This window comes from Amaricoccus solimangrovi, from assembly GCF_006385685.1.
Classification (GTDB): Bacteria; Pseudomonadota; Alphaproteobacteria; order Rhodobacterales; family Rhodobacteraceae; genus Amaricoccus; species Amaricoccus solimangrovi.
In genome coordinates, this window is record NZ_VFRP01000006.1 from 110,608 (window position 1) to 166,730 (window position 56,123).

The 56,123-nt window shown below is 69.6% G+C and carries 54 protein-coding genes (2 of these 54 only partly in view); 32 read left to right on the forward strand and 22 right to left on the reverse strand.

The window, feature by feature from the left end; all coding sequences use genetic code 11:
* The 9 genes from FJM51_RS08380 to FJM51_RS24095 form a co-directional block, all read right to left on the reverse strand.
* Positions 1 to 660: the 5' portion of an ABC transporter ATP-binding protein gene (locus FJM51_RS08380; protein WP_140453677.1), read on the reverse strand. Its footprint begins 192 nt before the window's first position; 660 of the gene's 852 nt are visible here — the first part of the coding sequence; its start codon is at positions 658 to 660; its stop codon lies off the left edge, out of view.
* Positions 660 to 1,571 carry an ABC transporter permease gene (locus FJM51_RS08385; protein WP_140453678.1) on the reverse strand — a complete coding sequence of 304 codons (912 nt, stop codon included), beginning with the start codon at positions 1,569 to 1,571 and terminating at the stop codon, positions 660 to 662. The genes FJM51_RS08380 and FJM51_RS08385 overlap by 1 nt, the downstream gene beginning before the upstream one ends.
* On the reverse strand, positions 1,568 to 2,602 hold the full coding sequence (locus FJM51_RS08390) for an ABC transporter permease (RefSeq protein WP_140453679.1): 1,035 nt from the start codon (positions 2,600 to 2,602) through the stop codon (positions 1,568 to 1,570). Before FJM51_RS08390 ends, FJM51_RS08385 begins: the two co-directional genes overlap by 4 nt.
* A 19-nt stretch (positions 2,603 to 2,621) precedes the next feature.
* A complete protein-coding gene (locus FJM51_RS08395) occupies positions 2,622 to 4,223 on the reverse strand; it encodes an ABC transporter substrate-binding protein (RefSeq protein ID WP_140453680.1) in 1,602 nt (533 codons plus the stop codon).
* Between the two features lie 256 nt (positions 4,224 to 4,479).
* On the reverse strand, positions 4,480 to 5,424 hold the full coding sequence (kdgD, locus tag FJM51_RS08400) for a 5-dehydro-4-deoxyglucarate dehydratase (protein ID WP_140453681.1): 945 nt from the start codon (positions 5,422 to 5,424) through the stop codon (positions 4,480 to 4,482).
* Positions 5,425 to 5,449: 25 nt separating this feature from the next.
* Positions 5,450 to 6,598: a mandelate racemase family protein gene (locus FJM51_RS08405; RefSeq protein WP_140453682.1), complete on the reverse strand. Its 1,149-nt coding sequence runs from the start codon at positions 6,596 to 6,598 to the stop codon at positions 5,450 to 5,452.
* Between the two features lie 146 nt (positions 6,599 to 6,744).
* Positions 6,745 to 7,791, reverse strand: coding sequence for a flavodoxin family protein (locus FJM51_RS08410; protein ID WP_140453683.1), 1,047 nt, complete (start codon positions 7,789 to 7,791; stop codon positions 6,745 to 6,747).
* 147 nt (positions 7,792 to 7,938) lie between these two features.
* Positions 7,939 to 9,435, reverse strand: a complete 1,497-nt coding sequence (locus FJM51_RS08415; protein ID WP_233713049.1) for a carnitine 3-dehydrogenase — start codon at positions 9,433 to 9,435, stop codon at positions 7,939 to 7,941.
* Positions 9,432 to 10,337, reverse strand: a complete 906-nt coding sequence (locus FJM51_RS24095; protein WP_210240229.1) for a beta-keto acid cleavage family enzyme — start codon at positions 10,335 to 10,337, stop codon at positions 9,432 to 9,434. Before FJM51_RS24095 ends, FJM51_RS08415 begins: the two co-directional genes overlap by 4 nt.
* A gap of 103 nt (positions 10,338 to 10,440) precedes the next feature.
* Between FJM51_RS24095 and FJM51_RS08420 the strand changes: the two genes are divergently transcribed.
* Positions 10,441 to 11,418, forward strand: a complete 978-nt coding sequence (locus FJM51_RS08420; RefSeq protein ID WP_140453685.1) for a GlxA family transcriptional regulator — start codon at positions 10,441 to 10,443, stop codon at positions 11,416 to 11,418.
* Here FJM51_RS08420 and choX read toward each other — a convergent pair.
* On the reverse strand, positions 11,400 to 12,344 hold the full coding sequence (choX, locus tag FJM51_RS08425; RefSeq protein WP_140453686.1) for a choline ABC transporter substrate-binding protein: 945 nt from the start codon (positions 12,342 to 12,344) through the stop codon (positions 11,400 to 11,402). The genes FJM51_RS08420 and choX overlap by 19 nt on opposite strands.
* Before the next feature lie 236 nt (positions 12,345 to 12,580).
* Here choX and FJM51_RS08430 point away from each other — a divergent pair, with 236 nt between their 5' ends.
* Together FJM51_RS08430 and FJM51_RS08435 are read left to right on the forward strand one after the other, a co-directional pair.
* Positions 12,581 to 14,773 carry a DUF3141 domain-containing protein gene (locus FJM51_RS08430; RefSeq protein ID WP_181164491.1) on the forward strand — a complete coding sequence of 731 codons (2,193 nt, stop codon included), beginning with the start codon at positions 12,581 to 12,583 and terminating at the stop codon, positions 14,771 to 14,773.
* Between the two features lies 1 nt (position 14,774).
* A complete protein-coding gene (locus tag FJM51_RS08435) occupies positions 14,775 to 15,740 on the forward strand; it encodes a phosphate acetyltransferase (protein ID WP_140453687.1) in 966 nt (321 codons plus the stop codon).
* On the opposite strand, the gene FJM51_RS08440 is transcribed toward FJM51_RS08435, so the two are convergent.
* The 7 genes from FJM51_RS08440 to FJM51_RS08465 form a co-directional block, all read right to left on the reverse strand.
* Complete coding sequence (locus tag FJM51_RS08440; protein WP_140453688.1) at positions 15,737 to 16,024, reverse strand: hypothetical protein; 288 nt, start codon at positions 16,022 to 16,024, stop codon at positions 15,737 to 15,739. The genes FJM51_RS08435 and FJM51_RS08440 overlap by 4 nt on opposite strands.
* A complete protein-coding gene (locus tag FJM51_RS08445) occupies positions 16,005 to 16,682 on the reverse strand; it encodes a hypothetical protein (RefSeq protein WP_140453689.1) in 678 nt (225 codons plus the stop codon). The genes FJM51_RS08440 and FJM51_RS08445 overlap by 20 nt, the downstream gene beginning before the upstream one ends.
* A gap of 55 nt (positions 16,683 to 16,737) precedes the next feature.
* Positions 16,738 to 18,177 (reverse strand): APC family permease, encoded by a 1,440-nt coding sequence (locus FJM51_RS08450; RefSeq protein WP_233713050.1) that lies wholly within the window; start codon positions 18,175 to 18,177, stop codon positions 16,738 to 16,740.
* Between the two features lie 5 nt (positions 18,178 to 18,182).
* Positions 18,183 to 18,350 carry a hypothetical protein gene (locus FJM51_RS23740; protein ID WP_181164492.1) on the reverse strand — a complete coding sequence of 56 codons (168 nt, stop codon included), beginning with the start codon at positions 18,348 to 18,350 and terminating at the stop codon, positions 18,183 to 18,185.
* Positions 18,347 to 18,745, reverse strand: coding sequence for a hypothetical protein (locus FJM51_RS08455; RefSeq protein ID WP_140453690.1), 399 nt, complete (start codon positions 18,743 to 18,745; stop codon positions 18,347 to 18,349). The genes FJM51_RS23740 and FJM51_RS08455 overlap by 4 nt, the downstream gene beginning before the upstream one ends.
* 4 nt (positions 18,746 to 18,749) lie before the next feature.
* Positions 18,750 to 19,037 carry a hypothetical protein gene (locus FJM51_RS08460; protein WP_233713051.1) on the reverse strand — a complete coding sequence of 96 codons (288 nt, stop codon included), beginning with the start codon at positions 19,035 to 19,037 and terminating at the stop codon, positions 18,750 to 18,752.
* A 135-nt stretch (positions 19,038 to 19,172) separates the two neighbouring features.
* On the reverse strand, positions 19,173 to 20,150 hold the full coding sequence (locus FJM51_RS08465; protein ID WP_140453691.1) for a GlxA family transcriptional regulator: 978 nt from the start codon (positions 20,148 to 20,150) through the stop codon (positions 19,173 to 19,175).
* A 136-nt stretch (positions 20,151 to 20,286) separates the two neighbouring features.
* Between FJM51_RS08465 and FJM51_RS08470 the strand changes: the two genes are divergently transcribed.
* The 12 genes from FJM51_RS08470 to FJM51_RS08525 all read left to right on the forward strand — a co-directional run bounded on the left by FJM51_RS08470 (position 20,287) and on the right by FJM51_RS08525 (position 33,075).
* A complete protein-coding gene (locus FJM51_RS08470) occupies positions 20,287 to 21,537 on the forward strand; it encodes a sarcosine oxidase subunit beta family protein (RefSeq protein WP_140453757.1) in 1,251 nt (416 codons plus the stop codon).
* A gap of 12 nt (positions 21,538 to 21,549) precedes the next feature.
* Positions 21,550 to 21,834, forward strand: a complete 285-nt coding sequence (locus FJM51_RS08475; RefSeq protein ID WP_140453692.1) for a sarcosine oxidase subunit delta — start codon at positions 21,550 to 21,552, stop codon at positions 21,832 to 21,834.
* A complete protein-coding gene (locus tag FJM51_RS08480) occupies positions 21,831 to 24,764 on the forward strand; it encodes a sarcosine oxidase subunit alpha family protein (protein ID WP_140453693.1) in 2,934 nt (977 codons plus the stop codon). The genes FJM51_RS08475 and FJM51_RS08480 overlap by 4 nt, the downstream gene beginning before the upstream one ends.
* Entirely contained in the window at positions 24,757 to 25,317 is a 561-nt protein-coding gene (locus FJM51_RS08485) for a sarcosine oxidase subunit gamma (protein ID WP_140453694.1), read from the forward strand. Before FJM51_RS08480 ends, FJM51_RS08485 begins: the two co-directional genes overlap by 8 nt.
* Before the next feature lie 76 nt (positions 25,318 to 25,393).
* The gene (locus FJM51_RS08490; protein WP_210240230.1) at positions 25,394 to 26,032 is read left to right on the forward strand and encodes a helix-turn-helix domain-containing protein; all 639 of its coding nucleotides are present in this window, start codon (positions 25,394 to 25,396) and stop codon (positions 26,030 to 26,032) included.
* Positions 26,033 to 26,126: 94 nt separating this feature from the next.
* The gene (locus FJM51_RS08495) at positions 26,127 to 27,026 is read left to right on the forward strand and encodes a class II glutamine amidotransferase (RefSeq protein ID WP_140453758.1); all 900 of its coding nucleotides are present in this window, start codon (positions 26,127 to 26,129) and stop codon (positions 27,024 to 27,026) included.
* Between the two features lies 1 nt (position 27,027).
* On the forward strand, positions 27,028 to 27,711 hold the full coding sequence (locus FJM51_RS08500) for a GltB/FmdC/FwdC-like GXGXG domain-containing protein (RefSeq protein WP_140453696.1): 684 nt from the start codon (positions 27,028 to 27,030) through the stop codon (positions 27,709 to 27,711).
* A 7-nt stretch (positions 27,712 to 27,718) separates the two neighbouring features.
* On the forward strand, positions 27,719 to 29,047 hold the full coding sequence (locus tag FJM51_RS08505) for an FMN-binding glutamate synthase family protein (protein ID WP_140453697.1): 1,329 nt from the start codon (positions 27,719 to 27,721) through the stop codon (positions 29,045 to 29,047).
* Between the two features lie 71 nt (positions 29,048 to 29,118).
* The gene (gene glnT, locus FJM51_RS08510; RefSeq protein WP_140453698.1) at positions 29,119 to 30,426 is read left to right on the forward strand and encodes a type III glutamate--ammonia ligase; all 1,308 of its coding nucleotides are present in this window, start codon (positions 29,119 to 29,121) and stop codon (positions 30,424 to 30,426) included.
* Positions 30,427 to 30,448: 22 nt separating this feature from the next.
* Positions 30,449 to 31,339, forward strand: coding sequence for a bifunctional methylenetetrahydrofolate dehydrogenase/methenyltetrahydrofolate cyclohydrolase FolD (gene folD / locus FJM51_RS08515; RefSeq protein ID WP_140453699.1), 891 nt, complete (start codon positions 30,449 to 30,451; stop codon positions 31,337 to 31,339).
* 33 nt (positions 31,340 to 31,372) lie between these two features.
* A complete protein-coding gene (gene purU, locus FJM51_RS08520) occupies positions 31,373 to 32,257 on the forward strand; it encodes a formyltetrahydrofolate deformylase (protein WP_140453700.1) in 885 nt (294 codons plus the stop codon).
* A 92-nt stretch (positions 32,258 to 32,349) separates the two neighbouring features.
* Complete coding sequence (locus FJM51_RS08525) at positions 32,350 to 33,075, forward strand: FadR/GntR family transcriptional regulator (RefSeq protein WP_233713052.1); 726 nt, start codon at positions 32,350 to 32,352, stop codon at positions 33,073 to 33,075.
* Positions 33,076 to 33,093: 18 nt separating this feature from the next.
* Here FJM51_RS08525 and FJM51_RS08530 read toward each other — a convergent pair whose 3' ends face one another.
* Positions 33,094 to 34,386 carry an ABC transporter substrate-binding protein gene (locus tag FJM51_RS08530; RefSeq protein WP_140453701.1) on the reverse strand — a complete coding sequence of 431 codons (1,293 nt, stop codon included), beginning with the start codon at positions 34,384 to 34,386 and terminating at the stop codon, positions 33,094 to 33,096.
* Positions 34,387 to 34,554: 168 nt separating this feature from the next.
* On the opposite strand from FJM51_RS08530, the gene FJM51_RS08535 reads away from it, so the two are divergent.
* From FJM51_RS08535 to FJM51_RS08575, 9 genes are all read left to right on the forward strand, one after another.
* Complete coding sequence (locus tag FJM51_RS08535) at positions 34,555 to 35,898, forward strand: trimethylamine monooxygenase (RefSeq protein WP_140453702.1); 1,344 nt, start codon at positions 34,555 to 34,557, stop codon at positions 35,896 to 35,898.
* Between the two features lie 61 nt (positions 35,899 to 35,959).
* Positions 35,960 to 38,329, forward strand: coding sequence for a trimethylamine N-oxide demethylase (locus FJM51_RS08540; protein WP_140453703.1), 2,370 nt, complete (start codon positions 35,960 to 35,962; stop codon positions 38,327 to 38,329).
* Positions 38,330 to 38,388: 59 nt separating this feature from the next.
* Entirely contained in the window at positions 38,389 to 39,522 is a 1,134-nt protein-coding gene (locus tag FJM51_RS08545) for an aminomethyl transferase family protein (protein WP_140453704.1), read from the forward strand.
* A gap of 28 nt (positions 39,523 to 39,550) precedes the next feature.
* Positions 39,551 to 40,153 (forward strand): dimethylamine monooxygenase subunit DmmA family protein, encoded by a 603-nt coding sequence (locus FJM51_RS08550; RefSeq protein WP_140453705.1) that lies wholly within the window; start codon positions 39,551 to 39,553, stop codon positions 40,151 to 40,153.
* Positions 40,150 to 41,097: a PDR/VanB family oxidoreductase gene (locus FJM51_RS08555; protein ID WP_140453706.1), complete on the forward strand. Its 948-nt coding sequence runs from the start codon at positions 40,150 to 40,152 to the stop codon at positions 41,095 to 41,097. Before FJM51_RS08550 ends, FJM51_RS08555 begins: the two co-directional genes overlap by 4 nt.
* A gap of 9 nt (positions 41,098 to 41,106) precedes the next feature.
* On the forward strand, positions 41,107 to 42,147 hold the full coding sequence (locus tag FJM51_RS08560; protein ID WP_140453707.1) for a heme-dependent oxidative N-demethylase family protein: 1,041 nt from the start codon (positions 41,107 to 41,109) through the stop codon (positions 42,145 to 42,147).
* Positions 42,148 to 42,277: 130 nt separating this feature from the next.
* Complete coding sequence (locus tag FJM51_RS08565) at positions 42,278 to 44,068, forward strand: trimethylamine N-oxide permease (protein ID WP_140453708.1); 1,791 nt, start codon at positions 42,278 to 42,280, stop codon at positions 44,066 to 44,068.
* Positions 44,069 to 44,177: 109 nt separating this feature from the next.
* The gene (locus FJM51_RS08570) at positions 44,178 to 44,447 is read left to right on the forward strand and encodes a type II toxin-antitoxin system ParD family antitoxin (RefSeq protein WP_140453709.1); all 270 of its coding nucleotides are present in this window, start codon (positions 44,178 to 44,180) and stop codon (positions 44,445 to 44,447) included.
* A complete protein-coding gene (locus tag FJM51_RS08575; RefSeq protein ID WP_140453710.1) occupies positions 44,447 to 44,755 on the forward strand; it encodes a type II toxin-antitoxin system RelE/ParE family toxin in 309 nt (102 codons plus the stop codon). The genes FJM51_RS08570 and FJM51_RS08575 overlap by 1 nt, the downstream gene beginning before the upstream one ends.
* A gap of 9 nt (positions 44,756 to 44,764) precedes the next feature.
* Here the strand turns inward: FJM51_RS08575 and FJM51_RS24680 are convergent, their stop codons facing one another.
* From FJM51_RS24680 to FJM51_RS24110, 3 genes are read right to left on the reverse strand one after another with little or no spacing between them, the layout of a single operon-like run.
* Entirely contained in the window at positions 44,765 to 45,838 is a 1,074-nt protein-coding gene (locus FJM51_RS24680; RefSeq protein WP_210240231.1) for a mercuric reductase, read from the reverse strand.
* Positions 45,820 to 46,128, reverse strand: coding sequence for an FAD-dependent oxidoreductase (locus tag FJM51_RS24685; protein WP_210240232.1), 309 nt, complete (start codon positions 46,126 to 46,128; stop codon positions 45,820 to 45,822). Before FJM51_RS24685 ends, FJM51_RS24680 begins: the two co-directional genes overlap by 19 nt.
* Positions 46,125 to 46,583 (reverse strand): hypothetical protein, encoded by a 459-nt coding sequence (locus FJM51_RS24110; RefSeq protein WP_210240233.1) that lies wholly within the window; start codon positions 46,581 to 46,583, stop codon positions 46,125 to 46,127. The genes FJM51_RS24685 and FJM51_RS24110 overlap by 4 nt, the downstream gene beginning before the upstream one ends.
* A gap of 165 nt (positions 46,584 to 46,748) precedes the next feature.
* Here FJM51_RS24110 and FJM51_RS08585 point away from each other — a divergent pair, with 165 nt between their 5' ends.
* From FJM51_RS08585 to FJM51_RS08595, 3 genes are read left to right on the forward strand one after another with little or no spacing between them, the layout of a single operon-like run.
* Positions 46,749 to 47,204 (forward strand): MarR family winged helix-turn-helix transcriptional regulator, encoded by a 456-nt coding sequence (locus FJM51_RS08585; protein WP_140453711.1) that lies wholly within the window; start codon positions 46,749 to 46,751, stop codon positions 47,202 to 47,204.
* Complete coding sequence (locus FJM51_RS08590; protein WP_140453712.1) at positions 47,191 to 48,879, forward strand: MFS transporter; 1,689 nt, start codon at positions 47,191 to 47,193, stop codon at positions 48,877 to 48,879. Before FJM51_RS08585 ends, FJM51_RS08590 begins: the two co-directional genes overlap by 14 nt.
* Positions 48,876 to 49,940, forward strand: coding sequence for an HlyD family secretion protein (locus FJM51_RS08595; RefSeq protein WP_140453713.1), 1,065 nt, complete (start codon positions 48,876 to 48,878; stop codon positions 49,938 to 49,940). The genes FJM51_RS08590 and FJM51_RS08595 overlap by 4 nt, the downstream gene beginning before the upstream one ends.
* A gap of 28 nt (positions 49,941 to 49,968) precedes the next feature.
* Here FJM51_RS08595 and FJM51_RS08600 read toward each other — a convergent pair whose 3' ends face one another.
* A complete protein-coding gene (locus FJM51_RS08600) occupies positions 49,969 to 50,970 on the reverse strand; it encodes a FliM/FliN family flagellar motor switch protein (RefSeq protein ID WP_140453714.1) in 1,002 nt (333 codons plus the stop codon).
* A gap of 235 nt (positions 50,971 to 51,205) precedes the next feature.
* Between FJM51_RS08600 and FJM51_RS08605 the strand changes: the two genes are divergently transcribed.
* The 5 genes from FJM51_RS08605 to FJM51_RS08625 form a co-directional block, all read left to right on the forward strand.
* Positions 51,206 to 52,108, forward strand: a complete 903-nt coding sequence (locus tag FJM51_RS08605) for a MurR/RpiR family transcriptional regulator (protein WP_233713054.1) — start codon at positions 51,206 to 51,208, stop codon at positions 52,106 to 52,108.
* A gap of 375 nt (positions 52,109 to 52,483) precedes the next feature.
* On the forward strand, positions 52,484 to 53,455 hold the full coding sequence (locus FJM51_RS08610; protein WP_140453715.1) for a substrate-binding domain-containing protein: 972 nt from the start codon (positions 52,484 to 52,486) through the stop codon (positions 53,453 to 53,455).
* A 70-nt stretch (positions 53,456 to 53,525) separates the two neighbouring features.
* The gene (locus tag FJM51_RS08615; protein WP_140453716.1) at positions 53,526 to 54,587 is read left to right on the forward strand and encodes an ABC transporter permease; all 1,062 of its coding nucleotides are present in this window, start codon (positions 53,526 to 53,528) and stop codon (positions 54,585 to 54,587) included.
* A gap of 14 nt (positions 54,588 to 54,601) precedes the next feature.
* Positions 54,602 to 55,405 (forward strand): ATP-binding cassette domain-containing protein, encoded by an 804-nt coding sequence (locus FJM51_RS08620; RefSeq protein ID WP_140453717.1) that lies wholly within the window; start codon positions 54,602 to 54,604, stop codon positions 55,403 to 55,405.
* Positions 55,406 to 55,457: 52 nt separating this feature from the next.
* Positions 55,458 to 56,123, forward strand: the 5' portion of a protein-coding gene (locus tag FJM51_RS08625) for a Gfo/Idh/MocA family protein (protein ID WP_140453718.1). The gene runs 516 nt beyond the window's last position; 666 of the gene's 1,182 nt are visible here — the first part of the coding sequence; the start codon lies at positions 55,458 to 55,460; its stop codon lies off the right edge, out of view.

The window sequence follows — 56,123 nt, forward strand, 5'->3', positions numbered from 1 at the left end:
GCAGAAGTTCCGGACGAGGTTCAGGTCGTGCGAGATCATGATGAGCCCGAGCCCGCGCCGGCGCACCAGGTCGTCGAGGATGCCGAGCACCTTCATCCGCACCGTCACGTCGAGCGCCGAGGTCGGCTCGTCCGCGATCACCACCTCCGGTTCGGGCACCAGCATCATCGCGATCATCACACGCTGGCCCATGCCGCCGGAGATCTCGTGCGGATAGAGCTCGTAGACCCGTTCGGGATCGCGGATCTCGACCGCCTCGAGCATCTCGAGCGCCTTCTCCCGCGCCTCCCGCTTGGCGCCGCGATGATGCACGGCATAGGCCTCCGCGATCTGGTCGCCGACGCGCTTGACCGGATTGAGCGAGAATTTCGGATCCTGCAGGATCATCGAGATCCGCGCGCCCCTTATGTCGAGCATCCGCCGCTCGGAGGCCTTCAGCAGATCGGTCCCCATGAACTCCATCCGCCCGGCCTCGATCGTCGCGCCCGGCAGCAGCCTCAGCAGCGCCCGGCCGATCGTCGATTTCCCCGACCCGCTCTCGCCGACGATCCCGAGCCGCTCCCGCCCCAGCGCGAAGGACACGCCCCGCACCGCCGGGTTGGCCGAGGCCCCGCGCCCGTAGGTGACGCGCAGCCCCTCCACCGTCATCAACCGGTCCATCAGTGCCGCCCCTTCCGCTGCTTGGGATCGAGCGCGTCGCGAAGCCCGTCGCCGATCAGGTTGAAGGCGAGGCTGACGCAGAGGATCGCCCCGCCCGGGAACGCCACCAGCCACCAGCTCTCCAGCATGTAGCGCCGCCCGATCGCGATCATCGCCCCCCATTCCGGCAACGGCGGCTGCGCGCCCAGGCCCAGGAACCCCAGCCCCGCCGCGGTCAGGATCACGGTCGCGAGCGAGAGCGTGAGCCGCGTCAGCACCGAGGGCAGGCACATCGGCACGATCTGCTTCCAGATGATCCGCGCCGCCGACGCCCCCTGCATCTTCGCCGCCGAGACATAGTCCGCCCCGCGCAGCGTCAGCGTCTCGGCCCGCGCCAGCCGCGCGATCGGCGGCCAGGAGGTGAGCGCGATCGCGACGATCGCATTCTCGAGCCCCGCCCCGAGCGCCGCCACGAAGGCGAGCGACAGGATGAGCCCGGGGAAGGACAGGAAGATGTCGGTGATCCGCATCAGCGCCGTGTCGAACCAGCCGCCGAAATACCCCGCGACCGTCCCCACCGCGAGCCCGATCGGCCCGACGATCACGCCCACGAGCGCGATGATCGTGAGCGTGATCCGCGCGCCATAGACCAGCCGGCTGAACACGTCCCGCCCGACCTCGTCGGTGCCGAAGAAATGCGCCCAGCTCGGCGGCTGGAGCGCCGCGCCGAGATCCTGCGCGTAGGGGTCCGCCGTCGCGATCAAGGGCGCGAAGGCCGCCATCACGATCAGCGCGAGGATCACGACGAGCCCGAAGGCCGAGGACGGGTTGCCCGCGAGATGGCGCAGCACGGTCCCGAGGTAGTCGGCGCCGGAGCGCAGGCCCGCGAGACGGCGGGGCGGGGCGGAGGAGTGCATCGGAATGGCTGTCATCGTGTCCTCGGATCGAAGACCCTGTAGAGCAGGTCGGAGAGCAGGTTCAGCGCGATGAAGATCACGCCGACGATGAGCACGCAGGTCATCACCGCGTTCATGTCGCCGGTCAGCATGTTGTTGGTCATGTAGGAGCCGAAGCCCGGCCAGGAGAACACCGTCTCGATCAGCACCGCGCCTTCGAGCAGCCCGCCATAGGCGAGCGCCACGATGGTGACGAGCTGGACGCGGATGTTGGCGAAGGCATGGCCCCAGATCGTGCGCGTCTGGCTCAGCCCCTTCACCCGCGCGGTGGTGATGTATTCCTGGTTCAGCTGGTCGAGCATGAAGCTCCGCGTCATCCGGGTGATGTAGGCGAGCGAGGCGAGCCCGAGGATCGAGGCCGGCAGGATCAGGTGGTTGAGCGCGTCCCCGAACACGTCCCAGTCGCCCGAGAGCGCCGAATCGATCAGCAGGAACCCGGTCCGGGGTTCCACCATCCCGTCGTAGAAGTCCGAGACCCGCCCGCCGCCGCCGACCCAGTCGAGCCTGGCGTAGAACAGGATGAGCCCGATCATGCCGGTCCAGAAGATCGGCATCGAATGGCCGAGCAGGGTCGCGACCCGCACGAGGTGGTCGGTCGGCCGGTTCTTCCGCGCCGCCGCGAGCACGCCGAGCGGGACCCCGAGCCCGGCGCCGATCAGGATCGCGAAGGTCGCGAGCTCGATCGTCGCCGGCATCACGCGCGCGATGTCCTCGATCACCGGCTGGCCGGTCCTGAGCGAAGTGCCGAAGTCGCCCCGCGCGATCTGGCCGAGGTAGTCGGCGAACTGGACATAGACCGGCTGGTCCATGCCGAGCTCGTGATAGACCTGTTCATAGGTCGCCTGATCGGCTTCCTCGCCGACCATCGCGCGCACCGGATCGACCGGCATCAGCCGGCCGATCGCGAAGGTGAGCGCGAGCAGACCGAGCAGCGTGACGAGGATCGTTCCCGCCTGCCGGGCGAAACCCGCCAGACGCCCGGAAGTCGGTGACAAGGCCAGTCGCATCGTGCTCCCCCCTGTCCGCTCAGCGGTCCTTGGTGATCGCGCCGAGGTCGGTGCCCCAGGACGGGTTCAGCGTGAAGTTCTCGAGATCGGCGCGGTAGGCGACCGAGTCGAGCACCTCGGCGAAGGGCTGGATCGACGGCACCACCGTCGCGATCCGCCCCTGGATGTCGTGATACATCGCGACCTGCTTGTCGGCGTCGCTCTCGATCAGCGCCGCGTCGATCGCGGCGTTGATCTCGGGGTCGTAGAACGAGGTCCGCCAGCCCTGGAAATTGGTGAGCTTGGCCGCGTCCGAGTTGTCGGGGTTGTAGATGATCGCGCGCAGGTTCGAGTCCGGATGCGGCAACTGCCCGCCGCCGCCGCGGCCGACCAGAAGCTCGAAATTCCGCTCCCGCATCGCGCCATAGATCTGCTCGCCCGAGCCGGAGATGATCTCGGCGTCGATCCCGGCCTGTTTCAGCGTCGCCTGGATCGCGGTCGCGGTGCTCATGAAGGGCGCGTCGGCGAGCGCGCGCAGCGTCACCTTGAAGCCGTCCGGATAGCCCGCCTCGCTCAGCAGCGTCTTGGCGCGGTCGACGTCGAGCGTGTAGCCCGGATCCGGCATCGCGCCGATCACGCCCGAGGCGATGGGCCGCTGATGCGCCTGCCCGTAATAGGGCATGATCGCCGCGTTGATCCCGTCGTAGTCGATGAGATAGCGCAGCGCCTCGCGCACCTTCGGCTTGGCCAGCCGCTCGTCCTTCATGCTGACGGCGAGATAGTAGAAGCCGCTGCCCGGCTGCGAGATCACCTCGACGCCCTCCTCGGCCGAGAGCGCCTTCAGATCGGGACCCGCGAGCGAGAAGCCGATGTCGATGTCGCCCTTCTCGAGCATCAGCCGCTGGTTCTGCGATTCCGGGATGTGGCGCATGATGACGCGCTTCATCGCGGAGGGCTCGCCCCAGTAGTCGCCGTTGCGGGTCAGGATCACCCGGTCGTTCGCCTTCCAGCCGTCGAAGGTGAACTTGCCCGATCCGGCGGAATGGGTGTTGAGCCAGTCGGCGCCCAGGTCGCCGTCCTTCTCGTTCTCCATCACCAGCTTCGAATCGAGCACCGAGCCCGGCCCGACGATGCCGAGCGTCTGCACGATCACCTTCGGATCGACCGGCTTCGGCAGCGTGACGACCACCGTCCTCTCGTCCGGCGCGGTGAAGCTCGCGCCCGCGTTCTCCTTGGTGAAGCCGTGGGTCTTGAGGAACGAGGCCTGGGCGAGGTTGAGCGTCATCAGCCGGTTCAGCGACCAGACCACATCCTGCGCCGTCACCGGATTGCCGGAGGCGAAGACCGCGTCGTCGCGCAGGTGGAAGGTGATGCTCTTGTTGTCGGGCGCGATCGCCCAGCTTTCCGCGAGATCGGGATTGACCTTCGCCCGGTCCTTCGCGTCGAGCGTGACGAGGTTGTCGTAGACATTGGCGAGGATCTGCACCGGCTCGCGGCCGGTGATCGCCGCGGGGTCGAGCGTCAGCACATTGGTCATCGAGAAGCCGACGACGAGCTGGTCCTTCGGCGTCTCGGCGAGCGCGGGCAGCGCCGCCGATCCGAGCAGCGCCGCGAGGGTCAGGCCGCGAAGGGATGCGAGCATTGGGATATTCCTCCGAGTCGTGTCGATCGTGGAACGTCGACTTTGCTTCAACTTGTATGATGTCTTATCGGGATGGGCAAGGTTTCTCCGCTTGCCCCTCCGGAACGCGCGTCCTTATTCGCCCGGCGGCGTCGAATATGCATATGCATATTACCGCCCTTTCCGGGCTGTTCCGGGACTTCCGTCAAATATGCATATGCATATTTCGGCCGATTTTGGCCCCGGAGACGGTCGCGCGCCGCCACCGGGAGGGTGATTACTGCGGCCCCAGCGTCGCGATCAGCGCCGCGAGATCGGCTTCCTCCGCCTCGGTCAGGTCGGTCAGCGGCGGCCTGACCGGCCCGGCCGGGCGCCCGACGATCCGCGCGCCCGCCTTGATGATCGAGACCGCGTAACCCTGCGAGCGGTTGCGGATCGCGAGATAGGGCATGAAGAAATCGCGCAGCAGCCGGCCGGTAGTCGCCGTGTCGCCGCTCCGGACCGCGGCGTAGAAGTCCATCGCCGTCTTCGGGATGAAGTTGAACACCGCCGAGGAATAGACCGGGAAGCCGGCCGCGTTATAGGCCTCGGCATAGACCTCCGCCGTCGGCAGCCCGCCGAGGTAGCTCAGCCGGTCGCCGAGCTTCGAGCGCACCGCCATCACGCCCTCGATGTCGCCGACGCCGTCCTTGAAGCCGATCAGGTTCGGATTTCGCTCCGCGAGCTCCGCGACCGTCTCCGCGCTCAGCCGGCAGACGTTGCGGTTGTAGACGATCACGCCGATCGAGGTCGCCTTGCAGACCGCCTCGACATGCGCGGCGAGGCCCTTCTGGTTCGCCTCGGTCAGATAGTGCGGCATCAGCAGCACCCCCGCCGCGCCCGCCGCCTCGGCGGCCCGGGTCATCTCGATCGCGAGCCGCGTGCCATAGCCCGCCCCGGCGATGATCGGCGTATCGGAGCCGCAGGTCTCGACCGCGGCGCGCACCACCCGGGCCTGTTCGGCCGGCGTCAGCGAGAAGCCCTCGCCGGTGCCGCCCGCGGCGAAGAGCACCGTCGCGCCATAGGGCATCAGCCATTCGAGCCGCTCGCGATACGGCGCCTCGGCGAAGTCGCCGGCCGCGTCGAAATCGGTGATCGGGAAGGACATGAGCCCGGAGGAAAGCACCTGCTTGAGTTCCTCGGGGGTGTAGGCCTGGGCGACCGGGCGGAGAATCTTGTTCATTGTCAATCCTCTGGGGAAAACTGGCTCAATAGCAGAGATTGGCATCGATGAAGTCGAAGTTGATGTCGAGGCCGAGCCCGGGCCGGTCGGAGAGGTGGACGAAGCCGTCCTCGTCCATCGGATCGGCGAGCGCGTTGAGGTAGTCGAACCCGTCGTCGTACTCGAGGAACGGGTGCAGCAGCCCCCGCTCGTACCAGCGGCAGTTCTTCGAGACGGCGGTGACGATCAGGTTCTCCGCGCCGTTGCCGTGCACCTCGCAGTTCATCCCGAAGCATTCGGCGAGCCGCATGGTCTTGAGCGCGGGCGTGATGCCGCCGACGTCATGCACGCCGGTCCGAAGGATGTCGCAGGCCCCGGCCTTGATCCATTCGGCGCGGGTGAAATGCTTGCCCGGCGCGCTTTCCGGGCCGAGCACCGGAATGTCGAGGTTCTCCGCGAGCCAGGCGTAGGTCGACATGCTCTGCTCGTCGAGCGGTTCCTCGATCCAGGCGAAACCGAGTTTCTCGAGCCCGCGGCCGAGTTCCAGCGCCTCGGTGCGCGAATACCAGTGGAAGGCGTCGATCATCAGGTGGATGTCCGGCCCGACCGCCTCGCGCACCGCCGCGCAGGCCTTAAGGTCCATCCTTACGTCCGGCGCCCAGGAGACCGGCGGCATCCAGGTGTGCAGCTTGATCCCCTTGTAGCCGCGCGCCACCAGCTTCTCGGCGAACCGCCCGTAATCCTCCGGCGTCGCGAGCCCGCCTTCGAGCTCGTCGCCGCACATGATCGAGCCATAGGCCGGCACCTTGTCGCGATAGGCGCCGATCAGCTTGTGCGCCGGCTGGTTCAGCGCCCGGCCTGCGAGATCCCAGAGCGCGCAATCGACGATCGCGAGCGCCCGGTCCGTGAGCTGCATCGCGCTGCCGCGCTGCCAGTGGGCGAGCTCCTGCCAGAGCTTCTCGCGGTCGAAGGGGTTGGCGCCGATCAGCACCGCCTTGACGAACTTCTCGATCACATGCGGCCGGATCACCTCCGGAGGTGCGAAGCAATGCCCCTCCTCGCCCGTTTCGGTCCGTACGGTGAGCACCCCCATGCGCACCTGATGCGCCGGCCCCGGATGCGCATGTCCCGCGCTGTCGGCGTGCCTCTTCGTCGTGGTCCGGAAGACCCTGACCGAGACATCTTCGATCCGCATTCACGCCTCCCCCGCGGGTGATTCATAAGTTATATGTCATCATACAAGTTGGCTGCGGCGTGTCAACTGGTGCTCTCGCCTCCACGCGCTTCGGCGCCGACAGCGCTGGAGACCTCCGCCGCCGCGCCGGGTGGCGACGGCGGGCGTCACTTCCGCCTCGGTTCCTCCAGGCCCGCGCCGACGGGGGCGAGGCGGCCGGCCCGCCGCGCGTGAAGCGCCTCGGCCAGCGAGAGCGCCGCGTTCGCGACCTCCCCCCGAATGGCTTCGTCCTTGTCGAGCGCCTCGTGGCTGGTCGCGTAGGGATCCCAGTAGCCGATGTAGCGGTCGAGTTCGGCGCGCGACCCGGCCGAGGTCAGCCCCATGAACGCCAGCCAGTCCGAGAGCGCGCGCCGGACATTCTCCGCCCCCTCCACATCGCCGTGGACCACGACGGAATAGAGGCGTCCCGCGAGATGCCGCGGGTAGTCCCATCCGCCGAGCTCGATCGTCTTCGCGCGCAGGGCGTCCTTGCCATGGGTCAGGGTCGGATCGGGATTGCCACCGTCCGCGCAGACGAGCCGGTCGATCATGAGCTTCAGCGGCGAACTGACCTGATACCAGTGGACCGGCGTGATGATCATGATCCCGTGGGCGCCGACCCAGAGCGGATAGATCTCGTTCATCCAGTCATGCGCCTGGCCGAGCGAGTGGTTGGGATAGCAGGAGCACGGCCAGTGGCAGAGCGGCGCGGCGGTGGAGAAGCAGGCCTTGCACGGATGGATTTCCCGGCCGTATTCGGAGGTCAGGCGCGAGAGGTCGAGGATGTCCACGTCGATGCCCTGCGAGGCGAGGGCGGTTTCGGCGAGTCCGGCGAGCCGCCAGCTCTTCGACATTTCGCCGGGGCAGGTGTGCTCGCTCCGGGGCGACGCGTTGATGACGAGCGCCCGCGGCCTCTGGGCCCCGTCATGACGCGCCCGCGCCCGCGCGATGGCCTCGCGCGCGGCCAGCCAGTCGGTGGAGAGCTCGTGGTCGGGATCGGCGAAGGCCTCCCCGGCGCGCCGGGTCCGGGGGGCCTTGCGACCGTCGCGATAGGCCTGCCAGGCCACCTCCGCGATCCGGTCGATCTCGACCGACAGCGCGTCGAAGGCCGGATCGGTGAAGCGCCCGCGGTACCGCGCCTTGAAGGTCTCCTCGTCGAGCCGGGGTGTCGGCATTCCCTCGCGGGGGCGTGGAACCGGTCCCTCGCGTTCGCCGCATTTCGCCATTTCGTCCTCGCCATCCGTTCGTCGTCGCGTTTCAACGCGGCCACGGCGATCGCGATCCAATCGCCGCGGCCCGGCGCGTCCGGGCGGGGCCGGAGGCTAGCGGCGTTCGCCGACGAACCTCCCGGCTTCCGCGGGCCAGGGAAGGCCCGCGTGCGCCCGCGCAAGCGCGTCGAGGGCCGCGCGTATCCCGTCGGAGGCCGGGCAGGCGCGGCCGGCCTTCGCATCGACATGCAGCAGCATCTGCTCCGCCGTGGCCACCAGCGCGCCATCGGCGCGGTGGAGGCGATGGAAGAGGCGGATCCGCTTCTCGTCGCTCGCGAGGATGCGGGTCGTCGAGTGGAACCGCTCGCCCCGCTTCATCTCCCCGAGATGCATGATGTGGGATTCGACGGTGTAGTAGCTGTGCCCCGTCGCGACGTAATCCGGCCCCGCGCCGATCTTCGCGAGGAGCGCGTCGGTCGTGTCTCCGAAGACCTGTAGATAGCGGTGCTCGGTCATGTGGCCGTTGTAGTCGATCCATTCCGGCGGGACGGTTCCGTCCAGCATCCGGGGCGGCTCGGCGGGCTCGTTCGCCCCGCGCGCCGCCGACCGCAGCCGTTCCTCCTGATCGCGCAGGAGCGCGCCGGCGCCCCAGCCCGCGCCGCCACGCCGCGCCGCGAGGGCGCGGATCGTCGCGACCAGATTGTCGTCGCGGATCCGTTCCAGTTCGCGCAGCGTAAGATCGCCGGTCTGCGCGTCCGACTGCCTGCCGATCTTCTCGACGAGTGCCTCGTCGAGATCCGGCACATCGGTCAGATGCGTCCAAGGCCATTTCAGCGCCGGGCCGAACTGGGCGAGGAAGTGCCGCATTCCCGCCTCGCCCCCGGCGATCCGATAGGTCTGGAACAGGCCCATCTGCGCCCATCTCAGGCCGAAGGAATAGCGGATGATGTCGTCGATCTCGCCGACGCTCGCGACGTCGTCGTTCACGAGCCAGAGCGCCTCGCGCCAGAGCGCCTCGAGCAGGCGGTCGCCCACGAAGGCCTCGATCTCGCGGCGGATGACCACCGGCTTCATGCCGAGCGCCGCGTAGAGCGCCTTCGCGCGCTCCACCGCCTCGGGCGCCGTCGCCTTGCCCGCGACGATCTCGACGAGCGGCAGCAGGTAGACCGGATTGAACGGATGCGCGACGACGAGGCGGCCGGGCCGTGTCATGCCCTCCTGAAGGTCGCTCGGCAGCAGGCCGGAGGTCGAACTGCCGATCAGCGCCTCGGCGGGGGCGGCGGCGTCGATGGCCTGGAGCACGCGGCGTTTGAGATCGATCCGCTCCGGCACGCTCTCCTGGATGAAATCGGCGCCCGCCACCGCCGCCTCGAGGCTCGCGGCGAAGGTGAGCCTGCCCTTCGGGGGCAGAGGCGCGTCGAAGAGCGCGGCATGGGCGCGCTCGGCGTTGGCGAGAACCTCTCCCACGACCCGCTCCGCCTCCGGCCCGGGATCGTAGACGGCCACGTCCCATCCCGAGAGCAGCAGCCGCGCGACCCATCCCGCGCCGATCACGCCGCCGCCGACGCAGGCGGCCTTGCCGATCCCGCCGGTTTCCACGCGCGCGCTCACCACCGGCGCTCCAGCCGGAGCTTTGCGCGGACCTCGTCCGGTCCGAGCAGGCGGCAGCCCATCGCGGTCACGATCGAGGCCGCGCGTTCCACCAGCGCGCCGTTGGTCGCGAGCACGCCCGTGTCGAGCCAGATGTTGTCCTCGAGCCCGACGCGGATGTTGCCGCCGGCGAGCACCGCGAGCGCGGCGTAGGGGAGCTGGTTGCGGCCGATCGAGAAGGCGGAATAGGTCCAGCCCTCCGGCATCTGGTCCACGATCGCCTTCAGGGTGCCGATGTCGTCCGGCGCGCCCCAGGGAATGCCCATGCAGAGCTGCACCATCACCGGATCGTCGATCACGCCCTGCGCCCTCAGCCATTTCGCGAGCAGCAGGTGGCCGGTGTCGAAGACCTCGATCTCGGGCCGGACGCCGAGCGCCTGGATCCGCCGCGCCATCGCCCTGAGCATCGCGGGCGTGTTGGTCATCACATAGTCGCCCTCGCCGAAGTTCATCGTGCCGCAGTCGAGCGTGCAGATCTCGGGCAGGAGCTCGGCGACGTGGACGAGTCGCTCCTCGGCGCCGACCATGTCGGTCCCGGCGGGATCGACCGGAAGCGGCGCCTCGGTGGAGCCGAGCACGAGATCGCCGCCCATGCCGGCGGTCAGGTTCAGGACCATGTCGACGCCGGAATCGCGGATCCGCTCCACGACCTCGCGATAGAGCTTCGGGTCGCGCGCGCCCTTGCCGGTCTCGGGATCGCGGACATGGATATGCGCGATGGCCGCGCCCGCCCGGGCGGCCTCGACGGCGGCGGCGGCGATCTCGGCGGGGGTGACCGGCACCTTGTCGGAGCGCGAGGTGGTGTCGCCCGAGCCGGTCACGGCGCAGGTGATGAAGACGTCTCGGTTCGGCTGAAGCGGCATGGCATGATCCCCGGCGCGGCTGCGGTTCCGGCTGCGACCTTGACGCGGCGCGGCGGGAGGCATTTGGCTTGGAGCGAAGCCGTGTTGATCGAAGGCGAATGCGATGCTGTTTGCACCGTCGGACGAGCCGCTTGCCATCACGCTGCTCGTCTTTCCCGACAGTTCGCTGATGACGCTCGCCTCCACGCTCGATCCGATGCGCGCGGCGAACCGGGTCGCGGGGCGCGATCTCTACCGCTGGGAGACCGTCTCGCTCGACGGGGAACCGCCGGTGACCACCTGCGGCCTGCCGATCCCGGTGGCGGGGCGGTTCGAGCCGGCGCGGCGCCGGGATCTCCTCGTCGTGCTCGCCGCGTTCAACGTCTTCGCCCATGCGACCCGGGGGGTGCTGGCGGCCACGCGGATGGGCGCGCGGCACGCGGCGATGACGGCGGGGATCGAGGCGGGCGCCTGGGTGCTCGGCCTCGCCGGGCTGCTCGACGGACGCGCGGCGACGACGCACTGGGAGGATCTGGAGGATTTCGCCGCGCGCTTTCCGCTCGCCGACGCGCGGCCCGACCGTTTCGTGATCGACGGGCCGGTCATCACGGCGGGCGGGGCGAGCCCCGCGCTCGACCTGATGCTGGCGCTGATCCGGGCGCGGCAGGGATTCTCCACCGCGCTCGACGTGGCGAGCCTCTATGTCTACGACGAGACCCAGGCGGCGAGCGCGGCGCAGCCGCTGGTCTCGCTCGGGCGGCTCCGGGATCGCGAGCCCCGGGTGGCCGCGGCGATCCGCGCGATGGAGAACCACCTCGACCAGCCGCTCCCGATCACCGCGATCGCCAGACACGCGGGGGTCTCGAGCCGGAGGCTCGAGACCCTGTTCCGGACCGCGGTCGGCGCCTCGCCCGGCGCCTATTACCTCGCGCTCCGCCTCAAGGCCGCGCGCAGGCTGGTGCTCGACACCCGGCTTCCGATGGCCGAGATCGCCGAGCGCGCGGGCTTTTCCTCGATCGCGGCGCTGTCACGCGCCTTTCGCCGGGAATACGGCCTGCCGCCCTCCGCGGCGCGCCGGGCGTCTCAGAGCCCGAGCGCCTGACGCGCCGCCGGCACACCGGGCGCGCCTTCACGCGTCGTCACACCGTCGAGCCAGGCATCGAGAGCGGCGGGATTGTCCCTCAGCCACTTCTCCGCGGCGGCGTCCGCGGTCATCCCGTCATCGAGGATGTAGCTCATCATCAGGTCCTCGGCCTCGACGGAGAAGACGAGGTTGGAGAGGAACCTTCCCACGTTGGGGCAGTCCGCCAGATAGCCGGGGCGGGTGTTGGTCAGCACGCGCGCCGCGCCGTCGTCCGGACCGAAGACGTCGTCGCCCTCGGTCAGATAGTCCATCTCGATATTGACGTTCATCGGATGCGGCCGCCAGCCGAAGAAGACGATCGGCTTCTCCGACCGCGCGGCGCGCTTGACCTGCGCGAGCATCGCCTGCTCGCTCGACTCGACCAGCGTGAAGTCCTTCAGGCCGAACTTGTCGGCCTTGATCATGTCGAGAATGGTGGCATTCGCGCTGGAGCCGGCCTCGATGCCGTAGATCCTGTGGTCGACCGCGTCGCCGAACTTCGCGATGTCGGCGTAGGTCCGGAGACCGGCGTCATACGCGGCTTTCGGTACCGCGAGGCCGATGAGCGCCCCTTCGAGATTGGCGCGGACCACGTCGATCCTGCCCGCGTCGACCAGCGGCTTCTGCGTCGGTTCCTGCAACGGCATCCAGTTGCCGAGGAAGATATCCACGTCGCCGCGCGGCAACGCCTCGTAGGTCACGGCGACCGAGAGGATGTCGATCCGCGGCTCGTAGCCGAGGCTCGTCAGGATCCGCCCCGCGACGGCGGTCGTGGCCGAGATGTCGGTCCAGCCCACGTCGGAGAATCGCGGCGAGGCGCAGGATTCGGGTTCCGCGGCGGCGAGCGGCGCGACGCCCGCGAGAAGCGCGGCGACCAGGCCGGCGGCGAATACGCGAGACGTCATCGTGGCTTCCTCTCTCCTGACCAGACACGGGCGAGGATACGACGGATCGCGCCGGACCCTTTGCGATTTCCGACGCTCCCTTGATGAATGCCGCAGCCCGGGGGGGCGGTGCCCGGCGACGTGGCCGCGGTTCGCCGGGTGGGATCGCGGGGAAGCGAAGCCGCTTGACCCTTTCCCTTCGCACCCGCACACTCCGCCCGCGACATCCGCCCGCCTGTTCCGAACCAGAGGGATGCATGATGGATCAGATGGCCCGCGAGACCCCGCGGCTGCCCAGCCCCTTCGCCGCCGGGGAATACCTGACAGATGCCTGGCAACGCTCGATCCTCTTCCTCGACGTCATGCGCCGGCGCGCCGCGCGCCACGAGGCGCACGCTTCCGCCGCGGCGCCGAACGTGCTCGACTACGAGGCCGAGCTCGTCATGGACGGGCGCGAGCTTGCCCGCCCGGTCAACTATCTTCTCGCCCGAATCGTCCCGCCTCCGGGGGTGACGGTCGACCCGGCGAAGCGTCCCTTCGTCGTCGTCGATCCGCGCGCCGGCCACGGTCCGGGGATCGGCGGCTTCAAGGCCGACAGCGAGATCGGCGTCGCGCTGAAGGCGGGGCATCCGGCCTATTTCATCGGCTTCCTCCCCGACCCGGTCCCGGCCCAGACGATCCTCGACGTCACCGCGGCCGAGGCCGTCTTTCTCGAGAAGGTCATCGACCTCCATCCCGAGGCCGAGGGCAAGCCCTGCGTCATCGGAAACTGTCAGGCGGGCTGGGCGGTCACGATGCTGGCCGCGCTCCGGCCGGAGCTTTTCGGGCCGATCATCCTCGCCGGCACGCCGCTCTCTTACTGGGCGGGCGTCCGCGGCCAGTATCCGATGCGCTACTCGGGCGGCCTGCTCGGGGGATCCTGGCTGACCGCGCTGGCCGGCGACCTCGGCGGCGGGGTCTTCGACGGCGCCTGGCTCGTCCAGAACTTCGAGAACCAGAATCCCGCCAACACGCTCTGGACCAAGCAGTACAACCTCTGGTCCAGGATCGACACCGAGCCCGAGCGCTATCTCGACTTCGAGCAATGGTGGGGCGGGCATGTCAGTCTCAACGCCGGGGAAATGCAGTGGATCGTCGATGAACTCTTCGTCGGCAACCGCCTCGCCTCCGGCGAGATCCGCGCGGAGGACGGCACCGCGATCGACCTGCGCTCGATCCGCTCGCCGATCGTCGTCTTCTGCTCCAGGGGCGACAACATCACGCCGCCGCAGCAGGCGCTCGACTGGATCCTCGATCTCTACGACGGCGTCGACGACATCCGCGCCTGGGGCCAGACCATCGTCTATACCGTCCACGACAGGATCGGCCATCTCGGCATCTTCGTCTCGGGAAGTGTCGCGCGGAAGGAGCATGACGAATTCGCGTCGAACATCGACCTGATCGACGTGCTGCCCCCGGGGCTCTACGAGGCGGTGCTGACGCCGAAGGGCGAGGCCATCGCCAATCCCGATCTGGTCACCGGCGAATGGGTGATGCGCTGCGAGGCGCGCACGCTCGACGACATCCGCGCGCTCGGCGGCAACGACCTCGCCGACGAGCGCGAGTTCGAGGCGGCCGCGCGGGTCTCGGAGGTCAACCTCGCGCTCTACCGCGCGCTCGCCCAGCCGGCGGTCCGGGCGATGGTTCCGCCGGCGCTGGCGGAGACCATGCGCCGGATGCATCCGCTGCGTCTCTCCTACGAGATGTTCGGGCGGAAGAACCCCTGGACGGCCTGGATCGCATCGGAAGCGGAGCGGGTTCGCGACCGCCGTCGGCCCTCGGCGGGGGAGAATCCGCTTCTCGCCGCGCAGGCGCTGGTGTCGAAGGCGGTCGTGGACGGGCTCGATGCCTGGCGCGTCGCCGCGGAACAGGCCTCGGAACAGGCGTTCCACGCGATCTACGGCACGCCCGCGCTGCAGGCCGCGCTCGGCATCGACACGTCCTCGCCGCGGCGTCCGCGCAAGGCCGCGCGGAGCAAGCTGCACGAAGCGCTGGTCGCGCGCCGCGTCGAGGAATTGCGCGCCGGGATGACCCGCGGCGGCTTCGCCGAGGCGCTGATCCGCGCGCTCGCCTGGGTCGGCATGGACCGCGACCACGTGGACGAGCGCGCCTTCGCGGCGATCCGGCGGCTGCGCGACGCCTATGCCGCGCTGCCGCGCATGACGCTGGCCGGGTTCAAGGCGGCGGTCCGCGAACAGTACCTGATGCTGCTCATCGACGAGGAGGCGGCGCTCGCCGCCATCCCCGCCCTGATGCCGGGGCCGATCGCGGAGCGGCGCGAGGGTTTCGCCGCGCTGCGCGGCGTGCTCGAGGCGCGTGGCGCCGCCGACGAGGCCCGGGAGGAGCGGCTGCGGCGCGTCGCGGCGCTCTTCGGCCTCGGGCCCGAACTCGTGACGGAGGAGGCGTCCTGAGATGGAGGCGCGCGCGGCCGGAAGCCGGAAGTACGACCGACTGATCGCGGCCGCGCGCGAATGCGCGCCCGCGGTGACGATCGTCGCCCATCCCTGCGACGAGACCTCGCTCAGGGGGGCGATCGAGGCGGCGGAGGCGGGGCTGATCGAGCCGGTGCTGGTCGGTCCGGAGCTCAGGATCCGCGACGTCGCCGCCGAGCACGCGATCGACCTCGCCGGCCGTCAGATCGTCGACGCCCCCCACAGCCACGCCGCCGCGGCGCAGGCGGTCGCGCTGATCCGCGAGGGCAGGGGGGAACTTCTGATGAAGGGGAGCCTGCATACCGACGAGCTGATGAAGGAGGTCACCTCCTCGGCCACGGGCCTGCGGACCGAGCGGCGGATCAGCCATGTCTTCATCATGGACGTGCCGGGCCATCCGGAAACGCTCTTCATCACCGACGCGGCGATCAACATCTTTCCCGATCTCGATACCAAGCGCGACATCGTCCAGAACGCCATCGACCTCTGGACCGGCGTCGGACTGGGGACACCCCGGGTCGCGATCCTCTCCGCCGTCGAGACGGTGACGACGAAGATCCCCTCCACGATCGAGGCCGCCGCGCTCTGCAAGATGGCCGAGCGCGGGCAGATCACCGGCGGCCTGCTGGACGGGCCGCTCGCCTTCGACAACGCGATCGACCGCGAGGCCGCGCGCATCAAGGACATCGGCGGACCGGTGGCGGGCCACGCGGAGATCCTGGTCGTTCCCGATCTGGAGGCCGGCAACATGCTGGCGAAGAACCTCACCTTCCTCGCCCATGCCGACGCCGCCGGCATCGTGCTCGGCGCGCGCGTTCCCATCATCCTGACCTCGCGCGCGGACAGCGTGCGGACCCGTCTCGCCTCCTGCGCGGTGGCGGCGATCTACGCCGATTCCCGCCGCGCGGCGGCGGCGGCCGTCGGGGCGCGCTCCGCGACCGTCTAGGCGCGGCCGAGGCGCCAGAGCTCCCGGCGCAGCCGGGCCACGCGGTAGGCGTCGAAGATCGCCATCGCGTAGACGAAGATCCCGCCGGCGAGCTTGCCGACCTGCGACACCTCGGGCGCCGCGGTGGCCAGCGTCAGCCCGCCGAGCAGCAGCATGAAGAAGAGGAAGGTGAGCCCGCGGACGGGCTGGCGGTTCATCACCTGGCCGCAGCCCGGAAGCAGGATCGCGACGCAGAGCACGAGCCAGGGGCGCGGCGGACGGCGGTCAGGCGGGGCGGGCGGCACGGGCGAGGTTCTCCGACATCGTCAGCAGGGTTTCGAGCAGCGCCCGCGCCCGCGGGGCCCGGGCGGGCGCCCGGCCAAGCTCGGCGTCCCGGAACAGGAGATAGGCCCCCCTCGACGCCTCCTCGGCCAGGTGCACGAGGCGGAGCCCGCGGGGGGAGAGCACGATTTCCTTCAGGGCGGGATCCTCGAACAGCCCGGCGAGACCGAGCAGGAAGCCCGCCGGGGGCAGATCCTCCGGCGCGGTCGACCGCATCGCGAGGTGCTCTGGAAAGCCCGGGGGCGGGGAGATCTCGGCGGGCAGCGCGCCGAAGGTCGAGAACGGCTCCTGCCCCGTCGGGCGGAGCATGAGACGCGTCTCGCCCCGGAGCGGCTGCGGCTCGGTCAGGGTCGCGAGCAGCCAGAGCGCCGGCAGCTTGCGGAAGGTGAGCGCGTCGGGGATCGCGCGCAATTCCACGGCGCGGCCCTCGAAGCGCCCGGCGAGGCGCGGAAAGCCCGAGGGATCGAGCCGCGCCCGGCGGTCGCGGAGCAAGGCGTCGACCGCGCCGAGATAGCCGGCGCGCGCGGCGCGCCGCAGCCGGGCCGCGCGCCAGAGACGCCGGGCGCTCAGCCCGAGCGCCAGGGCGAGACCGAGCGTGATGAGAAGGAGCGGGTGATCCATCGTGTTTCCCCGTATCAGGCGGCCCCGCCCCCTGCGAGGGCGGGGCCGCCTGGTGTCAGTAGCCCTTCGGCCGCGGCCAGGGCATCGTGAACTGCGCGGCGCGGCTCACGAAGCGGTAGCGGCGGAAGTGGAACCAGAGCGAGGCGACGATGTAGAAGACGATCATCGCGACGAGCTGCGTGCCGTAGCCAAGGAATACCGCGAAATAGGCCACCGAGCAGAGGCAGAGCAGCGCGATCGCGGGGATCGGGTGGAACGGATGCTCGTAGCCGCGCTTGATGACGCCCATCGGCCATTTGCGCCGGAACAGGATCACGTTGAGCGGCATGAACGTGTATTCGAGCAGCCCCGACAGGATCGAGAAGGTCACCACCTGGTCGAGCGGCACCTTGAGCGCGAAGGCGAGCGCGATCGGCACCAGGAAGATGATCGAGCGGTAGGGCGTGCGGTACTTCGGATGCACCGCGCCGAACCAGCCGGGCAGGTACTTGTCCCGCCCCATCGCGAACCAGGCGCGCGACGCGTCGTTGATGCAGCCGTTGGCCGAGGCGAGGGTCGCGAAGAGCGTGCCGATGCCGAGAAGCCAGACGAGCGCCGGGGTTCCCGAGAGCCGCGCCGCGTCGAAGAGCGGCGCCACCGAGCCGTTCACGCCGTCCCCGAGATATTCCCACGGGATGAGGCCGACGCAGATGTACCAGGTCAGCGTCGCCGCGATCAGCAGCGTCATGATGCCCGCGAGCGTGCCGAACGGCAGCGCGCGCGCCGGCGAGCGCACTTCCTCCGCCGCCTGGGTCGTGCCTTCGATGCCGAGGTAGAACCAGAGGCCGAAGTGGATCGCGGCCAGCACGCCGATCCAGCCGTAGGGCAGCGCCGCCTGTCCGGCCATGAGCTCGGCGTGATGCGTCTCGCCCGCGCCGAGGATGCCGGAGGTCGAGAGGAACAGGATCAGGATCGCGGAGAAGGCGATCGCGGTGATGACGAGGTTGAAGGTCAGCGTCGCCAGCACGCCCCGGTAGTTGAGCCAGGCCAGGAACATGATGACGAGCACGATGAAGGGCCGCTGGTCGAGCTCGACCACCCCGCCCGTCAGCCGCGCGACCTCGGAGATGAGGTAGCCCGCCGTGATCGCGTTCGCCGCCTCGAGCATCGTATAGGCGAAGACGAGGTAGAGGCCGACGTTGAAGGCCATGAGCGGCCCGATGATGTGCTTGGCCTGCGTATACTGGCCGCCGGCCGCGGCCACCGTCGAGGTGACCTCGGAATCGATCATCGCGACGCAGGTGTAGAGGATGCCGGCGAACCAGCAGGCGAGCAGCGCCGCGTAGGCGCCGCCCTTTCCGACGGCGAAGTTCCAGCCCATGTACTCGCCGACGAGCACGATGCCGACGCCGAGCGCCCAGACATGGGCGGGGCCGAGGACGCGGAGCAGGCCGACCTTGGTGCCGTGCGGCCCCATGCCGTCCATGGTATCGGAGGTGATGTCAAAATCGCTCATTTCGCTCACATCCGGTGCTCTTCGGTCATCGCCTCGATCTCGCCTTCCCGGGAGGAGGTCAGCACATCCTCCGGATAGGTCGCGTCGGTGCGCAGCCAGTCTGTGACGATATAGAGGCCGAAGACGGCGGAGAGCGCCCAGGCCGCGTATTCCATGAAGCCCCAGAAGGTCATCGCCGCGTCCTCCCGTTCGATCCGTCGAACTTCTCGGCGATGACATCGCGGTATTCCCGGTCGGAGAGACGCAGCATCATCACGTAATAGCCGATCACGACGACGAACATCACCGCGAGCGCGAGCCAGGAGAAGCCGTAGTCGTAGCGCGCCAGGATGATCGGCGCGGCTGCGGCGGGATCGGTCAGGCCGAGCGCCTGGTACTGCGCCACCTGGGTCGCGTTCTGGCCGAGGCTCTCCCAGGTCGCCTCGCCGATCGCCGGAACGCTCTTCGAACTGCCGGCGAGGCCGAGGTAGAGCGGCGCGTAGAGCGCGCCGAAGGTCATCGCGAGCAGCACCGCGACGTCGAGGAACTGGCCGACACGGCCCTGCTTCGGGGGAACGTAGCGCGACATGGGCTCAGCCCTTCGCTTCGCGGCTGGCGTCGAGGAACTTCAGGTCCATGCCATACATGAAGTCGCGGTCCTCGCGGTAGTGCCGCAGCATCGCGCGGATCGCCGCGGTGTTGAAGACGAGGATGACCGTCCCCGCGAAGAGGAGCATCGCCCGCGCGACCCCGTTCGGAGCGAGGTTCCAGGTGGTGAGCGCGACGAAGAAGATCGCGAACCACAATCCTATCACGAAGGCCCAGGCGACGGTCACGTCCCGCCTGTGCATGGCGCCGATGCGCCGCCGCAGATCCGACATTGTCTTCCTCCCTTGGCTCGTGCCGGAGGTCGGCCGAGCCGGTTTTTCTTTTGGGGCAAGTTAAATTTCTCACAGGAAAATACATCGCCCTTCTTCTGTCAAGGAAATCCTGCGCGGGGGGATGTCGCCGCGACGTCAGGCGGGCCTGCCGCCCCCTTGCGCGGCGCCGCGCCGGGCGCGGGGCGGAAGGCCAAAGCGCCGGGCATAGCAGCGCGAGAAATGCGCGGCGCTGGCGAAGCCGGTCGAGGCGGCGATCTCGATCACCGGCAGCGCCGACTGCATGAGCAGCTCGTCCGCCTTGTCAAGGCGCAGGTCGCGGTAGAAGGCGGTGATCGACTGTCCGAGATGCGCGCCGAAGAGCCGCTGCAACTGGCGCTGGCTCACCCCGGTCAGGGTCGCGAGCTGGGCGGGGGACAGCGGGTCGGCGAGATGGCTCGTCATCAGGCCGACGGCGGCTTCCAGCACCGGGTGGCGGAGGTCGAACCGTTCCCCCGGGCCGGCCCGCTGGGGTTCGTTCGCGGTGCGGACGCGGGGGTGGATGAACCAGTCGCTGACCGCGCGGGCGAAGGGCGCGCCATGCTCCTGCGCGATCAGCGCGCACATCATGTCGAGCGCCGCCACGCCCCCCGCGCAGCTGTAGCGGTCGCGGTCGATCACATAGAGCGCGCGCTCGATCATGAGTTCCGCCGAGAAATCCGCCAGCACGTCGATATGCCGCCAGTGGACGGTGAAGCGGCGCCCGGCCATCAGCCCGGCGCGCGCGAGGATCGCGGAGCCGCCGGAGATGCCGCCGAGCGGGATGCCGCGCGCGCGGAGCCAGCGCAGCCGGCGGATCACCGCGGGATCCTCGAAGAGCATCGGATTGCCGCCCGCGACGAGGAAGACGAGATCGAGACCAGCCCCCGCCTCGGCGAGCGGCCGGCTCTCGAAGCCGCCGCCGCAGGTCGAGGGCGCGAAGCCGCCCCGGGCCGAGAAGAACAGGGTTTCGTAGAGCGCGCGTTCGGCGAGGTGGTTCGCCGCGCGCAGCGGCTCGACCGCGGTCGCGAGTGACATGAGCGCGTAGTCGGGCGTCAGGATGAAACCGATGCGCCGGGGCGCGGTGCTCTCTGCCATGGCGATTCCTCCCTCGCTCCGTGACGGGAATATGACGGGCATGGCGTCCGCGGACAAGGATCTGGCCGTCGCGGACAAATCCCGGCGGCGGATCGGCGGTATCCATCGGAACGAGGCGAAGAAGGTGAGGTGCGCGGTGCGCTATTCCGGGCTCAGGGTACTGATCGAGGGGCTGACGGGTCACAAGGGCTGGCGCCCGCTCTGGCGCGACCCGCAGCCGAAGCCGGCCTATGACTACATCATCATCGGCGGCGGCGGACACGGGCTCGCGACCGCCTATTATCTCGCGAGGACCTTCGGCAAGGCGCGGATCGCCGTGCTCGAGAAGGGCTGGCTCGGCTCGGGCAACATCGGGCGGAACACGACGATCATCCGCTCGAACTACCTGCTGCCCGGCAACGAGCCCTTCTACGAATTCTCGATGAAGCTCTGGGAAGGGCTGGAGCAGGAATTCAACTTCAACGCGATGGTCAGCCAGCGCGGGATCCTGAACCTGCTCCATACCGACGGCCAGCGCGACGCCTATCGCCGCCGGGGCAACGCGATGCTCTTCGCGGGCGCCGACGCGGAACTGCTCGACCGCGAGGGCGTGCGGGCGATGTATCCCTGGCTCAACTTCGACAACGCGCGCTTCCCGATCAAGGGCGGCCTCCTCCAGCGCCGGGCCGGAACCGCGCGCCACGACGGCGTCGCCTGGGGCTACGCGCGCGGCGCCGATCTCGCGGGCGTCGACCTGATCCAGAACTGCGAGGTCACCGGCTTCCGGATCGAGAACGGCCGGATCCGGGGCGTCGAGACCAGCCGGGGCTATATCGGCGCCGGGAAGGTCGGCGTCGCGGTCGCGGGCTCGACCGGCCGGGTGATGGCGATGGCGGGGATGCGGATGCCGATCGAGAGCCACGTGCTCCAGGCCTTCGTCTCCGAGGGGCTGAAGCCGACCATCCCGGGCGTGATCACCTTCGGCGCCGGGCATTTCTACGTGAGCCAGTCCGACAAGGGCGGGCTCGTCTTCGGCGGCGACCTCGACGGCTACAATTCCTACGCGCAGCGCGGGAACATGGCGGTGATCGAGGACGTGGCCGAGGGCGGCATGGCGCTGATGCCGATGATCGGGCGGGCGCGGCTCCTGCGCGCCTGGGGGGGCATCATGGACATGTCGATGGACGGCTCGCCGATCATCGACCGGACACCGGTCGAGGGGCTCTATCTCAACGGCGGCTGGTGCTACGGCGGCTTCAAGGCGACGCCGGCCTCGGGCTACGCCTTCGCCCATCTTCTGGCGACCGGCGCGCCGCACGATACCGCGCGGGGCTACCGGCTCGACCGGTTCGAGCGCGGCTACGTGATCGACGAAAAGGGCGTGGGCGCCCAGCCGAACCTGCATTGAAGGCATGACACGATGCTGATCCCCCATCCGCTGCTCGGCCCCTGCGACTCGAGCGAATTCACCTATCTCGGCGATGCCCGGCTGATCGACCGCCCCGACGGGATGGCCGAGGGCGCCGCGGCCGCCTTCGCCGACTACGTCTATCTCCGCGACAATCCGGCCGGCGTGCATCGCGAGCTCTGGTTCCACGAGCAGGGCGACCGTTCCTGGCTCGTCGTGACGCGGAACACGCTGACGCACGAGATCCTCGGCGCGGAACTCGCCCGCGACGTGGCGCTTGGGGGGAGGGGAGAATGACGCGGCTTACCGGCGGTCTGATCGACCGGGGGCGCAAGCTCCATTTCACCTTCGACGGCAAGGCCTTCTCCGGCCATCCCGGCGACACGCTCGCCTCCGCGCTCCTCGCGAACGGCACGGTGCTGATGGGGCGGAGCTTCAAGTATCACCGGCCGCGCGGACCGATCAGCGCGGGATCGGAGGAGCCGAACGCGCTCGTCGAACTCCGGACCGGCGCGCGGACCGAGCCGAACACGCGCGCGACGGTGGCCGAACTCTATGACGGGCTCGACGCGCGCAGCCAGAACCGGATGGGCTCGCTCGCCTTCGACCTGCTCGGCGTCAACGATCTTGTCTCGCCCTTCCTGACGGCGGGCTTCTACTACAAGACCTTCATGTGGCCCCGCGCCTTCTGGGAGAAGCTCTACGAACCCGCGATCCGGCGGGCGGCGGGCCTCGGCAGCCTCTCCTTCGAGCCGGATCCGGACGCCTATGACAAGGGCTTCCTGCATTGCGACCTGCTCGTGATCGGCGCGGGCCCCGCGGGTCTCGCCGCCGCGCTGACGGCGGCGCGGGCCGGGGCGCGGGTGATCCTCGCGGACGAGGACTTCCGGCTCGGCGGGCGGCTGCTCGCGGAATCGGCGCCGCTCGAAGGCGTCGCGGCGGCGGACTGGATCGCCGGGCTCGAGGCCGAATTCGCGAGCCTGCCGAACCTGCGCGTGATGCGCCGGACCACGGTATGGGGCGCTTTCGACCACGGGATCTATGGCGCGGTCGAACGGGTGGCGGACCATCTGCCGGTGCCCGGCGGGCTGCCGCGCCAGACGCTCTGGCGGATCACCGCGCGTCGCGCGATCCTCGCCGCCGGCGCGACCGAGCGGCCGATCGCCTTCGCCGACAACGACCGCCCGGGTATCATGCTCGCGGGCGCGCTACGCGCCTATGCCAACCGCTGGGCCGCCTGCCCGGCGAAGCGGGTCGCGGTCTTCACCAACAACGACGACGGCCACCGAACCGTGCTTGACCTGCGCGCGAAGGGCGTCGAGGTGGCGGGCGTGATCGACCCGCGCGCGGGTGCGAAGCCGCTCGGGGATTACCGCGTCTTCGCGGGCGGCCGGGTGACCGGCACGCGCGGGCGGCTCGGGCTGAAGTCGGTGGAGGTCACGACGGACGGCCGGAGCGAATGGCTCGACTGCGGCGCGCTCGGCGTCTCGGGCGGCTGGAACCCGAACCTGCATCTCGCCTCCCACCACCGGGGCCGCCCGGTCTGGAACGACGCGATCCAGGCCTTCGTGCCGGGCGAGGGCGGGCCGGTCGGCCTTCTCGCCGTCGGCGCGGCGGCGGGCGAGATGACGACGGCGGGCGCGCTGGAGGGCGGCGCCCGCGCGGCGGTCGAGGCGCTCGGCGCGCTCGGGATCGACGCCTCCGCGCCGGAACTGCCGCGGGGGACGGATAGCTTCGCCGCGCCGGAGCCGCTCTGGCATGTGCCGGGAAAGCGCCGCGCCTGGGTCGATTTCCAGAACGACGTGACCGTGAAGGACATCAGGCTCGCGCATCAGGAGAACATGCGCCCGGTCGAGCATCTGAAGCGCTGGACCACGCTCGGCATGGCGACCGATCAGGGCAAGACCGCGAACGTGACCGGCCTCGCGGTGATGGCGGAACTCACCGGCAGGCGCATCCCGGAGACCGGCACGACGATCTTCCGCCCGCCCTATACCGGCGTCGCGCTCTCGGTGCTCGGCGGCGGCGACACCGGCGCGCATTTCCGGCCGCGGCGGCTCACGCCGACCCATTCCTGGGCCGAATCGCGCGGCGCGGTCTTCACCGAGGTCGGCCCCTGGATGCGGGCGCAGTATTTCCCGAGGCCCGGCGAGACCGAATGGCGCCAGAGCGTCGATCGCGAGGTGCTGGCGGTACGCTCCGGCGTCGGGCTCTGCGACGTGACCACGCTCGGCAAGGTCGACGTGCAGGGCGCGGACGCGGGCGCGTTCCTCGACCGGCTCTATTGCAACGCGATGGCGAGCCTCAAGGTCGGCATGGTCCGCTACGGCCTCATGCTGCGCGAGGACGGGCAGGCCTGGGACGACGGCACCTGCGCGCGTCTCGCCGAGGATCACTACGTCGTCACCACGACCACGGCGAACGCGGTGCCGATCTTCCGCCACATGGAATTCGCGCGCCAGTGCCTCTGGCCGGAGCTCGACGTCCAGCTCATCTCGACGACCGACGCCTGGGCGCAGATCGCGGTGGCGGGGCCGAAGGCGCGCGTGCTGCTCGAACGGGTGGTGGACGGGTTCGACCTCTCGAACGAGACCTTCCCCTTCATGGCCTGCGCGAGCCTCACCGTCGCGGGCGGGCTCCGGGCGCGGCTGTTCCGGATCTCCTTCTCGGGCGAGCTCGCCTACGAGATCGCGGTGCCCGCGCGCTACGGCGCGGCGCTGATGGAGCGGCTGATGGAGAAGGGCGCCGATCTCGGAGTCGCGCCCTACGGCACCGAGGCGCTCGGCGTGCTCCGGATCGAGAAGGGCCACGCGGCGGGCAACGAGCTCAACGGTCAGACGACGGCGCGAATGCTCGGTCTCGGCCGGATGGTGAGCGCGAAGAAGGATTCGATCGGCGCGGTCATGTCGCGCCGCGAAGGCCTCGCCGCCGACCGGCGCGTGCTGGTCGGCCTCCAGCCGGTCGATCCGGTCGGCCCCGTCGTCGCGGGATCGCATCTCTTCGCCGAAGGCGCGGAGCGGCGGACCGAGACCGACGAGGGCTGGATCACCTCCGCCTGTTACTCGCCGCATGTCGGCGCCGCGATCGGCCTCGGCTTCCTCGAAGGCGGCGCCGAGCGGATGGGCGAGGTGGTGATCGCCGCGAACCCGCTTCAGGGCCAGGCGACGCGGGTCCGCGTCGTGAGCGCCCATTTCGTCGATCCCGAGGGAGGACGCCTGCGTGACTGATCTCGCCCCCCTGACCGCGCTCGGCGCGGCCGCGCCCCGCGTGACCCGGCTCGGCTCCTTCACGCTGAGCGAGAACGCCGATCTCGCGCTCGCCTCGCTGGCGCTCCGCCGGGGCGGGGAGACGCCCGCGCCCTTCGGCCTCGCGCTGCCCGGCCCCGCCGGCTGGACCGCGGGAGAGGGCGTCGCCGCCTTCTGGACCGGTCCCGGCCAGTGGATGGTGGAGGCGCCCGGCCGCGCGGCGGAGGATTTCGCCGCGGCGCTCAGGGCGGAGGCGCCGGGGGCCTCGGTGACCGAGCAGACCGACGGCTGGACCGCGGTCGAGATCGTCTCCGCCGCCGGCGAGGGGTTGGCGGAGCGCCTGCTCGCGAAGCTCGTCAACCTCGACCCCGCCTCCCTCGTTCCCGGGCGCGCGCGGCGGACGGGGCTCGAGCACATGGGCGTCTTCGTCATCCGCCGGGCGCCCGAGCATTTCGCGGTGCTCGGCGCCCGGTCCTCGGCCGCCTCGCTCTGGCACGCGCTCGAAGCCGCGGCGGGACGTATCGCCGCGGCTTAGGCCCTATTCGGGAGAGTTGTAAAATTTCACCCGCGGGAATAGCCTGACCCTTGTGAGTAAAATGGGGTCAGGCACGATGGGCGAGACGAAGGTCGAGGCGCAGAACCCGCACGCGGTGCGGGAGCCGAAGGAAAACAATCTCGAACAGGCGATCGGCCACGAGGTGCGGCTGCTGCGCAAGCATCTCGGCCTGACCGTGACCGACATCGCCGGTTCGACGGGCATTTCCGTCGGCATGCTGTCGAAGATCGAGAACGGCAACATCTCGCCCTCCCTCTCCACGCTGCAATCGCTCGCCCGCGCGCTCGGTGTGCCGCTCACGACCTTCTTCCGCCGCTTCGAGGAGCGGCGGAGCGCGGTCTTCGTGAAGGCCGGCGGCGGCGTGGAACTGGAGCGCCGCGGCACGCGCGCCGGCCATCAGTACAACCTCCTCGGCCATATCGACGGCGGTTCGGGCGGCGTGCGCGTCGAGCCCTATCTCATCACCCTCACCAAGGCGTCGGACGTCTTTCCGACCTTCCAGCACGAGGGGCTGGAGTTCCTCTACATGATCGAGGGCGAAGTCGTGTACCGCCACGCCGACCAGCTCTTCACCCTGCAGCCGGGCGACAGCCTCTTCTTCGACGCCGACGCCCCGCACGGCCCCGAGCAGCTCATCAGCCTGCCCGCGCGCTACCTCTCCATCATCAGCTACCCCCGCCAGGCCGAAGGGTAGGCTATTCTCAACAAGAATATTTTATTCTTTAAGATTGACGCACCCGGCCCGTCCGCGGTAAGACGGTTTCGTGAAGCAGATCGGAGACTGGCCCATGTGCGGCATCGTCGGATTGTTCCTGAAGGATAAGGCGCTGGAGCCCCGCCTGGGGGAGCTTCTGTCGGACATGCTCATCACCATGACCGACCGGGGCCCGGACAGCGCGGGCATCGCGATCTACGGCGCGGGCGCGCCGGGAAAGGTGAAGATCACCGCGCAGTCGGCTGATCCTGAGAATGAATTCAAGGGCCTCGTCGCCGAGCTCGAACTCGCGGGCGTCGCCGCCGACGTTACGCTCAAGAGCACCCACGCGGTGATCGAGATCGCCGAGGACGCGGTCGCGGACACCCGCGCCTTCCTCGCCCGCAAGGGGCTCCGCGTGATGGGCGCGGGCGAGAGCGTCGAGATCTACAAGGAAGTGGGTCTGCCGAAGGACGTGGTCGCCCGCTTCGACATCCGCGCCATGGGCGGCACCCACGGGATCGGCCACACGCGGATGGCGACGGAATCGGCCGTCACAACGCTCGGCGCGCATCCGTTCTCGACCGGGGCCGACCAGTGCCTGGTGCACAACGGCTCGCTCTCGAACCACAACAACCTGCGCCGCGTCCTCGTGAAGCAGGGAATGAAGTTCGAGACGCAGAACGACAGCGAGGTCGCCGCCGCCTATCTCACCTCCGAGATGGCGGGCGGCAAGGATCTCGGCCAGGCGCTCACCTCCGCGCTCGACGATCTCGACGGGTTCTTCACCTTCGTCGTCGGCACGAAGGACGGTTTCGGCGTCGTCCGCGACCCGATCGCCTGCAAGCCGGCCGTGATGGCCGAGACCGACCAGTACATCGCCTTCGGCTCCGAATACCGCGCGCTCGTGAACCTGCCCGGGATCGAGACCGCCCGCGTCTGGGAGCCGGAGCCCGCCACCGTCTATTTCTGGGACCACGGGAAGGCCGCCTGAGATGCCCGTCTTCGATCTTGCCAAGACCCCGCTGCGCGAGTTCAACGCCGCGCTCCATTCCGTCGGCAACGGCGACAATGACACCGCCTTCGAGGTGCTGAACCCGCGCGGCTCCCACGCGCTCGCGGTCGGGATCGACCAGCCGCTCAGCGTCGACGTGCGCGGCTCGGTCGGCTACTACTGCGCCGGCATGAACGACGGCGGCGCCGTCACGGTGCACGGCTCGGCCGGGCCCGGCGTCGCCGAGAACATGATGACGGGCACCGTCACCATCGAGGGCGACGCCAGCCAGTACGCGGGCGCCACCGGCCGCGGCGGCCTCCTCGTCATCAAGGGCAACGCCGCCTCGCGCTGCGGGATCTCGATGAAGGGGATCGACATCGTCGTGCATGGCAACATCGGCCACATGTCGGCGTTCATGGCGCAGTCCGGGCACCTCGTCGTGCTCGGCGACGCCGGCGAGGCGCTCGGCGACTCGCTCTACGAGGCGAAGCTCTTCGTCCGGGGCGAGGTGAAGAGCCTCGGCGCCGACTGCGTCGAGAAGGAGATGCGCCCCGAGCATATCGAGGTGCTGGCCGGACTGCTCGAGAAGGCCGGCGCCGACGCGAAGCCCGAGGAGTTCAAGCGTTACGGCTCGGCCCGCACGCTCTACAACTTCAACATCGACAACGCCGACGCGTATTGAGGGCGAGATGAGCTACCACAACCCGCATACCCCGCCCCGCAAGTCGGCGACCTTCGACGATTACACGCTGGCCGAGATCCGCCGCGCGGCCGCCACGGGCATCTACGACATCCGGGGCGCCGGCGCGAAGCGCAAGGTTCCGCATTTCGACGACCTGCTCTTCCTCGGCGCCTCGATCTCGCGCTATCCGCTCGAGGGCTACCGCGAGCGCTGCGACACCTCGGTGACGCTTGGCACCCGCTTCGCGAAGAAGCCGATCGAGCTCAAGATCCCGATCACCATCGCGGGCATGAGCTTCGGCGCGCTCTCGGGCCCGGCCAAGGAGGCGCTCGGCCGCGGTGCCACGATCGCCGGCACCTCGACCACCACCGGCGACGGCGGCATGACGAACGAGGAGCGCGGGCATTCGGAGAAGCTCGTCTACCAGTACCTGCCCTCGCGCTACGGCATGAACCCGACCGACCTGCGCCGCGCCGATGCGATCGAGGTCGTGGTGGGTCAGGGCGCGAAGCCCGGCGGCGGCGGCATGCTGCTCGGCCAGAAGATCTCCGACCGCGTGGCCGAGATGCGCACGCTGCCGAAGGGGATCGACCAGCGCTCGGCCTGCCGTCACCCCGACTGGACCGGCCCGGACGACCTCGAGATCAAGATCCTGGAACTGCGCGAGATCACCAACTGGGAGAAGCCGATCTACATCAAGGTCGGCGGCGCGCGGCCCTACTACGACACCGCCCTCGCGGTGAAGGCCGGCGCCGACTGCGTCGTGCTCGACGGGATGCAGGGCGGCACGGCGGCGACGCAGGACGTCTTCATCGAGAACGTCGGCATGCCGACGCTCGCCTGCGTCCGGCCCGCGGTCCAGGCGCTGCAGGATCTCGGCATGCACCGCGAGGTGCAGCTCATCGTCTCGGGCGGCATTCGTTCCGGCGCCGACGTCGCGAAGGCGCTGGCGCTCGGCGCGGACGCGGTGGCGATCGGCACGGCGGCGCTGGTCGCGCTCGGCGACAACGATCCCCATCTCGAGGCCGAATACCAGAAGCTCGGCACCACCGCCGGCGCCTATGACGACTGGCACGAGGGCAGGGACCCGGCCGGCATCACCACGCAGGATCCGGTGCTGGCCGCGCGGGTCGATCCGGTCGCGGCGGGGCGGCGCCTCGCGAACTACCTCAAGGTGATGACGCTGGAGGCGCAGACCATCGCGCGCGCCTGCGGCCACAACCGCCTCGCGAACCTCGAGCCCGAGGACCTCTGCGCGCTGACCATGGAGGCCGCGGCGATGGCCAAGGTGCCGCTCGCGGGGACCGACTGGTACCCGGGCAAGGCCGGCTTCTGATCCCTGGCCCGGTCGCCGCGCAAGCGGCGCCGGGCCTTTTCAATGAAGAACTCAGCAAACGGGGAAGCTTCGTGACCACCGATCTCGCCGCTTTCGCCGCCGAACGCGGCGTCAAGTATTTCATGATCTCCTATACCGATCTCTTCGGCGGCCAGCGGGCGAAGCTCGTGCCGGCCCAGGCGATCGCGGAGATGCAGGAGGATGGGGCGGGTTTCGCCGGCTTCGCGACCTGGCTCGACCTCACCCCCGCCCATCCGGATGTCTTCGCCATCCCCGATGCCTCCTCGGTCATCCAGCTGCCCTGGAAGAAGGACGTGGCCTGGGTCGCCGCCGACTGCGTGATGGAGGACGCGCCGATCGCCCAGGCGCCGCGCGTGGTGCTGAAGCGGCTGATCAAGGAGGCGGCCGAGGCCGGTCTCCGCGTCAAGACCGGCGTCGAGCCCGAATTCTTCCTGATCACCCCGGACGGCCAGGCGATCTCCGACGCCGCCGACACCGCCGAGAAGCCCTGCTACGACCAGCAGGCGGTGATGCGCCGCTACGACGTCATCGCCGAGATCTGCGACGCGATGCTCGAGCTCGGCTGGAAGCCCTACCAGAACGACCACGAGGACGCGAACGGCCAGTTCGAGATGAACTGGGAATACGACGACGCGCTCGCGACCGCGGACAAGCATTCCTTCTTCAAGTTCCTCGTGAAGTCGATCGCCGAGAAGCACGGGCTCCGCGCGACCTTCATGCCGAAGCCCTTCAAGGGCCTGACCGGCAACGGCTGCCACGCGCATATCTCGGTCTGGTCGACGGACGGCAAGACCAACGCCTTCGCGGACAAGAGCAAGGACTTCGGCCTCTCCGACCAGGGCCGGACCTTCCTCGGCGGCATCATGAAGCATGCCTCCGCGCTCGCCGCGATCACCAACCCGACGGTCAATTCCTACAAGCGCATCAACGCGCCGCGCACCGTCTCGGGCGCGACCTGGGCGCCGAACTCGGTCACCTGGACCGGCAACAACCGCACCCACATGGTGCGCGTCCCGGGCCCCGGCCGGTTCGAGCTGCGCCTGCCCGACGGCGCGGTGAACCCCTATCTGCTGCAGGCGGTGATCATCGCGGCGGGCCTCTCGGGCATCCGGTCCAAGGCCGATCCGGGGCCGCATTCGGACATCAACATGTACGAGGACGGCCACACGATCACCGACGCGCCGAAGCTGCCGCTGAACCTGCTCGACGCGCTCCGCGCCTACGAGGCGGATCCGGAATTCATGGAGACCATGGGTTCCGAATTCTCCGCCGCCTTCCTGAAGATGAAGCATCGGGAATGGAACAACTACTGCGCCCAGTTCACCGCTTGGGAGCATGACACGACGCTCGACATATGACCGCGAAGGGGAGGATCCGCGCATGAGCGCCGCGATCATCGACGGGAAGGCCTTCGCCGCGCGGGTGCGCGGCGAAGTGGCCGAGGGCGTGGCCCGGCTTCGCGCCGGGGCGGGGATCACGCCGGGCCTCGCGGTGGTGCTGGTGGGCGAGGATCCCGCCTCCCAGGTCTATGTCCGCAACAAGGGCGCGCAGACGCGGGAGGCCGGCATGGCCTCCTTCGAGCACAGGCTGGCCGACGACACGACCGAGGCCGATCTGCTCGCGCTGATCGCGCGGCTCAACGCCGATCCGGCCGTGCACGGCATCCTGGTGCAGCTGCCGCTGCCCGCCCATATCGAGGCCGACGCGGTGATCAACGCGATCGACCCCGCGAAGGACGTGGACGGGTTCACGATCTCGAACGTGGGCCTGCTCGCGACCGGGCAGAAGGCGATGGTGCCCTGCACCCCGCTCGGCTGCCTCCTGATGCTGCGCGACCATCTCGGCGAGCTCTCGGGCCTGAACGCGGTCGTCGTCGGCCGCTCGAACATCGTCGGCAAGCCGATGGCCCAGCTGCTGCTCGCCGAGAACTGCACCGTGACGCTGGCGCACAGCCGGACCCGCGACCTGCCGGAGGTCTGCCGCCGCGCCGACATCCTCGTCGCCGCCGTCGGCCGTCCGGAGATGATCCGGGGCGACTGGGTGAAGCCGGGCGCGACGGTGATCGACGTCGGCATCAACCGCGTCGAGCGGGACGGACGGACCCGTCTCGTCGGAGACGTCGACTACGCCGCCGCCGAGGCGGTCGCCGGCGCGATCACGCCGGTTCCCGGCGGTGTCGGGCCGATGACCATCGCCTGCCTGCTCGCCAACACGCTGACCGCCGCCTGCCGCGCGCACGGCCTGCCGGAACCCGCCCGGCTCGCCGCCTGACGGATCAGAGACCTTCCGAACGAGGGAAAACCGATGTCGAAATATACCCTGACGGTCGCCTGCGTCACGCGGCGCGGCATCGTCGCCGCCATTGCCGGCTTTCTCGCCGAGAACGGCTGCAACATCACCGACTCCTCGCAGTTCGACGACATGGAGACCGGCCGGTTCTTCATGCGCGTGAGCTTCGTCTCCGAGGAGAAGGCCGATCTCGCCTCGCTGCGCGAGGGGTTCGACGCGGTGGCGGAGCCCTTCGGGATGACCTGGGCGATCCATGACGAGAGCGACCGGATGAAGGTCATCATCATGGTTTCGCGCTTCGGCCACTGCCTGAACGACCTGCTCTACCGCTGGCGGATCGGCGCGCTGCCGATCGACATCGTCGCGGTCATCTCGAACCACCTCGACTACCAGAAGGTCGTCGTGAACCATGACATCCCCTTCCACTACATCAAGGTGACGAAGGAGAACAAACCGGAGGCCGAGGCGCGCCAGATGGCGATCGTGCGCGAGACCGGCGCCGAACTCATCGTGCTCGCGCGCTACATGCAGGTGCTCTCGGACGCGATGTGCAGCGAGATGTCGGGCCGGATCATCAACATCCACCACTCCTTCCTGCCGAGCTTCAAGGGCGCGAACCCCTACAAGCAGGCGTTCGAGCGTGGCGTGAAGCTCATCGGCGCGACCTCGCACTACGTCACCGCCGACCTCGACGAGGGGCCGATCATCGAGCAGGACATCATCCGCGTCACCCACGCGCAGTCGCCCGACGACTACGTGAGCCTCGGCCGGGACGTGGAAAGCCAGGTGCTCGCCCGTGCCATTCACGCCCATATCCACCGCCGCTCCTTCCTGAACGGCAACAAGACCGTGGTCTTCCCGGCATCCCCCGGCTCCTTCGCCTCCGAACGGATGGGCTGATCGGTCGCGCCGCGCGGGCTGGATTTCGCCCGCGCCCGCGGTCTATTCTCGACCCGGCGCCGGTTTACGCGCGCCGGAAAGAGGATCCGAACTTGCCCGCGATTTTGGGGCGCGCCACCGCGCCAAGCCAGGCCGAGCCCGTCCTTGGCGCGACGGTGCGCGCGCTCGTCGAGACTCTGACGACGCGCATCGTCTCGCAGGAATACGGAAGCGACGAGCGCCTGCCCTCCGAGCGGCAGCTCGCCCAGGAACTCGGCGTCGCGCGCAACACGGTGCGCGAGGCGCTCGACCAGCTCGAGTTCAAGGGGCTGATCCGTCGCCGCGCGGGCTCGGGCTCCTTCGTCACCTACGACCCGCACGGTTTGAGCGAATCCGCCGCCCCGGTCGCCAACGAGACCGGGCCGCTGCAACTCCAGGTGGTACGCGGCATCCTCGAGCCCGAGATGGTGCGGCTCGCGATCATCTCGATGCCCCCCCGCCAGATCGAGGCGCTCGGTGCCGTGCTGTCGCGGATGGAGGCGGTGCAGGCCGACGCCGGCGCCTTCACGCGCCTGGAGGAGGAGTTTCACCGCCAGATCGCGCTCGGCACCGGCAATCCGCTGCTGATCGCCTGCTACAACCTCGTGATCGACGCGCGCCGCCAGTCCTTCCGCGCGCCGATGTACCGCCGCCACCTGACGCCGAGCCGGATCGCCGCCTACCAGCGCGCCTACAACGCGCTCTTCAACGCGATCGCCGCCCGCGACATCGAGGAGGCGACCGAGTTCATGAAGCTCGCGCTGATCGAGGATCAGAAGCTGCTGACCCAGGCGGACTGAGCGCGCGGGCGCCTCCGCTCAGCGCGGTCCCGCCTCGCGGCCGCGCGCGAGCGAGCGCGCGGTGACCCGCTGGCGCCAGCTCTGGCCCAGTTCCTCGAGATGGCGCTCGAGCAGCGGGCCGTGGCGCTCCAGCCAGCCGAGGACCGAGCCGAAACCGACGATCCGGGCCTTGCCCTCGCGGATCTTCACCACAGGCCAGTCGCCGACGAGCGCGTTCTCGATGCCGAAGATCTCCGCCCCCCACCAGCGCGCCGTGCCGAAGACGTGGCGCATCTCGCGGCCGCGCTTCATCGCGGCGAGGACCGAGACCGGCTCGGTCGTGTCCGCGATCTCGACCGCGTTGTGCCAGAGGTCGAGGATGGAGGCGTATTCCCAGCTGACGGCGGTCCATTCTCCGGGGAAGCGGGCGTTGTAGGCCTCGAAGAAGGCGCGCGGCTGGCGGAAGAAGAAGGCGGTGTCGGCGAGCGCCGGATCGTCGAAATCGGGGAACTGGAAGATGTAGCGTTCCATGAAGCCGGGCGAGGTCCGCGCGATCATCCGGGGGTAGTTGTCGGCCGTGCAGGCCAGGATCGTGCCGCCGAAGCCCCGCGCATACGCGGCCTCGGTCAGCGCCTCCATCACCGGCGGGGCGGAGGAACAGAAGCAGAGCACGTCGGGATCGTCGGCGAGCATCGCCTCGACGATGGTTCCCGGCTCCGGCCGGGCGGGATCGTAGCGGATCTCGCGCGTGATCACGCGCTCCGCCGCCTCCAGGGCCGCGCGATAGGTGGCGAGCGAGGGCAGCCCGAGCCGGTCGGTCTGGCTGCAGAGCGCGATCCGCCGCGCGGCGGGCTCCTCGCGCGCGAGCCATTCCACGCCGGTGACGTTGTAGAGCGGATGCACCTCGGCCGGGGCGATGAGATAGGGCGTATCGGGCGAGAGGTCGGAGGGGAGCAGCGTCGAGACGAGCGCGCGGTGGCCCATCAGGTAGGGCAGGGCCGGCGCGAGGCTGTCGCCGCCGAGCGCGAGGATGATGCGCGCGCGCCGCTCGACGAGATCGCGGGCGGCGCGCAGCGTCGCGCGGGCGCCCCCGGCGCTGTCATGCACGACGAACTCGATCCGCCGCCGCTCGCCGCCGACGAGGATCCCGCCCCGCTCGTTCAGCCAGTCGGCCCAGATCCGGCAGCCGGCGAGGCCGGGGGCGCCCCAGCTCCCCTCGGGACCCGACAGCGGAGCGAGGAATCCGATCCGGACCGGTGGCCGGAGACGCCCCCCGATTCGGGGCAGCGCGCCGGTCACGGCGAGGCGCTGAGCGAAGGAATAGGTGTTCATGCCTTGATGCATAACGCGCCGGAGGTCCGCGGAAACGCGGAAATTTTCGCCAATCGATATTCCTCTGGGAAAAAAATGTTGATTCGCGTTTCCAAGTGGCGCTGAATTGGTTCATGCCGAAAGAACCAGTAAGGGCAACCGGCTCAAACCCACGGGAGGGTGCAACCAGTGAAGAAGCGAGTGGCAGTCATCGGCGCGGGGCCTTCGGGGCTGGCGCAGCTTCGTGCCTTCCAGTCCGCCGCGCAGAAGGGCGCGGAAATCCCGGAGGTCGTCTGCTTCGAAAAGCAGTCGAACTGGGGCGGGCTCTGGAACTACACCTGGCGTACCGGTCTCGATGAAAATGGCGAGCCGGTGCACTGCTCGATGTATCGCTACCTCTGGACGAATGGTCCGAAGGAAGGTCTCGAATTCGCCGACTATTCCTTCGAGGAGCACTTCGGCAAGCAGATCGCGTCCTATCCGCCGCGCGCCGTGATGTTCGACTATATCGAGGGCCGCGTGGAGCGGGCCGGCGTGCGCGACTGGATCCGCTTCTCGACGGTGGTGCGCAACGTCGAATACGAGATGGAGACGGGCGATTTCACCGTCACCGTCCACGATCTCGCCGCCGACCACGTCTACAAGGAGCGGTTCGACCACGTCATCGTCGCCTCCGGTCACTTCTCGACGCCGAACGTTCCCGAATACGAGGGCTTCTCGACCTTCAACGGCCGGATCATCCACGCCCATGACTTCCGCGACGCGCGCGAATTCGCCGGCAAGGACGTGCTCGTCATGGGCTCCTCCTATTCCGCCGAGGACATCGGCTCGCAGTGCTGGAAATACGGCGCGAAGAGCGTGACCTCCTGCTACCGCTCGGCGCCGATGGGCTTCAACTGGCCCGACAACTGGGAGGAGAAGCCGGCGCTCGAGAAGCTCGCGGGCAAGACGGCGATCTTCTCGGACGGGACGGAGAAGGACGTCGACGCGATCATCCTCTGCACCGGCTACAAGCACTATTTCCCGTTCCTGCCGGACGACCTGCGCCTGAAGACCGCGAACCGCCTCGCCGCCGCCGACCTCTACAAGGGCGTGGTCTGGGTCCACAATCCGAAGCTCTTCTACCTCGGCATGCAGGACCAGTGGTTCACCTTCAACATGTTCGACGCCCAGGCCTGGTATGTGCGCGACATCATCATGGACCGTATCGAGGTTCCCGCCGACAAGCAGGCGCTGATGGCCGATGTGCGCGAGCGCGAGGAGCGCGAGGACGCGGGCGAGACGCAGAAATACGCGATCAAGTACCAAGGCGACTACGTCAAGGAACTGATCGCGGAGACGGATTACCCGAGCTTCGACGTCGATGGCGCCTGCGAGGCTTTCTATGAATGGAAGGCGCACAAGGCCGAGGACATCATGGGGTTCCGGAACCACTCCTATCGCTCGGTCATCACCGGGACGATGGCGCCGGCGCATCACACGCCCTGGAAGCTCGCGCTCGACGATTCCATGGCGGCCTATCTCCAGAACTGAGCCGTTCCGCCCGGCCGCGGGGCCGGGCGGTCTCCTCCTGGCGATCCGGAGTCCGAGCCCGATGTCTCTCTCTCCCGAAATCCTGTTCCGCCCGGGGCCGCCGCGCCCCAGCCGGGCGCGCCGTCCCGAAGGCTTCGGCGTCGCCGCGGGCCTCGAGCGCACCGTCGTTCCGGGCGCGGGCGCCGCGCTGGTCGAGATCCGGTCCGGCGACCGGATCGAGATCACGAACGACGAGGGCGGCCAGCGGGGCGAACTGCTCGCGGCCCATCCCGACGGGCGGCTCGATCCCGGCCTTCTCGGCCTCGCGGCCGACACGCCCGCCGACGGGCTGCGCGCGCTGCTCGCGAGCGGCGAGCCGAGCCTCGCGCGGCTCCGCGCCGGGCTCGCGCGGCGCGGGATCGATCTCGGCGGCGCCCGCGCCGTCGGCCTCTTCGGCGCGGCGAGCCCAGCGGGCGAGCGCGTCGAGGCGGTGGCCGCCGGCCCGGGCCTCCTGATCCTCGCCGCGCCGGGCGGTGCGATGGACGCGGAGCGTCAGGACACGGCGACGCCGCTCACGCTCCGGATCACCCGGGCGGCCCCGCGCGCGGCCGGACGCTTCGCGCTGCCCGATCCGCTGGCCGACCGGATCCTCGACCTGCGCGTGAGGTCCGCCACCGCCGAGGCCTATGTCGTCCGGGCGGGCGAGTTCATCCAGATCCTCGACGTCGACGGCCGGCAGTGCACCGACTTCCAGTGCTTCGACGCGCGCAAGCTCGACCGGGGCCTCATCCATCCGCTCGACGTGACGGCGACGCGCACGATCCTCGGCCATGCCTATCCGATGCCGGGGCTGCACGCGAAATACTTCGACCAGGACATGGCGCCGCTGGTCGAGGTCATCCAGGACACCTGCGGCCGCCACGACGCCTTCGCGATGGCCTGCGCCGCGAAATACTACGACGACATCGGCTATCCCGGGCATGCCAACTGCTCGGACAATTTCAACGCCGCGCTGGCGCCCTACGGCGTCGATCCTCGGCCGGGCTGGATGGCTGCGAACTTCTTCTTCAACACCGGCATCGACGCCCATGGCGTCATGTATACCGACGAGCCCTGGTCGCGGCCGGGCGATTACGTGCTGCTTCGCGCGCTGACCGACGTGGTCTGCGTCTCCTCCGCCTGCCCGGACGACACGACGCCCGCGAACGGCTGGACCCTCACCGACATCCATGTCCGGAGCTACGCCGTGACCGAGACCTTCCAGCGCGCCACCGCCTGGCGGCCCACCCCCGAGGCGGAACCCTTCATGACGCGCGAAAGCGCCTTCCACGCCGATTTCGCCGAACTCACCCGGGATTTCGTCGAGTACCGCGGATTCTGGCTGCCGAATTCCTTCCCCGGCACCGATCCCGTCGAGAGCTACTGGGCCTGCCGCGAGGGGGTCGTGGCGATGGACCTCTCGGCGCTGCGCAAGTTCGAGGTCACGGGGCCCGATTCCGAGGCGCTGCTGAACTGGGTGCTGACCCGCGACGTCGAGAAGCTCGGCGTCGGCCAGGTGGTCTATTCGGCGATGTGCCACCCGCATGGCGGCATGATCGACGATGGCACGCTGTTCCGGCTCGGGCCGAGCAATTTCCGCTGGATCGGCGGCTCGGACGAGGGCGGGGTCTGGATGCGGGAGCAGGCGGCGGCGCTCGGGCTCAACGTGATGATCCGCTCCTCCACCGATCAACTGCACAATCTCGCAGTGCAGGGGCCGAAATCGCGCGCGCTGATGAGCGAGATCGTCTGGACCCCGCCGCATCAGCCCGCCGTGGCGGAACTCGGCTGGTTCCGCTTCACCGTCGGCCGGATCGGCGGGCCTCGGGGCGTCCCGGTCGTGGTCTCGCGCACCGGCTATACCGGCGAACTCGGCTACGAGATCTTCTGCCACCCGAGGCACGGGCGCGAGGTCTTCGCCGCCGTCCGGACGGCGGGCGAGCCGCTCGGTCTCCGGCCGATGGGCCTCGCCGGACTCGATCTCGTCCGGATCGAGGCGGGGCTGGTCTTCGCCGGCTACGATTTCTCCGATCAGACCGACCCGTTCGAGGCGGGGGTGGGCTTCACCGTGCCGCTCAAGTCCAAGGCCGCCGATTTCGTCGGCCGCGCGGCGCTCCAGCGCCGCAAGGACCACCCCGCGCGCCGCTTCGTCGGCCTCGAGATCGAGGGGCGGGAGCCGGTCGGCCACGGCGATTGCCTGCGCGTCGGCCGGGCCCAGGTCGGCGAGATCTGCTCGGCGATGCGTTCGCCCCGCACGGGCCGGATGATCGCGCTCGCCCGCGTCGACATCGCCCATGCCGAGCCCGGCACGGCGCTCGAGGTCGGCCGGCTCGACGGACATATCAAGCGGATCGCCGCCGAGGTGACCCCCTTCCCGCATTACGACCCGAAGAAGGAACGCCCCCGGTCCTGAGGGGCGCGGAGTTTCAACAGGGTCCGCCCCGGGGCGGACGGAGGACAAGGAAGAGAAGCATGACGGCATCGTGGCGATTTTCCGCTCTGGCGGCGCGGCACCGGGCGCTCGGCTCGGCGCTGGAGGACTGGAGCGGCATGGGGACCGCCTGGAGCTACGAGAAGGACCAGCTCGAGGAATATCTGGCGATCCGCACCCGCGCCGGCGTGATGGACGTCTCGGGGCTGAAGAAGATCCACATCATCGGCCCGCACGCGAGCCATGTGATCGACCGCGCGGTGACGCGCGACGTCGAGAAGATCAAGCCCGGCCGCTCGACCTATGCCTGCATGCTGAACGACGCGGGCAAGTTCGTCGACGACTGCGTGGTCTACCGGATGGGGCCGCACAGCTTCATGGTGGTGCACGGCTCGGGCCAGGGGCATGAGCAGATCACCCGCGCCGCGATGGGGCGCAACGTCTCGGTGCTCTTCGACGACGACCTGCACGACATCTCGCTGCAGGGCCCGCTCGCCGTCGACTATCTCGAGAAGCACGTGCCGGGCATCCGCGACGTGGTCTATTTCAGCCATATCCACACCACGCTCTTCGGCAAGCCGGTGACGATCTCGCGCACGGGCTATACCGGCGAGCGCGGCTACGAGATCTTCTGCCGGCGGCAGGACGCGGAAACGATCTGGGACACGATCGTCTCCGAGGGCGCGGCGATGGGGATCATCCCGACCCGTTTCACCACGCTCGACCTGCTGCGGGCCGAGAGCTACCTGCTCTTCTTCCCCTACGACAATTCGGAGAAGTATCCTTTCCCCGACGAGCCGCATGGCGACACGCTCTGGGAACTCGGGCTCGACTTCACCGTCTCGCCCGGCAAGACCGGCTTCCGGGGCGCGGAGGAGCATTACCGGCTGAAGGGCAAGGAGCGCTTCAAGATCTACGGCGTGAAGCTCCGGGGCACCGAGGCCGCGGTCGAAGGCGCGCCGATCCTGAAGGACGGCCGCGAGGTCGGCGTGGTCACGATCGGCTTCTACTCGCCGCTCAACGACCACAACGTCGGCATCGCCCGCATGCCGGTCGATTGCGCGGTCGAGGGCACGCCGCTCACGATCCGCAACCCCGACGGCGACATCGAGGCCATCGCGCATCCGATGCCCTTCTACGATCCCGACAAGCTGCGCCGCACGGCGAAGGGCTGAGGCCCGGGTCGCGCGCCAAGGAGGCGACATGCCAGCTACGAAGTTCTCGCCGTCGATCACCAGCCGCCCGGTCTATCCCGGGCTGGTCTCGCGGGGTGCCGCGCCGAGCCTGATGGTCGCGGACGCCGAGGGCGCGGAGGCGCTGATCGACCTCGTGGAGCGCGACCCCGCCGTGCTCGACGCGGCCCATATCGTCTACGTGCCGGCGGGGGCGCCCTTCGGGGCGCGCCTGTCGGCGCTCGGCGCCCGGCTCTGTCACGAGGCGCCGAGCCTTTCCGCCGCGCTGCCCCGGATCCGCGCCGCGCTCGCCGAGGCGCGGATGGGCTTCCAGCTCTATCTCGCCGGGACCGAGGGGCTGATCGGACGGGTCGCCGCCGAGGCGGTCTCGGCGGGCCTGCCGCTCGATGCGATCCAGAGCGAACATCGCGGCTCGATCGCCCGGCGGATGCAATGCGTCCATTGCAAGGGGATCACCGAGGATGTCGCCACCGACCCGTTCGTCTGCGCCCATTGCGGGCTGACGCTCTTCGTGCGCGACCACTATTCCCGCCGGCTCGGCGCCTTCCAGGGCGTCTGCGTCGACGCCGAGACGCCGGGGATCGTGCCGGCGAGCCAGGAGATCCGCCCATGACCGCGCTGACGCTGCGCGTGGCCGCGAAGGAGCCGCTGACGCCGCTCGTGACCCGGTTCCGCTTCGAGCATCCCGAGGGCGCGCGCCTGCCGCTCTTCTCCGGCGGCGCCCATGTCGTCGTGGAGATGACGGATGGCAACCAGCTCCGGCGCAACGCCTATTCGCTGATCTCGGACCCGAACGACGGTTCCGGCTACGAGATCGCGGTGCGGCGCGAGGACGCGGGCCGGGGCGGGTCGCGCTTCATGCACGGCCGGGTCGCCGCGGGCGACCTGATCCGGGTGGGCGCGCCCGTCAACCTGTTCTCGCTCGACCTGCGGGCGCGCAAGCACCTGATGATCGCCGGCGGCATCGGCGTCACGCCCTTCCTCGCGCAGATCCGCCAGCTCGACCGGCTCGGCCAGCCCTACGAGCTGCGCTACGCCGCGCGCTCGCGCGCCGAGGCGGCGGGGCTGCGGCTGCTGCCGAGGAGCCCGCGGGTGCATGTGCATATCTCGGACGAGGGCGGGCGGATGGATCTCGGCGGCCTGCTCGCCGGCCAGCCGCTCGGCACGCATGTCTATACCTGCGGGCCGGAGGGGCTGATCGCCGCGGTCGAGGAGACCGCCGCCCGGCTGCGCTGGCCGAGGGCGGCGCTGCATTCGGAGGCCTTCCTCGCGCCGCCGCCGGGCCGGCCCTTCACCGTCCGCCTCGCGCGATCGGGGATCACGATCGAGGTCGGCCCGCACGAGAGCCTGCTGGAGGCGATCGAGGCGGCGGGCGTCGACGCGCCCTGGCTCTGCCGGGGCGGCGCCTGCGGCCAGTGCGAGACCGCCGTCCTCTCCTGCCGGGGCGAGATCGAGCATCACGACCACTGGCTGGACGCCGGAGATCGCGCCTCGCGAACCAAGATCATGCCCTGCGTGTCGCGTTTCGCAGGCGAAGAGCTCATCCTCGACCGATAGGGGACTGCCATGACCATCCGCTTCAACGAAGAGACCTTCCGCGACGACTACACCTTCTACAATTCACCCCAGGCGATCCGACGCTTCCCGTTCCCCTTCGACCGCGACGACTACATGTATTCGGTCAACATGGAGCCGCACGCGGGCGGGCCGGAGGGCAGCGTCTTCGAGCGGCGCTTCGACGTCGACGAGCATTACGTGGCCGAGATGCGCGACCGGGCGATCACGCTCGACGAGGATCCGCTGCGCTGCCAGTCGCTGCCGCACATGGAGCTCGCGGGCTGGGACCTGCTCGAGCTCATCATGACCTGCAAGGCCGAGGATTACCCCGACCTCTTCGAACTCCGTCGCGACGGCGACCAGTGGCACTGGATCAACCGCCCGCTCGGGATCGAGCAGCGCTTCACCTTCCTCGACGCCGGGACGCTGCCGCATGGGCCGATGGAATACATCACCCGCCAGACCCAGGGCGATTTCGCCGTGCTCGACCAGCGCGAGGGCAATCTCTGGATGGACGCCGGCATGGTGACGAGCCAGGCCGACTGGAGCCTCGACTTCGACATCGGCATGAACTTCTTCGAATGGCACGCGCCGGTGCCGAAGGCGCACGAGATGGGAATCTTCCAGCGCGCGCTGAAATTCCTGATGAACGTCCAGCAGGGCGCGCCGTCGCGGCGGCTGAACTGGACGATGACGGTGAACCCGCGCCTCGATACCAGCCCCGAGAACTACCACAAGTGGGGCCCCGAGAAGCGCGAACTCACGCCGGAGAACGTGGGCGCGAAGCAGTATCTCAGGGTCGAGCTGCAGAGCTTCTGGCGGCTGCCGCGGTCGAACGCGCTCGCCTTCCCGATCCGCTGCTACCTGATCGCGCTCGAGGATCTGGTGAGCGTGCCGAAATGGGGCCGCCGCCTGCACCGGGTGCTGCGCGACCTGCCGGACGAGCTGGCCGAATACAAGGGCTTCGCCGTCAACCGGCCGCTGATCGTCGACTACCTCGCCCGGTTCGACGACGGCGCGCCGACCTCGCCGGGGATCTATCCGGACTGACCATTCCCGGAAGGCGCCCGCCGGCGCCTTCGCCGATCGCGGGTCAGCGGCCGGGGCATCGCTCCGGCCGAGGGGCCCGGCCGTGCCCGCGCCACCAGCCCATCCTCAGAGAGAAGGGACAGAACACCCCATGACCCACAGCCTGGACGCCGGAATGACCGCCGGCACGCAACAACAGGGCAGCATGATCCGCGCGCTCGACTGGAAGGGCGCCTTCTGGGTGGCGGCGGGCGTGCCGCCGCTCGTGCTCTTCTCGATCGGGGGCATCGCCGGCACCACGGGCAAGCTCGCCTTCATGGTCTGGATCATCTCGATGACGATGGGCTTCCTGCAGTCCTTCACCTACGCCGAGATCGCCGGCATGTTCGGCAACAAGTCCGGAGGCGCCTCGGTCTACGGCGCCACCGCGTGGCTGAGGTATTCGAAATTCGTCGCGCCGCTCTCGGTCTGGTGCAACTGGTTCGCCTGGTCGCCGGTGCTCTCGCTCGGCTGCGCGATCGCGGCGGGCTACATCCTGAACGCGCTCTTCCCGATCCCGTCCGAGACCGCCCCCGCCGTGCTCGCCTGGGTCCAGGCCCACGCCGGCGCGATCGCCGCCGACAGCCCGCGCGTCCTGGAATACCTCGGCGCGCACGCGGGCGCGACGCCGGACCAGGCGATCCAGGCGCTGCTCACCCAGGACGCGGTCGCCACGCTCACGCCCGTGATCCGGACCTGGTCGCTCACCTCCTTCGAGATCCCCTACCTCGCCACCGCGCATGTCAACGCGACCTTCTTCATCGGCGCCTCGCTGATGCTGATCATCTTCGCGATCCAGCACCGGGGCATCGAGGGCACGGCCAGCGTGCAGAAGTGGCTCGCGATCGCCGTGCTCGTGCCGCTGCTCTTCATCGGCCTCTGGCCGATCCTGACCGGCCAGATCGATTCCGCCAATGTCACCAGCCTCGTGCCGCCGACCGCCGCCTATTCCGGCGAGAACGGGAGCTGGAGCGTCGGCGGCTGGACGCTGTTCCTCGGCGGGCTCTACATCGCCGCCTGGTCGACCTACGGGTTCGAGACCGCCGTGTGCTACACGCGCGAGCTCAGGGATCCGGCGCGCGACACGTTCAAGGCCATCGTCTACTCCGGCCTCGCCTGCTGCCTGTTCTTCTTCATCGTGCCCTTCACCTTCCAGGGCGTGCTCGGCCTCGACGGCATGCTCCAGCCGGGCATCGTCGACGGCACCGGCGTCGCCGAGGCGCTCGGCGGGCTGATCGGCGCGGGCCGGATCGTGACACAGCTTCTCGTCGTGCTGATGATCCTCGCGCTCTTCCTCGCGATCATGACCGCGATGGCGGGCTCCTCGCGCACGCTTTACCAGGGCTCCAAGGACGGCTGGCTGCCGAAATACCTCGACCACGTGAACGAGAACGGCGCGCCGACGCGGGCGATGTGGACGGATTTCGCCTTCAACCTCTTCCTGCTCGCCATCGCCTCCGACGCCGGCGGCTACTTCTTCGTCCTCGCCGTCTCCAACGTCGGCTACATCATCTTCAACTTCCTCAACCTCAACTCGGGCTGGATCCACCGGATGGACTCGGGCCATGTCGCGCGGCCGTGGAAGGCGCCGACCTGGCTCATCGGGCTCAACACGGTGCTCGCCTTCGTCAACGCCGTCTTCCTCGGCGCCGGCGCCAAGGTCTGGGGCTATTCCAACGCGCTCTGGGTCGGCTTCGCCCTCGCCTTCATGATCCTGCCGGTCTTCTGCTTCCGCCATTACGTCCGCGACAGGGGCGTCTTCCCGCCCGAGGCGCTCGAGGACCTCGGCCTCGTCGGCCAGGACATGGGCGTGAAACGCGCCGGCATCCTGCCCTATCTCGCCCTCATCCTCGGGCTCGGGATCGTCATCTTCGCGAACTGGTTCTTCCAGCTTCCCGCCTGAGCCGACCCGACCCTCTCACGCGCCGCCGGACAATGCGCCGGCGGCGCGCGACGCTTGCGCGGCGCGGCGGGATGTAGCATGATCGGCTACACCTTCGGAGGACGAGCCTTTGACCACGTCGCGCAACCCCAGCATCTCGCTGTCCGATCAGCACCGCCGGCTGGTCGACGATCTGGTGGCGGCGGGCCGCTATCAGGGCGTGTCGGAGGTGGTCCGGGAGGGGCTGCGGCTGCTCGAGGATCGCGAGGCGCGCCGCGCCCGGGCGCTGGCCGAGATCGACGCCGTGGTGCGCGAGGGGGTCGAGAGCGGCTCGGCGGGGGCGATGGATCTGGACGCCATCGTGGCCGAGGCGGAACGGCGGGCGCGCCGGATCCCCTGATGCCGCGCATCCTGCGTACCAACGCGGCGACGGAGGATCTCGTCGAGATCCTCGCGCGGGCGGCGGGCCGGGGCGGCGATCTCCTGGCGCGGCGCCGCGCGGCCTTCGAGCGTGTGCTGGCGCTCCTCGCCGAGAACCCCCGCATGGGCGCGCGCCGCCTGCCCGGACATCCCGAGGTGCGGGTCTTTCCCTGCGACCGCTTCCTGATCTTCTACCGGCCGCTCGCCGCCGGCGACGGGATCGACGTGCTGCGCGTCCGGCCGGCGTCGAGCGACTGGCTCGACGCGCTGGAGATCCCGCTTCCCTGAGGCTGCCGCTCAGGGCGCGGAGCCGAGCGGCCGGAGTTCCTGGAACACGGTCGGAAGCAGTTCGGAAACCGTCGGGTGGATATGGACCGCCCGGGCGATCGTCTCGACCGGGGCGCGGGCATAGATCAGGTCGATGATCGCATGGACCGCCTCGTCCCCCTCGACGCCGAGGATCGCGGCGCCGAGGATCTCGCGGGTATCGGCATCGGCGAGCACCTTGATGAAGCCCCGGGTCTCGCCCTTCTCGACCGCCCGGCTGACCCGCGTCATCGGCCGTGTCCCGACCAGCACCCGGCGGCCAGAGGCACGCGCCTCCGTCTCGGACATGCCGGCGCGGCCGAGCGGCGGATCGGTATAGAGCGCGTAGGCGGGCAGCCGGTCCGTCACCGCGCGATTTCCACCGTCGAGCAGGTTCGCCGCCACGATCTCGTAGTCGTTGTAGGCGGTATGGGTGAAAGCGCCGCGCCCGTTGCATTCTCCGAGCGCCCAGATCCCCGGAACCCGCGTCGCGAGGCGCTCGTCGACCGGTATGTAGCCGCGCCGGTCGGTCGCGAGCCCGACGGTATCGAGCCCGAGGTCGTCGGTATGGGGCTGGCGCCCCATCGCGACCAGAACATGGGTCCCGATCTCCTCCGGCGCGCCCCGGGCGCAATCCACATGGACCGCGACCCCGCCCTCCGCCCTCGCGAAGCGGATGCATTCCGCGTCGAGGCGCGGCCGGATGCCCTCGGCTTCGAGGATGCCCCGCACGGCCTCCGAGACATCCGGATCCTCGCGCCCGATGAGCCGCCCGCTCTTCTCGACGATCGTCACCTCGGACCCGAGGCGGCGGAAGGCCTGGGCGAATTCGAGCCCGACATAGCCGCCACCCACGACGACGAGATGTTCCGGCAGCGTATCGAGATCGAGGATCCCGACATTGTCGAGCACCGGTACGTCGCGGATGCCCGGCAGATCGGGCAGCGCCGCCCGCGCGCCGACATCGAGAAAGATCCGCTCGGTCGCAAGCAGCCGGCCGCCGACCTCGACCCTGCCCGGACCGGCGAGCCGCGCGTGGCCCTCGATCAGCGTGAGCCCCGCCACGCCCGCGAGCCAGTCGGCGAGGTCGCGGCGATGGCGCGGACGGCGGCCATGTCGGCGGAGACGGGTCCGGCCGCGACGCCGAATTCCGCCGCGCGCCGCGCCATCGCCGCGACCTTCGCGCTCGCGATCAGCGCCTTGGTCGGGCGGCAGCCGGTGTTGACGCAGGTGCCGCCGACGAAGCGCCGCTCGATCAGCGCGACGCGCCGCCCGGTCCCCGCCAGCCGCGCGGCGAGCGAGGGGCCGGCCTGCCCGGCGCCGATCACCACGTCGTCGAATGGCTCCCCGGTCACGCGAGCGCCACGACGGCGAGGGCGAGGAGGATGGCCGCGGCGTCCTCGAGAAACGCGGCCGGCCGGTCCGATCCGAAGGCCGAGGCGAGCGCGCCCCGGACCGCCGCGCCGCCCAGGGTGCCGAGCACGGCGCCGAGGCTTCCGGCGAGAAGACCGGGGATGGCGCTCCCGGCCAGCGCGCCGAGCGCGGCGCCCGAGAAGCCGCCGCTCAGGATCCGCGCGCCGAACTGCGGCGGCACCTTCCGGCTCGGCGTCGTCGGCAACTGGTCGGTCACGAATTCGACCAGCGCGAGAGCCGAGAGGATCAGCACGGCCCAGCCCGAGGCGAGGAAGGAGGCCCAGGTTGGCGCGAGATCGATCCAGCCGAGCCATCCAGCCCAGGCGAGCGCCGCGGGCGCCGTCATCGCGCGCGATCCGGCGACGATGCCGATCAGCAGGGACAGAAGAACGCTCATCCGATTCTCCAGAAGCAGACGCGGAGCGCAGCCTAGCACGTGGGCGGCGCCACGCGCGCCTTTTCCGAGCCGGACGCGGCGGGGGCCACGGGGGGATTGACGGAAGGCGTTCCGCGCCATATATCACGGCTCTCTTATAGATAGCATGCTAACATTAAGCGCACCATGAAACCCGATCCGACCCCGTCCGAATTCCTGGAGACCCTGACCAAGGTGAGCCGGAAGATCCGCACCGCCTTCGATCAGCGGGTGACGGAGCAGGGGCTCACCTATCCGCGCGCCCGCGTCCTCTTCCGCCTGATCCGGAAGCAGAACGTCACGCAGCGCGAGCTCGCCTGCGAACTGGAGCTGGAGCAGGCCACCCTGGTGCGCCTGCTCGACCGGATGGCGGAGAACGGTCTGATCGAGCGCCGGCCGGATCCGGGCGACCGCCGCGCCAAACTCGTCGCGCTGACCGACCACGGCCGGGAACAGGCCGAGGTGGTGAGCGCGATCGCCGGCCGGATGCGCGAGGAGATCTTCCGCGGTTTCGATCCGGATGAGCTGAGATCCGCCCTCGGGGTGCTGGAGCGCCTCTGGGCCAATCTCGCCGAGCCCGAGGTGGCCGATGTCTCCGCGTGACGAGATCGGCCCGGCCGCCGCGCCCGCGAGCACCGCCGTCCCGGCGCCGGCGGCGCCGCCTCCGTTCACGCCGAAGCCCCCGCTGCTCGTGTTCGCCTACGCGCTCGCCTCGGTGACCGCCGCGATCACGCAGGGGCTCGGCACGAGCCTCGTCTCCGCGAACCTCGCCCAGATCGCGGGACCGCTCCAGGCGACGCAGACCGAGGCCTCCTGGCTGATGGCCGCCTATCTCATCCCGAACGTCAGCCTGAGCCTGATCCTCTACAAGCTCCGGACCCAGTACGGCATCCGGAACTTCTGCGAGATCGCGATCATCCCCTACGTGCTGGTGAGCCTCGCTCATCTCTGGGTCACGGATTTCCGCGTCGCCATCGCGCTGCGCTTCTTCGCGGGCGCGGCGGCGGCGCCGATCGCCTCGGTGGCCTTTCTCTACATGCTGGAAATCTTCCCGCCGCGGATGAAACTCAACATCGGGCTCTGCCTCGCGTTGATCGGCATCGGGCTCGCGACCCCGGTCGCGGGGCTCATCTCCCCCTCGCTGCTCGACGCGCGGGATCTCCGCGGGCTCTACCTGCTGGAACTGGGCCTCGCGCTCGTCACCTTCGGCTTCATCTACCTGCTGCCGCTCGCCTCGCCGCCGCGGCAGAAGGTCATCTCGGCCCTCGACGTCCTCGACTACCTCCTCTTCGCCACGGCGATGGGATGTCTCGCCGTCTTCTTCACCATGGGCCGGATCTACTGGTGGGTGGAGGCCGACTGGCTCGCCTGGGTGCTGATCGCCGCGATCGCCTCCGGCACGCTCGTCGCGATGATCGAGCTGAACCGCCGCCAGCACCTGATCGACGTGCGCTGGATCACCTCGCGCGAGATCATCCATTTCACCGGGATCCTGCTCGTCTTCCGGATCCTGCTCAGCGAGCAATCCTCCGGCGCGATCAGCTTCCTGCGCCAGCTCGGCCTGCAGAACGGGCAGATGGCGGGCCTCTACTGGGCGATCCTCGCCACCAGCGTCGTCTCCGGCCTCGTCTGCGCCGCGGTCATGAAGCCGGGCCGGGAGGCGGCGATCCATCTCGCCGCCCTCGTCATGATCGCGCTCGGCGCCTGGCTCGACAGCCATTCGACCGCGCTGACCCGGCCGCGGGAAATGTATCTGAGCCAGGCCATCATGGCCTTCGGCAGCGGCCTCTTCCTGCCGCCCGCGATGGCGGTCGGCTTCTCGGCGGCGCTGTCGAAGGGCCTCTCCTATGTCGTGAGCTTCTTCGCCGTCTTCCTCTTCACCCAGAAGGTCGGGGCGTTCATCGGCAGCGCGCTCTTCGGGACCTTCGTCACTTGGCGCGAGCAGTTCCATTCCGCGATGCTGACCGCCCGGCTCGACGCGACCGACCCGCTCGTCGCGGCGCGGCTCGCGGGCTACGCGGGCGCCTATGCGCGGGTCACGCCGGACGCCGTCCAGCGCGCCGCCGAGGGCGCGAGCCTTCTCGCCGGGCAGGTCCGGCGGGAGGCCTATGTGCTCGCCTATGACGATGCCTTCCGCGCGATCTTCCTTCTCGCCCTCGCCGCCATCGCGCTTCTCCTGCTCGACCTCGCCTGGACCCATCGCCACCGCTTCGCGCCGCGCGCTCTCCGGAGCCCGATGCCGCCCGAAGGATCCGACAGAACCGGAACAGCCGCATGAAACCGATCTTCCGTTCCATCGCCACCTACGTCGCCTTCCTCGTCGGCGCCTGCGGCGTGCTCGTCGTGCTCTACGCCTGGGGGCTGCCGCCCTTCCGGGGCTCGATGTCGACGACGACCGACGCCTATGTCCGGGGCCAGGTGACGATCCTCGGCCCGCGGCTCGCCGGCTACCTGAGCGAGGTGCCGGCGCAGGACTACCAGCGGGTCCACAAGGGCGATCTCATCGCGCGGATCGACGATGCCATCTACGTCCAGAAGCTCGAACAGGCGCGCGCGGCGCTCGCCACCGCCGAGGCCGCGCTGGCCAATTCGGAACAGAGCCGGAAGTCGGCCGAGGCGAAGATCGCCTCCGCCAAGGCGGTGATCGAGAGCGCGAGGGCGGCCTTCGAGGCCGCCGGCACCACCAATGCCCGCGTCGCGAGCCTGCTCGCCAAGCATATCGCGAGCCAGAGCGACGCGGATGCGAGCCGGGCCACCTACGATCAGGCCCGGGCCGCCGTCCACGAGGCCGAGGCCGCCGAGCAGGTCGCGGAGCAGGATCTGAACGCCATCGTCGTGGGCCGCCGCTCCCTCGAGGCGGCCGTCGAAGGCGCGAAGGCCTCGGTCCGCCTCGCCGAGATCGACCTGGCGAACACCCGGATCACCGCGCCCCAGGACGGCACTCTCGGCGAGGTCACGGGCCGCGTCGGCCAGTACGTCTCGGTCGGTACGCAGATCGGCTCGGTCGTGCCCGACCGCGTCTGGGTGGTGGCCAATTTCAAGGAGACGCAGCTCGGCGGGCTCCGCCCCGGCGCCGCGGTGGATTTCACCGTCGACGCGCTCGGCGGCGCGCGCCTCACCGGCCGGATCGAACGGTTCGCGCCCGCCACCGGATCGGAATTCTCCGTGATCAAGGCCGACAATGCGACCGGCAACTTCACCAAGGTCGCGCAGCGCATCCCGGTCCGCGTCGCCATCGACCCGGGCCAGCCGCTGACCGAAAGCCTCGTTCCCGGCATGTCCGTCGTCGTCGGCGCGCGGGTCGCGGGCGGCGGCGCGGCGCTGGCCGGAACGCGCTGACCGCGGGATCTTCCGCTCCTCCGCGGCGTCAGGGCTCTCCGCGACGCGCCGGAAGCGCCGGTGGGTCGGCGGCGGGGAGCCCCAGCGTCGCGCGCAACTGCTCCGCGAGGCGCGGGTCCGGCGGTTCGGTCAGCCGCGCGGCCTTGCTCTCGCCATGGGTTCCGAGCGCGCCGGCCGCGAGGGCGATCCGGCGGCCGCCGCGCTGGTTCATCATGAGCCGCAGCCGGCCCGGCGCCTCGGCCGGGATCTCGATCACCGCGCCGGGACGGAGCCGCATGACCTCGTCGATCGTCATGCGCGTCGTGTGCAGCACCCCCGCGAGCCTCACCGGCGCGGAGGCCGCGGCGCGCCGCATCCGCGTCCCCCAGAGATCGTCCGGCTCCTCCGCCGGCGCGGCCGGAGCCGCCGCCCGCGCCGCGGCGCAGACGCTGTCGAGAAGCGCGAGCGGCAGGAGCGCCCGGAGCGTTCCCGCGCGGCCGGCGGTGCCGATGTCGAGCGTGACGTCGAGCACGAGGACATCGCCGTTCGCGGGGGCGAAGCGCAGCTGGGTGACGTCCTGGTGCGGCGCGGCGATGGCGAATCCGCCCGGAAGCGCGCGTCCCACGCTCGCGGCGAGCCCGTCGGTCAGGGCGGCGAGGATCGCGGATTGCGCCAGTTCGCAGAGCGCGACGTCGATCGCGGTGAAGGCGCGGGCGACCGGCGCGGGCGCGGCCGCCGGATCGCCGCAAAGCATCAGGTCGATCAGGTGAAAGCAGAGGTCCGCGCCGGCGGCGAGCAGGCCCCGCGGCCCGCCCCTCTCGCCGGAAAAGACGCTCAGCATCGCGGGGACCGCGATGTTCCCGATCGCATCGCGGACCTTCATCACGCGCGCCTCGCGCGGCAATGCGCCGACATTGGCCTTCACGAGCGGCCTCAGGTGCTTCTCGAGGCCCCGGGTGAAGGCCTGGCCCAGGATGTCGGTGCTGGGGAGCGGCGAGCGCGCCGTGCTCACGCGCCCGAGCTTGCGGGCGAGGACCGTCGGGCCGGTCACGCCGCGGCTCCGCGCCGGGACGGGCGGACGGACCGGGGGGTCCGGGGCGGGGGGAGGCGCCGGAGCGCGGAGATCATTCGCGAGCGTCCTTCGAAGGGGGGCGTAGCCCTTTCTGCCGGGGCATTCGCTACCGAAGGATTAATGCTTCGCCCCGTCCCGGCGGCGGCCGGATTTCCCATGGCGCCCTTCGCCGTCCCGCGGCATACTCGCAACGGAAATTGCGAGGTTGAAGCGAGTGGAAGACGGATCGGGCAGCCGGGCGAAGCCGGAGACACGCGAGGCTCCGCGGGATTACGAGGAACTGATCCGGGTGATCCACGCGCGCTACGAGACGATGAGCAAGGGCTATCAGGCCATCGCGCTCTATCTGACGCAGAACCCGAACGACGTCGCGGTGCGCTCGGTGAACGCGCTCGGGGAGCGGTGCGGCATGCATGCCTCGAACCTCGTCCGCTTCGCTCAGGCGCTCGGCTACACCGGGTTCAAGGATCTGCAGGCGGTGTTCCAGAAGCGCCTCTCGACCGCCGCGCCGGGGTTCGAGGCCCGGGTGAAGGCGCTCGAGGGCGAGCTCGGCTCGCGGAAGGACCGGAGCGAATACGGTTTCCTGCGCGATCTTGTCGTGCGCGACGTCGCCTCGCTCCAGGCGCTGCTGACCGACATCGCGCCGGACGATCTCGCGCGCGCGGCCGAACTGCTGGATGGGGCGGAGGCGGTCTACCTGCTCGGACAGCTGCGCTCGGCGCCGGTGGTCGATCTCCTGCGCTACCTGCTGACGATGCTCGGCAAGCGCTGCGTCCTGCTCGACCCGAGCGGCGGGCTCGCGACCCACATGGCGCGGAGCATGGGCGGGAAGGACGTGCTCGTCGCGGTCTCCTTCCGCTTCTATGCGACCGAGGTGGTGAACATCGTCGAGAGGACGGCGGAGGCGGGACGGGCGATCATCGCGCTGACCGACAGCACGCTGTCGCCGCTCGCGAAGAACGCCGAGGTGCTCTTCGCCGTGCCGGAGCACGAATACACCTTCTCGCGCTCGCTCGCCGCGCCGATGTGCCTCGCGCAGGCGCTGACCGTGGCGCTGGCGGCGCGGCTCCAGAACAATGCCCGCGATCCGCGCATCCCGACCGTGACCGGGCAGTAGCCCGGGCAAGGTCCGGCTCCCCGGGCGCCGGCCCCCGGGTCCGACGACCTCCCTCCGAGACCCATCGGCATTTCAGATCCCGGCGCGCGAGCGCCGCGGAAAGGCGGCGCGGCGCTGGGTTCCCCTGCGCGATCCGGACCGCCGGGTGGGCAGATCCGCCGCGCCCGGCGCCCATGGTGAGGCACCAAGATGCTACATTTTCCTCGGCCATGAGGCAGATGCCACGTTGTCCATGACGCATTCACGGATCAATTGTCGCAATTTAAGTTGCGCGAAGATTCATTTTGCAATAAACATCGGCCCAAGGGCCAGGATCGGCCCGATCAACGCGGGTTCCGGCGCGAAGGCCGGACACGCGAACAGGGAGCCGAAACGATGCCTGCCAGATCCTGGATCACCGCCGCGCTGCTTCTCGGGACCGCGCTGAGCGCGCCTCTCGCCCATGCCAGGGATGCCGACACCGACTGGTCCAACATCAACATCCTGCTGCTGAACTGGTCGCAGTCCTCGAACCCGTTCTTCGAGGCGCTCGACAACGGCGCGATGGACGCGGCCGAGGACCAGGGGATCACGCTCGACATCCAGTTCGGGGAGGAGGATCCCGTCACCCAGAGCAACAAGCTCGAGGCGGCGATCGCCTCGGGCGTCAACGGCATCTCGGTCGGCATCGCCGACGACGACGCCTACGACGAGATCCTCTGCCGCGCCAGCGAGGCGGGCGTCGCCGTCGTCACCAACAACATCGACGATACCAGGGGCGCCGAGGGCACCTGCCGGCTCGCCTTCATGGGGCAGGATTTCGTCGAGGCCGGCTACAACCTCGGCAAGCGCATGATCGAGGAGCACGGGATCAGGGAAGGCGACCTCGTCTTCACGCCCGTCGAGGCGCCGGAGGGCAGCTACGCGGTCAAGCGTCACGAGGGGGTGCAGAAGGCGCTCTCCGAGGTCGGGGCCACATCCGAGATCCTCGGCACCGGCAACGACCACGGCACCGCGCTCAACCTGATGACGCAGTACCTGCTCGGCCATCCGGACGTCAAGGCGATCATCAGCCTCGGCCAGACGCCGAACAGCCAGGCGGTCCAGGCGGCGAAGGACGCCGGGCTGGAGGGCCTGCCGATCGGCGGCTTCGACATCTCGCAATCGATCCTGCGGGACATCGCCGACGGGACGATGACGGCGGCGGTGGACCAGCAGCCCTACAGCCAGGGCTACTACTCGGTCACCCAGCTCGCGCTCTACATCAAGTACGGGCTCTATCCCTCCGAGATGAATACCGGCGGCGCCGGGCTCGTCGACAAGACGAACTACCAGAAGGCGCAGGAATACGCCGGAGCCATCCGCTGAGCCCGAGCCGAATCCGCCCGGGAGCGCCGTCTCCCGGGCGAAGAGCCAAACTCCCCCTGGAGGAACGCCCATGAGCGTCTCGCAATCCGCGCATATCCACGCGGCGATCGCGGCGAGGAACGACCGGAGCCTCGCGGCCAAGGCGATCGACTGGATCCGCACGCGGCCCGAGGGCGGCATCGCCGTCCTGTTCGTGTTGGTCCAGATCGCCTGCGTCGCCGGCGCGCTGGCCTTCCCGACGAGCTTCCGCTACCTCTCCGAACCCAATATCGCCGTGCTGCTGAAATCCATCGCCCCGATCGGCATCATGGCGCTCGGCGTCGGCGTGCTGATGATCGCCGGGGAATTCGATCTCTCGGTCGGCGCGCTCTATTCCTTCTGCGCCATCGTCGCCGCGACGCTCTCGAACCAGTGGGGCGGGGATGCCGGCGCCGAGGGGGCGAGCAGCCTCGCGCCCTTCGGCGGCATGCTCGTGGGCCTCGCGATCGGCACGCTCGCGGGCGTGATCCACGCGCTGGTCACGCTGAGGTTCAACATCCCCTCCTTCATCACCACCCTCGGCGCGATGCTGCTCTGGAAGGGCGCGACGCTGCTCTATCACGGCGCCGCCTCGCTGCGGTTCAAGCCGACGGAGCCTTTCGACACGATCTTCGACGGCTCGCTCGGCGTCGTGCACGCCTCGATCATCTGGTTCGCGGTCTTCGCGGTGATCTTCCACTTCATCCTGCACCACCACCGGATCGGGAACCACTTCTTCGCCGTCGGCGGCAACCAGAAGGCGGCGGTGGCGATCGGCATCAACCCGACGCGCACCAAGATCATCGCCTTCGCGATCGCCGGCTTCATGGCCGCGCTCTCGGGCATCGTCGCGGGCGCGCGCGTGGGCTCGATCCAGCCGGGCGGCGGGCTCGGGCTCGAACTCGTCGCCATCGCGGCCTGCGTGATCGGGGGCCATGCGCTCATGGGCGGGCGCGGCTCGATCCTCGGCATCGTGCTCGGCACCTGCCTCATGTTCACGATCCAGGACGTGCTGCTGCTCCTGCGCGCGCCCGGGTTCTATTTCGAGATGTTCGTGGGCGGCCTGATCGTCGTCGCCGTGATCACGAACATGGCCATCCGTCGCAAGAACTGAGGGTGAGGGACATGATGAACGCGTCAACCGCGAAGGTCGAGGTCATCGCGCCCCGCGAGCCGCGCTCCCCCGGGGTGAAACCCGCGGGCACGCCACTCCTCGAGATGAGGAACATCGTCAAGCGTTACGGAGCCTTCGTCGCGCTCAACAGGATGAACTTCCACATCGGCGAGAACGAGGTCGTCGGCCTGCTCGGCGACAACGGCGCGGGCAAGTCGACGCTCGTGAAGATGATGTCGGGCATCAACCCGCCCACCTCCGGGGAGATCTACGCCCGGGGCGGGAAGGTCGCGCTCAACTGCCGCGCCGACAGCGAGGCGGCGGGGATCGAGACCATCTACCAGGACATCGCCCTGGTCGATTCCATGCCGATCACCCGCAACATCTTCATGGGCCGCGAGATCACCAACCGCTGGGGCTTCATGAAGCACAAGGCGATGGAGAGGACCGCGATCGAGATCCTCGGCTCGGCGGTGCAGATCTCGGGCATCGACGATCCCGAGAAGGAGGTGGGCTTTCTCTCCGGCGGACAGAAACAGGCGGTGGCGATCGCGCGCGCGGTGCATTTCAAGCGCAACATCCTGCTGCTCGACGAGCCGACCTCGGCGCTCTCGGTGCGCGAGACCGAGCACCTGCTCGGCTATGTGCGCGACCTGAAATCCGAGGGCACTTCCTCGGTTCTGGTCACGCACAACATCTACCATGCCTTCCAGGTCTGCGACCGCTTCGTGGTGATGAGCCACGGCGCCAAGGTGTTCGAGGCGCGCAAGGAGGACACGACCATCGAGGAAGTCACGGATCACGTGATCCGGACCTGAGCGACCGCGGGCTTCGGCCCGGACCAATGAACAAGAGAAGGAGACGGTGGGCATGGGCCTGACCGGAACGGAAATCTATCCGAAGGCCTCGCGGCGGCTGAGGCTCGGGATCGTCGGCGGCGGGCAGGGCGCGCTGGTCGGCCAGTGGCACTGGACCGGCGCGCGGCTCTCGAACCGCTGGGATCTCGTCGCGGGCGCGCTCTCGTCGGACCCGGAGCGGGCGCTGGCCTCCGGTCGCGAGTGGATGCTGGCCGAGGACAGGATCTACACCGACTACGCCGAGATGGCGAAGGCCGAGGCGGCGCGGCCCGACGGGATCGAGGCGGTGGCGATCTGCACGCCGAACTGGACCCACCGGCCGATCGCCGAGGCCTTCATGGAGGCCGGAATCGACATCATCTGCGACAAGCCGATGGCGATGACCCCCGAGGATTGCGCGGCGCTCGCGGCGAAACGGGCGGAGACCGGCGTCGTCTTCGCGCTGACCCATCCCTATCCCTATCACCCGATGGCGCGGCAGGCGCGCGAGATGGTGGCCGCGGGCGCGATCGGGGAGATCCGGCAGGCGCTGGTCGAATACGCGCAGGACTGGGCCACCGAGGCCGACGATCCGGACTCGCGCTCGCTCTCCTGGCGGCGGGACCCGGCCAAGATCGGCCGCGCCTCGGCGACGGGCGACATCGGCACCCACGCCTTCGGCATGATCGAATTCGTGACC

What these genes read in the sequence shown, in the direction of transcription:
- FJM51_RS08595 (WP_140453713.1), top strand. Translation starts at nt 48,876, where the DNA reads ATGAAACCGATCTTCCGTTCCATCGCCACCTACGTCGCCTTCCTCGTC.
- FJM51_RS08500 (WP_140453696.1), top strand. Translation starts at nt 27,028, where the DNA reads ATGCCCGTCTTCGATCTTGCCAAGACCCCGCTGCGCGAGTTCAACGCC.
- FJM51_RS24110 (WP_210240233.1), bottom strand. Translation starts at nt 46,583, where the DNA reads ATGAGCGTTCTTCTGTCCCTGCTGATCGGCATCGTCGCCGGATCGCGC.
- FJM51_RS08620 (WP_140453717.1), top strand. Translation starts at nt 54,602, where the DNA reads ATGAACGCGTCAACCGCGAAGGTCGAGGTCATCGCGCCCCGCGAGCCG.
- FJM51_RS08405 (WP_140453682.1), bottom strand. Translation starts at nt 6,598, where the DNA reads ATGCGGATCGAAGATGTCTCGGTCAGGGTCTTCCGGACCACGACGAAG.
- FJM51_RS08530 (WP_140453701.1), bottom strand. Translation starts at nt 34,386, where the DNA reads ATGAACACCTATTCCTTCGCTCAGCGCCTCGCCGTGACCGGCGCGCTG.
- FJM51_RS08540 (WP_140453703.1), top strand. Translation starts at nt 35,960, where the DNA reads ATGTCTCTCTCTCCCGAAATCCTGTTCCGCCCGGGGCCGCCGCGCCCC.
- folD (WP_140453699.1), top strand. Translation starts at nt 30,449, where the DNA reads ATGAGCGCCGCGATCATCGACGGGAAGGCCTTCGCCGCGCGGGTGCGC.
- FJM51_RS08610 (WP_140453715.1), top strand. Translation starts at nt 52,484, where the DNA reads ATGCCTGCCAGATCCTGGATCACCGCCGCGCTGCTTCTCGGGACCGCG.
- FJM51_RS08560 (WP_140453707.1), top strand. Translation starts at nt 41,107, where the DNA reads ATGACCATCCGCTTCAACGAAGAGACCTTCCGCGACGACTACACCTTC.
- FJM51_RS08395 (WP_140453680.1), bottom strand. Translation starts at nt 4,223, where the DNA reads ATGCTCGCATCCCTTCGCGGCCTGACCCTCGCGGCGCTGCTCGGATCG.
- FJM51_RS08410 (WP_140453683.1), bottom strand. Translation starts at nt 7,791, where the DNA reads ATGCCGACACCCCGGCTCGACGAGGAGACCTTCAAGGCGCGGTACCGC.
- purU (WP_140453700.1), top strand. Translation starts at nt 31,373, where the DNA reads ATGTCGAAATATACCCTGACGGTCGCCTGCGTCACGCGGCGCGGCATC.
- FJM51_RS24095 (WP_210240229.1), bottom strand. Translation starts at nt 10,337, where the DNA reads ATGCCGCTTCAGCCGAACCGAGACGTCTTCATCACCTGCGCCGTGACC.
- FJM51_RS08505 (WP_140453697.1), top strand. Translation starts at nt 27,719, where the DNA reads ATGAGCTACCACAACCCGCATACCCCGCCCCGCAAGTCGGCGACCTTC.
- FJM51_RS08390 (WP_140453679.1), bottom strand. Translation starts at nt 2,602, where the DNA reads ATGCGACTGGCCTTGTCACCGACTTCCGGGCGTCTGGCGGGTTTCGCC.
- FJM51_RS08475 (WP_140453692.1), top strand. Translation starts at nt 21,550, where the DNA reads ATGCTGATCCCCCATCCGCTGCTCGGCCCCTGCGACTCGAGCGAATTC.
- FJM51_RS08555 (WP_140453706.1), top strand. Translation starts at nt 40,150, where the DNA reads ATGACCGCGCTGACGCTGCGCGTGGCCGCGAAGGAGCCGCTGACGCCG.
- FJM51_RS08480 (WP_140453693.1), top strand. Translation starts at nt 21,831, where the DNA reads ATGACGCGGCTTACCGGCGGTCTGATCGACCGGGGGCGCAAGCTCCAT.
- FJM51_RS08565 (WP_140453708.1), top strand. Translation starts at nt 42,278, where the DNA reads ATGACCCACAGCCTGGACGCCGGAATGACCGCCGGCACGCAACAACAG.
- FJM51_RS08450 (WP_233713050.1), bottom strand. Translation starts at nt 18,177, where the DNA reads ATGAGCGATTTTGACATCACCTCCGATACCATGGACGGCATGGGGCCG.
- FJM51_RS08550 (WP_140453705.1), top strand. Translation starts at nt 39,551, where the DNA reads ATGCCAGCTACGAAGTTCTCGCCGTCGATCACCAGCCGCCCGGTCTAT.
- FJM51_RS08615 (WP_140453716.1), top strand. Translation starts at nt 53,526, where the DNA reads ATGAGCGTCTCGCAATCCGCGCATATCCACGCGGCGATCGCGGCGAGG.
- FJM51_RS08575 (WP_140453710.1), top strand. Translation starts at nt 44,447, where the DNA reads ATGCCGCGCATCCTGCGTACCAACGCGGCGACGGAGGATCTCGTCGAG.
- FJM51_RS08490 (WP_210240230.1), top strand. Translation starts at nt 25,394, where the DNA reads ATGGGCGAGACGAAGGTCGAGGCGCAGAACCCGCACGCGGTGCGGGAG.
- FJM51_RS08585 (WP_140453711.1), top strand. Translation starts at nt 46,749, where the DNA reads ATGAAACCCGATCCGACCCCGTCCGAATTCCTGGAGACCCTGACCAAG.
- FJM51_RS08495 (WP_140453758.1), top strand. Translation starts at nt 26,127, where the DNA reads ATGTGCGGCATCGTCGGATTGTTCCTGAAGGATAAGGCGCTGGAGCCC.
- FJM51_RS08445 (WP_140453689.1), bottom strand. Translation starts at nt 16,682, where the DNA reads ATGGATCACCCGCTCCTTCTCATCACGCTCGGTCTCGCCCTGGCGCTC.
- FJM51_RS08465 (WP_140453691.1), bottom strand. Translation starts at nt 20,150, where the DNA reads ATGGCAGAGAGCACCGCGCCCCGGCGCATCGGTTTCATCCTGACGCCC.
- FJM51_RS08430 (WP_181164491.1), top strand. Translation starts at nt 12,581, where the DNA reads ATGATGGATCAGATGGCCCGCGAGACCCCGCGGCTGCCCAGCCCCTTC.
- FJM51_RS08460 (WP_233713051.1), bottom strand. Translation starts at nt 19,037, where the DNA reads ATGTCGGATCTGCGGCGGCGCATCGGCGCCATGCACAGGCGGGACGTG.
- FJM51_RS08385 (WP_140453678.1), bottom strand. Translation starts at nt 1,571, where the DNA reads ATGACAGCCATTCCGATGCACTCCTCCGCCCCGCCCCGCCGTCTCGCG.
- kdgD (WP_140453681.1), bottom strand. Translation starts at nt 5,424, where the DNA reads ATGAACAAGATTCTCCGCCCGGTCGCCCAGGCCTACACCCCCGAGGAA.
- FJM51_RS23740 (WP_181164492.1), bottom strand. Translation starts at nt 18,350, where the DNA reads ATGACCTTCTGGGGCTTCATGGAATACGCGGCCTGGGCGCTCTCCGCC.
- FJM51_RS08455 (WP_140453690.1), bottom strand. Translation starts at nt 18,745, where the DNA reads ATGTCGCGCTACGTTCCCCCGAAGCAGGGCCGTGTCGGCCAGTTCCTC.
- FJM51_RS08435 (WP_140453687.1), top strand. Translation starts at nt 14,775, where the DNA reads ATGGAGGCGCGCGCGGCCGGAAGCCGGAAGTACGACCGACTGATCGCG.
- FJM51_RS08420 (WP_140453685.1), top strand. Translation starts at nt 10,441, where the DNA reads ATGCTGTTTGCACCGTCGGACGAGCCGCTTGCCATCACGCTGCTCGTC.
- FJM51_RS08545 (WP_140453704.1), top strand. Translation starts at nt 38,389, where the DNA reads ATGACGGCATCGTGGCGATTTTCCGCTCTGGCGGCGCGGCACCGGGCG.
- FJM51_RS08590 (WP_140453712.1), top strand. Translation starts at nt 47,191, where the DNA reads ATGTCTCCGCGTGACGAGATCGGCCCGGCCGCCGCGCCCGCGAGCACC.
- choX (WP_140453686.1), bottom strand. Translation starts at nt 12,344, where the DNA reads ATGACGTCTCGCGTATTCGCCGCCGGCCTGGTCGCCGCGCTTCTCGCG.